Annotated in this window: 59 protein-coding genes and 1 pseudogene; 28 read left to right on the top strand and 32 right to left on the bottom strand. The window is 59.2% G+C overall.

All coding sequences use genetic code 11. The features are described from left to right. The first annotated feature begins 412 nt into the window (after positions 1-412). Positions 413-1,027: a DNA-3-methyladenine glycosylase I gene (locus tag WX88_RS21595; protein WP_052732953.1), complete on the top strand. Its 615-nt coding sequence runs from the start codon at positions 413-415 to the stop codon at positions 1,025-1,027. A 51-nt stretch (positions 1,028-1,078) separates the two neighbouring features. Here the strand turns inward: WX88_RS21595 and WX88_RS21590 are convergent, their stop codons facing one another. The 13 genes from WX88_RS21590 to WX88_RS21530 form a co-directional block, all read right to left on the bottom strand. Continuing rightward, entirely contained in the window at positions 1,079-1,396 is a 318-nt protein-coding gene (locus tag WX88_RS21590) for an acyl carrier protein (RefSeq protein WP_046246497.1), read from the bottom strand. Positions 1,397-1,437: 41 nt separating this feature from the next. After that, on the bottom strand, positions 1,438-2,802 hold the full coding sequence (locus WX88_RS21585; protein WP_082116217.1) for a TolC family protein: 1,365 nt from the start codon (positions 2,800-2,802) through the stop codon (positions 1,438-1,440). 76 nt (positions 2,803-2,878) lie between these two features. Further along, positions 2,879-5,968, bottom strand: a complete 3,090-nt coding sequence (locus WX88_RS21580; protein WP_046246495.1) for an efflux RND transporter permease subunit — start codon at positions 5,966-5,968, stop codon at positions 2,879-2,881. A gap of 38 nt (positions 5,969-6,006) precedes the next feature. Further along, entirely contained in the window at positions 6,007-7,095 is a 1,089-nt protein-coding gene (locus WX88_RS21575; protein WP_052732952.1) for an efflux RND transporter periplasmic adaptor subunit, read from the bottom strand. 219 nt (positions 7,096-7,314) lie between these two features. After that, on the bottom strand, positions 7,315-7,590 hold the full coding sequence (locus WX88_RS21570; protein WP_046246494.1) for an ArsR/SmtB family transcription factor: 276 nt from the start codon (positions 7,588-7,590) through the stop codon (positions 7,315-7,317). Between the two features lie 783 nt (positions 7,591-8,373). Further along, positions 8,374-9,021, bottom strand: a complete 648-nt coding sequence (locus tag WX88_RS21565; RefSeq protein WP_046246493.1) for a cysteine hydrolase family protein — start codon at positions 9,019-9,021, stop codon at positions 8,374-8,376. A 29-nt stretch (positions 9,022-9,050) separates the two neighbouring features. Beyond that, entirely contained in the window at positions 9,051-9,701 is a 651-nt protein-coding gene (locus WX88_RS21560) for an NADPH-dependent F420 reductase (protein ID WP_046246492.1), read from the bottom strand. A 75-nt stretch (positions 9,702-9,776) separates the two neighbouring features. Beyond that, positions 9,777-10,547 carry a glucose 1-dehydrogenase gene (locus WX88_RS21555; protein WP_046246491.1) on the bottom strand — a complete coding sequence of 257 codons (771 nt, stop codon included), beginning with the start codon at positions 10,545-10,547 and terminating at the stop codon, positions 9,777-9,779. 278 nt (positions 10,548-10,825) lie between these two features. Further along, on the bottom strand, positions 10,826-11,578 hold the full coding sequence (locus tag WX88_RS21550; RefSeq protein WP_046246490.1) for an SDR family oxidoreductase: 753 nt from the start codon (positions 11,576-11,578) through the stop codon (positions 10,826-10,828). Between the two features lie 8 nt (positions 11,579-11,586). Beyond that, positions 11,587-12,522, bottom strand: a complete 936-nt coding sequence (locus WX88_RS21545) for an SDR family oxidoreductase (RefSeq protein WP_046246489.1) — start codon at positions 12,520-12,522, stop codon at positions 11,587-11,589. A gap of 58 nt (positions 12,523-12,580) precedes the next feature. Further along, the gene (locus tag WX88_RS21540; RefSeq protein WP_052732951.1) at positions 12,581-13,024 is read right to left on the bottom strand and encodes a nuclear transport factor 2 family protein; all 444 of its coding nucleotides are present in this window, start codon (positions 13,022-13,024) and stop codon (positions 12,581-12,583) included. A gap of 111 nt (positions 13,025-13,135) precedes the next feature. Beyond that, positions 13,136-13,723, bottom strand: coding sequence for a TetR/AcrR family transcriptional regulator (locus WX88_RS21535; protein ID WP_046246488.1), 588 nt, complete (start codon positions 13,721-13,723; stop codon positions 13,136-13,138). 293 nt (positions 13,724-14,016) lie between these two features. Continuing rightward, positions 14,017-15,468 (bottom strand): aminotransferase-like domain-containing protein, encoded by a 1,452-nt coding sequence (locus WX88_RS21530; protein WP_046246487.1) that lies wholly within the window; start codon positions 15,466-15,468, stop codon positions 14,017-14,019. Between the two features lie 197 nt (positions 15,469-15,665). On the opposite strand from WX88_RS21530, the gene WX88_RS21525 reads away from it, so the two are divergent. Genes WX88_RS21525 through WX88_RS30985 form a run of 3 tightly spaced genes read left to right on the top strand, consistent with a single transcriptional unit; the run spans position 15,666 to position 18,257 of the window. Next, on the top strand, positions 15,666-16,589 hold the full coding sequence (locus WX88_RS21525; protein ID WP_046246486.1) for a DMT family transporter: 924 nt from the start codon (positions 15,666-15,668) through the stop codon (positions 16,587-16,589). Between the two features lie 47 nt (positions 16,590-16,636). Then, positions 16,637-18,031 (top strand): pyridoxal phosphate-dependent decarboxylase family protein, encoded by a 1,395-nt coding sequence (locus WX88_RS21520; RefSeq protein WP_046246485.1) that lies wholly within the window; start codon positions 16,637-16,639, stop codon positions 18,029-18,031. A 46-nt stretch (positions 18,032-18,077) separates the two neighbouring features. Further along, positions 18,078-18,257, top strand: coding sequence for a hypothetical protein (locus tag WX88_RS30985; protein WP_197076890.1), 180 nt, complete (start codon positions 18,078-18,080; stop codon positions 18,255-18,257). 72 nt (positions 18,258-18,329) lie between these two features. On the opposite strand, the gene WX88_RS21515 is transcribed toward WX88_RS30985, so the two are convergent. Further along, positions 18,330-18,623: a winged helix-turn-helix transcriptional regulator gene (locus WX88_RS21515; protein WP_046246484.1), complete on the bottom strand. Its 294-nt coding sequence runs from the start codon at positions 18,621-18,623 to the stop codon at positions 18,330-18,332. A gap of 183 nt (positions 18,624-18,806) precedes the next feature. Between WX88_RS21515 and WX88_RS21510 the strand changes: the two genes are divergently transcribed. Both WX88_RS21510 and WX88_RS28125 read left to right on the top strand, forming a co-directional pair. After that, complete coding sequence (locus WX88_RS21510; RefSeq protein ID WP_046246483.1) at positions 18,807-19,733, top strand: SDR family oxidoreductase; 927 nt, start codon at positions 18,807-18,809, stop codon at positions 19,731-19,733. 11 nt (positions 19,734-19,744) lie between these two features. Beyond that, complete coding sequence (locus tag WX88_RS28125; RefSeq protein WP_052732950.1) at positions 19,745-20,158, top strand: DoxX family protein; 414 nt, start codon at positions 19,745-19,747, stop codon at positions 20,156-20,158. A gap of 318 nt (positions 20,159-20,476) precedes the next feature. On the opposite strand, the gene WX88_RS21500 is transcribed toward WX88_RS28125, so the two are convergent. Together WX88_RS21500 and WX88_RS21490 are read right to left on the bottom strand one after the other, a co-directional pair. Continuing rightward, entirely contained in the window at positions 20,477-20,782 is a 306-nt protein-coding gene (locus WX88_RS21500) for a hypothetical protein (RefSeq protein ID WP_046246482.1), read from the bottom strand. A 474-nt stretch (positions 20,783-21,256) separates the two neighbouring features. Beyond that, complete coding sequence (locus WX88_RS21490) at positions 21,257-21,967, bottom strand: hypothetical protein (protein WP_046246480.1); 711 nt, start codon at positions 21,965-21,967, stop codon at positions 21,257-21,259. Positions 21,968-22,384: 417 nt separating this feature from the next. On the opposite strand from WX88_RS21490, the gene WX88_RS21485 reads away from it, so the two are divergent. After that, positions 22,385-23,911: a S41 family peptidase gene (locus tag WX88_RS21485; protein WP_046246479.1), complete on the top strand. Its 1,527-nt coding sequence runs from the start codon at positions 22,385-22,387 to the stop codon at positions 23,909-23,911. Positions 23,912-24,013: 102 nt separating this feature from the next. Here WX88_RS21485 and WX88_RS21480 read toward each other — a convergent pair whose 3' ends face one another. From WX88_RS21480 to WX88_RS29600, 5 genes are all read right to left on the bottom strand, one after another. After that, on the bottom strand, positions 24,014-25,027 hold the full coding sequence (locus WX88_RS21480) for an alkaline phosphatase D family protein (protein ID WP_046246478.1): 1,014 nt from the start codon (positions 25,025-25,027) through the stop codon (positions 24,014-24,016). 223 nt (positions 25,028-25,250) lie between these two features. Then, positions 25,251-25,730, bottom strand: coding sequence for a DUF1203 domain-containing protein (locus WX88_RS21475; RefSeq protein ID WP_046246477.1), 480 nt, complete (start codon positions 25,728-25,730; stop codon positions 25,251-25,253). Between the two features lie 313 nt (positions 25,731-26,043). Then, a complete protein-coding gene (locus WX88_RS21470; protein WP_046246476.1) occupies positions 26,044-26,535 on the bottom strand; it encodes a GNAT family N-acetyltransferase in 492 nt (163 codons plus the stop codon). Between the two features lie 94 nt (positions 26,536-26,629). Further along, a complete protein-coding gene (locus tag WX88_RS29605; protein WP_082116214.1) occupies positions 26,630-27,247 on the bottom strand; it encodes a nuclear transport factor 2 family protein in 618 nt (205 codons plus the stop codon). After that, positions 27,244-28,263 (bottom strand): GNAT family N-acetyltransferase, encoded by a 1,020-nt coding sequence (locus WX88_RS29600; RefSeq protein WP_052732949.1) that lies wholly within the window; start codon positions 28,261-28,263, stop codon positions 27,244-27,246. The genes WX88_RS29605 and WX88_RS29600 overlap by 4 nt, the downstream gene beginning before the upstream one ends. Positions 28,264-28,272: 9 nt before the next feature. On the opposite strand from WX88_RS29600, the gene WX88_RS21450 reads away from it, so the two are divergent. From WX88_RS21450 to WX88_RS21405, 10 genes are all read left to right on the top strand, one after another. Next, positions 28,273-29,229 (top strand): LysR family transcriptional regulator, encoded by a 957-nt coding sequence (locus WX88_RS21450; RefSeq protein ID WP_231590765.1) that lies wholly within the window; start codon positions 28,273-28,275, stop codon positions 29,227-29,229. A 218-nt stretch (positions 29,230-29,447) separates the two neighbouring features. Further along, positions 29,448-31,859, top strand: a complete 2,412-nt coding sequence (locus tag WX88_RS21445) for a TonB-dependent receptor (protein ID WP_082116213.1) — start codon at positions 29,448-29,450, stop codon at positions 31,857-31,859. Between the two features lie 227 nt (positions 31,860-32,086). Next, positions 32,087-33,199: a PepSY-associated TM helix domain-containing protein gene (locus WX88_RS21440; RefSeq protein WP_046246475.1), complete on the top strand. Its 1,113-nt coding sequence runs from the start codon at positions 32,087-32,089 to the stop codon at positions 33,197-33,199. Between the two features lie 439 nt (positions 33,200-33,638). Next, a complete protein-coding gene (locus tag WX88_RS21435) occupies positions 33,639-34,388 on the top strand; it encodes a hypothetical protein (RefSeq protein ID WP_046246474.1) in 750 nt (249 codons plus the stop codon). Positions 34,389-34,574: 186 nt separating this feature from the next. Further along, positions 34,575-35,156 (top strand): protoglobin domain-containing protein, encoded by a 582-nt coding sequence (locus tag WX88_RS21430; RefSeq protein ID WP_046246473.1) that lies wholly within the window; start codon positions 34,575-34,577, stop codon positions 35,154-35,156. 28 nt (positions 35,157-35,184) lie between these two features. Next, positions 35,185-35,448 (top strand): DUF2024 family protein, encoded by a 264-nt coding sequence (locus tag WX88_RS21425; protein ID WP_046246472.1) that lies wholly within the window; start codon positions 35,185-35,187, stop codon positions 35,446-35,448. Positions 35,449-35,616: 168 nt separating this feature from the next. Next, the gene (locus tag WX88_RS21420) at positions 35,617-35,898 is read left to right on the top strand and encodes a hypothetical protein (RefSeq protein ID WP_046246471.1); all 282 of its coding nucleotides are present in this window, start codon (positions 35,617-35,619) and stop codon (positions 35,896-35,898) included. Beyond that, positions 35,888-36,520 (top strand): MarR family winged helix-turn-helix transcriptional regulator, encoded by a 633-nt coding sequence (locus WX88_RS21415; RefSeq protein WP_046246470.1) that lies wholly within the window; start codon positions 35,888-35,890, stop codon positions 36,518-36,520. Before WX88_RS21420 ends, WX88_RS21415 begins: the two co-directional genes overlap by 11 nt. Positions 36,521-36,581: 61 nt before the next feature. Beyond that, on the top strand, positions 36,582-36,980 hold the full coding sequence (locus WX88_RS21410; RefSeq protein ID WP_052732948.1) for a group III truncated hemoglobin: 399 nt from the start codon (positions 36,582-36,584) through the stop codon (positions 36,978-36,980). Between the two features lie 91 nt (positions 36,981-37,071). Next, positions 37,072-37,653, top strand: a complete 582-nt coding sequence (locus WX88_RS21405; RefSeq protein WP_046246469.1) for a cysteine hydrolase family protein — start codon at positions 37,072-37,074, stop codon at positions 37,651-37,653. Positions 37,654-38,091: 438 nt separating this feature from the next. Here the strand turns inward: WX88_RS21405 and WX88_RS21400 are convergent, their stop codons facing one another. Then, positions 38,092-38,382, bottom strand: coding sequence for a winged helix-turn-helix transcriptional regulator (locus WX88_RS21400; protein WP_046246468.1), 291 nt, complete (start codon positions 38,380-38,382; stop codon positions 38,092-38,094). Between the two features lie 188 nt (positions 38,383-38,570). Between WX88_RS21400 and WX88_RS21395 the strand changes: the two genes are divergently transcribed. From WX88_RS21395 to WX88_RS21385, 3 genes are all read left to right on the top strand, one after another. Continuing rightward, entirely contained in the window at positions 38,571-39,488 is a 918-nt protein-coding gene (locus tag WX88_RS21395; RefSeq protein WP_046246467.1) for an SDR family oxidoreductase, read from the top strand. A gap of 268 nt (positions 39,489-39,756) precedes the next feature. Continuing rightward, positions 39,757-40,581 (top strand): helix-turn-helix domain-containing protein, encoded by an 825-nt coding sequence (locus WX88_RS21390; protein WP_046246466.1) that lies wholly within the window; start codon positions 39,757-39,759, stop codon positions 40,579-40,581. Between the two features lie 156 nt (positions 40,582-40,737). Next, a complete protein-coding gene (locus WX88_RS21385) occupies positions 40,738-41,361 on the top strand; it encodes a hypothetical protein (RefSeq protein ID WP_046246465.1) in 624 nt (207 codons plus the stop codon). Between the two features lie 197 nt (positions 41,362-41,558). Here the strand turns inward: WX88_RS21385 and WX88_RS21380 are convergent, their stop codons facing one another. Next, positions 41,559-41,978, bottom strand: coding sequence for a nuclear transport factor 2 family protein (locus WX88_RS21380; RefSeq protein ID WP_156176332.1), 420 nt, complete (start codon positions 41,976-41,978; stop codon positions 41,559-41,561). A 113-nt stretch (positions 41,979-42,091) separates the two neighbouring features. On the opposite strand from WX88_RS21380, the gene WX88_RS21375 reads away from it, so the two are divergent. Beyond that, positions 42,092-42,496 carry a winged helix-turn-helix transcriptional regulator gene (locus WX88_RS21375; RefSeq protein WP_046246463.1) on the top strand — a complete coding sequence of 135 codons (405 nt, stop codon included), beginning with the start codon at positions 42,092-42,094 and terminating at the stop codon, positions 42,494-42,496. Between the two features lie 16 nt (positions 42,497-42,512). Here the strand turns inward: WX88_RS21375 and WX88_RS32170 are convergent. Further along, a pseudogene (locus WX88_RS32170) lies at positions 42,513-42,899 on the bottom strand (MOSC domain-containing protein); the annotation flags it as partial. Between the two features lie 550 nt (positions 42,900-43,449). Between WX88_RS32170 and WX88_RS21370 the strand changes: the two are divergent. From WX88_RS21370 to WX88_RS21350, 5 genes are all read left to right on the top strand, one after another. Then, positions 43,450-44,133: a hypothetical protein gene (locus tag WX88_RS21370; protein ID WP_046246462.1), complete on the top strand. Its 684-nt coding sequence runs from the start codon at positions 43,450-43,452 to the stop codon at positions 44,131-44,133. 37 nt (positions 44,134-44,170) lie between these two features. After that, positions 44,171-44,881, top strand: coding sequence for a hypothetical protein (locus WX88_RS21365; RefSeq protein ID WP_046246461.1), 711 nt, complete (start codon positions 44,171-44,173; stop codon positions 44,879-44,881). 23 nt (positions 44,882-44,904) lie between these two features. Beyond that, complete coding sequence (locus WX88_RS21360) at positions 44,905-46,113, top strand: Acg family FMN-binding oxidoreductase (RefSeq protein ID WP_046246460.1); 1,209 nt, start codon at positions 44,905-44,907, stop codon at positions 46,111-46,113. Between the two features lie 104 nt (positions 46,114-46,217). Further along, positions 46,218-47,318 (top strand): sensor histidine kinase, encoded by a 1,101-nt coding sequence (locus WX88_RS28115; RefSeq protein WP_052732946.1) that lies wholly within the window; start codon positions 46,218-46,220, stop codon positions 47,316-47,318. Further along, complete coding sequence (locus WX88_RS21350; protein ID WP_046246459.1) at positions 47,248-48,000, top strand: LytR/AlgR family response regulator transcription factor; 753 nt, start codon at positions 47,248-47,250, stop codon at positions 47,998-48,000. The genes WX88_RS28115 and WX88_RS21350 overlap by 71 nt, the downstream gene beginning before the upstream one ends. Before the next feature lie 171 nt (positions 48,001-48,171). On the opposite strand, the gene WX88_RS21345 is transcribed toward WX88_RS21350, so the two are convergent. Further along, positions 48,172-48,483 carry a winged helix-turn-helix transcriptional regulator gene (locus tag WX88_RS21345; protein WP_046246504.1) on the bottom strand — a complete coding sequence of 104 codons (312 nt, stop codon included), beginning with the start codon at positions 48,481-48,483 and terminating at the stop codon, positions 48,172-48,174. A gap of 171 nt (positions 48,484-48,654) precedes the next feature. Between WX88_RS21345 and WX88_RS21340 the strand changes: the two genes are divergently transcribed. Continuing rightward, on the top strand, positions 48,655-49,563 hold the full coding sequence (locus tag WX88_RS21340; RefSeq protein ID WP_046246458.1) for an SDR family oxidoreductase: 909 nt from the start codon (positions 48,655-48,657) through the stop codon (positions 49,561-49,563). 216 nt (positions 49,564-49,779) lie between these two features. On the opposite strand, the gene WX88_RS21335 is transcribed toward WX88_RS21340, so the two are convergent. From WX88_RS21335 to WX88_RS21305, 7 genes are all read right to left on the bottom strand, one after another. Further along, positions 49,780-50,514, bottom strand: a complete 735-nt coding sequence (locus WX88_RS21335; RefSeq protein WP_046246457.1) for an SDR family oxidoreductase — start codon at positions 50,512-50,514, stop codon at positions 49,780-49,782. A gap of 8 nt (positions 50,515-50,522) precedes the next feature. Further along, the gene (locus tag WX88_RS21330; RefSeq protein WP_082116206.1) at positions 50,523-51,014 is read right to left on the bottom strand and encodes a RidA family protein; all 492 of its coding nucleotides are present in this window, start codon (positions 51,012-51,014) and stop codon (positions 50,523-50,525) included. A gap of 222 nt (positions 51,015-51,236) precedes the next feature. Continuing rightward, complete coding sequence (locus WX88_RS21325; protein ID WP_046246456.1) at positions 51,237-51,806, bottom strand: Crp/Fnr family transcriptional regulator; 570 nt, start codon at positions 51,804-51,806, stop codon at positions 51,237-51,239. Between the two features lie 307 nt (positions 51,807-52,113). After that, positions 52,114-52,326, bottom strand: coding sequence for a hypothetical protein (locus WX88_RS21320; RefSeq protein ID WP_156176331.1), 213 nt, complete (start codon positions 52,324-52,326; stop codon positions 52,114-52,116). Between the two features lie 89 nt (positions 52,327-52,415). Continuing rightward, a complete protein-coding gene (locus tag WX88_RS21315; RefSeq protein ID WP_046246454.1) occupies positions 52,416-53,057 on the bottom strand; it encodes a hypothetical protein in 642 nt (213 codons plus the stop codon). 108 nt (positions 53,058-53,165) lie between these two features. Beyond that, complete coding sequence (locus tag WX88_RS21310) at positions 53,166-53,750, bottom strand: Crp/Fnr family transcriptional regulator (protein WP_046246453.1); 585 nt, start codon at positions 53,748-53,750, stop codon at positions 53,166-53,168. 152 nt (positions 53,751-53,902) lie between these two features. Further along, the gene (locus WX88_RS21305; protein ID WP_082116205.1) at positions 53,903-54,334 is read right to left on the bottom strand and encodes a winged helix-turn-helix transcriptional regulator; all 432 of its coding nucleotides are present in this window, start codon (positions 54,332-54,334) and stop codon (positions 53,903-53,905) included. Between the two features lie 99 nt (positions 54,335-54,433). Here WX88_RS21305 and WX88_RS21300 point away from each other — a divergent pair, with 99 nt between their 5' ends. Then, on the top strand, positions 54,434-55,300 hold the full coding sequence (locus WX88_RS21300) for an SDR family oxidoreductase (RefSeq protein WP_046246452.1): 867 nt from the start codon (positions 54,434-54,436) through the stop codon (positions 55,298-55,300). Positions 55,301-55,631 lie beyond the last annotated feature (331 nt).

Genomic DNA, 55,631 nt, shown 5'->3' with positions numbered 1-55,631 from the left:
ATTCAACGTCAGCTAAGATACGGTGGTTGTCGGCACGCCCATCAGCAGAGGTTTAAGTTTCTTGAAGGGCGGAAGCAGAAGTCCAAAACCAGCGCCGTTCTCCAGCCCATGTACTGTTCACCAGGTTCCCCACTCCTGGGGCTTCGTGCTTCAAGTGAACCAAGGTTATATCTGGGAGGGCTGGGGCCGAGGTTACCCAGCGCGCCGCGTATACCAGTCAGACACCCCTGTAGCGGGCAATTAAACCAAACTTTACTTCGTGAATCAGCTCAGCCAGCGGCTTACGAATTAAAAGTCCGCGCTGCACAGCGGCGCCGAAACCACGCTAAGATGAATTCCGTTGCTTTTCTGGTTGTCAGCGCTGATAAGGCGATGAGGTCCCGCTATGAATAATGCCATAAGCCTTTATACCATGATTACGCCTGATGCCACCATTTCCGGGTCGACCGGGCGTTGCCCATGGGCTAAGCAGAGCGAGCTACTAGGCGCCTTCCACGACCATGAATGGGGCGAGCCGGTGGCCGAGGCCGGGATTTTGTTTGAGTACTTGGTGCTTCACACCTTTCAGCTTGGATTTGATTTTCCGGTTGTGCTCAAGCGGCGCGAGGGCTTTCGGGAACTGCTGGCCGGCTTCGACCCCGACCGGCTGGCGCGCTGGGATGAGGACGACATAACCGAGGTGCTGGGCAACCCACGCATCCTGCGCAACCGGCGTAAGCTGGAAGCCACCGTACGCAACGCTCAGGCTTGGCTGCAACTGCGCCAAGCAGTGGGCGGTGACGACGGCATTCTCCCGTTTTTCGCCACCTACGTGGGCGGCCAACCCGTGGACGGCCGCCGGAGCGCGGCCAATCCGGTACCCCTATCCACTCCCGCCAGCACCGCCATGAGCCAGGACCTGAAGCGTCGCGGCTTTGTGATGACCGGTCCCGTAACGTGCTACAACATCCTACAAACAGCCGGCTTCGTGAACGACCATTGGCTAACCTGCCCCCGCCATGCCGAGTGCGCGGCGTTGGTTAGGTAAATTGCCAAATATGAGTTGAAAAGGCAAATTGATATTCTGAGCCAAGCACTATCAGGCTGCGAACTTGCTCAGTTGATATTGCAGGTATGCTTCCAAATCCCGCACCGTGTGGAGAAAGCTTACCACTTCCTGTAGTATCGGAATGCCGTAAAAGTCTTCTAAATCCATGACTAGCCGGGCCCAATCCCCGGACTTCAAGTTTAAGTCGTGACTCAAATCCGTGTTATCGCACAGAATACGAGGCTCGGCCAGGGGCTGGTGGCGGCGCAACCAGTTGAGCAAGTAGGTTCGGATGGGCGGGATGCCACCCTCGCTGAGCAGGGCCGGGTAGGGGGCCAGCTGCTGCATGGTAAAATGAAAGAGGTCCATAGAGTGAATATTTTCTTGAGAAGTTATTATTGCTTTGATTGTCAGTTGCTCGTGCGGCCCACCGCACGTTCCAAGTCAATAGTGGCGGTTTGGTAGTCGTACACGGCTTGCAGGTAGCCGGACTTGGTGCGGGTCAGGGCCAGCTCGGAATCAGTGAGGTCGAGGCGGGAGGCCATGCCGGCGCGCCACCGGTCGCGGGTGATGCGGTAGCCTAGCGCGGCGGCGGCCACGGTTTGTCGTTGCGTTTCGACGCGGCGGCGGGCTTCCTGCACGCTCGATACGCTGGTGAGCACTTCGGCCCGAATCAGCTCCTGCTCGTTGGCTAGGCCGCGTTCGGTTTGCTGACGCGTGATGCGGGCCTGCTGGGCGCGGGCCAGCACCCGGCCGCCGCTGTAGATGGGTACCGTCATTTGCAAGCCCACGTAGGAACTGACGGGCCATTGGTAGTCGCCTAGTCGCAGGTCGAAGGCCTGCGCTTGAGCCTGCACGTTACCGGTGGCGGCCAGTTGAGGGCGGCCCACGGCCGTGGCCTGCCGGACTTGCTCGTCGTTGAGCTGCTGCGTGAGTTGCAGCTGGCGCAGTTCGGGGCGGTTTTCCAAAGCCAGAGCATACGCCTGCTCGTTGGTGAGGGGCTGCAGCTGGCCATCGTAGTGCAGCGAATCCTGGAGCGTCAGCGGCTCGTTGGCGTCCAAACCAATGGTGGTGGCCAGCACGGTTTTGGCAATGGCAATGCCGTTGGTCAGGCGCAGGATGTCGGGCCGAATGTTTTCCACGTTCACGTAGGCGCGTAGGGTGTCGACCCGCGAGGCACGGCCCTGGAGCAGCAGCGAGCGGGCATCGCGTAGGGCTTGCTGGTTGCGGGTCAGGCTCTGCTGCTGCAGCCGGAGCTGCTCTTCGGTGATGAGCACGTTGAGGTAGGCTTTGCGCACGGCCGTGACCACCTGGCTCGCCGTTACGGCCGCCTCAGCGGTGCTGCGCACTTCGTCGAGGCCCGCCGCCCGAATACCGGACTTCACCCCGGCCTGAAACAAGGGCTGGTATACGCCCACCGAGCCCACAAAAGCCTGGTCGCCGCCCACGCGCAGGGTGGCGATTTGGTTGTCGGACAAGCCCGCGAAGTTGCCGGGCAGAAAGGAAACCGGGCGCTGGAAATTATACAGGTATTGCCCAAAGCCCGAAACGGTGGGCAAGGCCGCGCCGCGGGCTTCGCGGGTGCGTTGGGCCGCCTTGGCCACGGCTAGGTTGGCAATTTGCAGGTCGCGGTTTTTCTCCCGCGCCAGGGCCACAGCCCCGTCAATGGTAAGCGGCTGCGGCTGAGCCACCGCAGCGAGGGAAAAAGCCAGCAAACCAGCCAGAAAGACGAACCGAAGACTGGCCGGTGCGCCCGATAAAGCAAAAAGTCGCATGATGTAGAGGATGACTTTGAAAGTCAGGTTTGATACAGTTTCTCGGCAGTAGTTGGATTCAACTCCGCCCGTTGCCCTAAGCCGTCACGGCCTCCGCAGCGTGTTCTTCGACCACCGGCGCCGGCTGGTGCTTGCGCGAGAGGAAAGAGTACACGGCCGGAATCACGTAGAGCGTGAGGAAGCCGGCAAACACCAGCCCGCCCACGATGACCGTGCCCAGCGAGCTGCGGCTGTTTACCGTCAGGGCAATAGGAATGGTGCCAAAAATCATGGCCAGCGAGGTCATCAGAATGGGGCGGAAACGCGAGGCCGCCGCAGCTTGCGCGGCTTGCAGGGGCGTGAGACCCTGCTCCTTGGCTTGGTTGGCGAATTCGACAATGAGAATGCCGTTCTTGGTGATGAGGCCGACGAGGGTGATGATGCCGATTTGGCTGAACACGTTTAGGGTCTGGTCGAGCAGCCACAAACTCAGCAGCGCTCCGGTGAGGGCCATGGGCACGGTCAGCAGAATAATGAGCGGGTCAATCAGGCTTTCGAACTGCGCGGCCAGAATCAGGTAAATCAGCACCAGCGCAAACCCAAAGGCCAGCACCAGGCTCGATGCGCTTTCCGAAAAGTCGCGCGCCTCACCCGCCAGGGAGGTTTTGATGGTGGGCGGCAGCACTTTCTTGGCAATGCGCTCCATTTCGGCCACGCCGTCGCCCACGGTCAGGCCCGGGGCCAGGCCCGCCGATACGGTGGCCGACAGGGCTTGGTCGTAGCGGTAGATGGCGGCGGGGCTGATGCTTTCCTTGGACGTAACGAGGTTGTCGAGCGACACCATTTCGCCGCTACGGGTGCGGGCGTATACTGAGCGCAGGTCGTAAGGCGTGTCGCGGTTCTGGCGCTGCAGCTGGCCTACCACGTCGTACTGCCGGTCGTTGAAGATGAAGTAGCCGTAGCGCTGCCCGCTTAACGCTAGTTGCAGGCTGCGGGCAATTTCGGCCACCGAAATCCCTAGCTCGGCAGCTTTATCACGGTCGATGCTTAGTACCAGCTCGGGTTTGTTCACCTTCAGGTCTGAATCGGCGAAGCGTAAGACCGGGCTCTGCCGGGCTTCGGCCATGAAGGCCGGCAGCACATCGGTGACGGCCGCGAGCGTAGGGCCTTGGAGCACGAACTGCACCGGCTGCCCGCCGCCAAACCGGCTACCAATGGTGGGCGGCTGCACCGGAAACACCAGCACGCCCCGGAAATTCTGCGCGTTGCGGCCCAGTACCGCCGCCACCTGCGCCTGCGTGGCCGTGCGGTCTTCGGCTTTTTTCAAAAAGGTCTGCTGAATGGCCACGTTCACCGGCGCGGGCGGCCCAAAAGTCAGGGCCAGCAGCGAGTAGGTTTGAAACAAGCCCAGGTCCTTGGTCGAGTCCACCACGAACTGCGACAGCTCGTTGACGTACTTTTCGGTGTACTCGTAAGACGAGCCTTCCGGCGCCACCATAATCATGGCTACTTGCGAGCGGTCTTCAAGCGGGGCCAGCTCCGAGGGCAGCTGCTTGCTGAGCCACAACGCCAGCCCACCCGTCAGTAGCAGCACCGGCAGGGCCAGCCACCGCACCCGCAGGAACCAGCCCAACGACCGTTCATAGCTCCGGTTCAGGCCCACAAACAGCGGTTCAGTTTTGCGGTACAGCCAGTTGGGCCGCTCCCGGTGCTTGAGCAGGTAGGCGCTCATCATCGGCGAAAGCGTGAGGGCCACGAAGGCCGACACCGTCACCGAACCGGCCACCACCACGGCGAACTCCTGAAACAGCTTCCCCGTGATGCCCGGCAAAAACAGAATGGGCAGAAACACGGCTGCCAGTGTAATCGTGGTTGAAATCACGGCGAAGTAGATTTCCGCCGAGCCTTTGAAAGCGGCTTGCAGCGGCGTCATGCCCTCTTCCACTTTGGCGTAGATGTTCTCCAGCACCACGATGGCGTCGTCGACCACCAGCCCGATGGCCAGCACCAGGCCCAGCAGCGTGAGCACGTTGATGGAATAGCCGGCCAGATACATAATAAAGAAGGCCGACACGATACTGACTGGAATGGCCACCACCGGAATAATAGTCGACCGCCAGTCGCGCAGGAATACGAACAGGATAACCACCACTAGCCCGAAGGCAATGAGCAAGGTCTCTTCCACTTCTGAAATAGACGCCCGAATCGACTCGGTGAAGTCCTTGCCGATGGTCATTTCGTACTCCGGCGGCACTTCCTTGCGCAGCTCTTTCAGGCGGCGGTAGAACTCGTCGGCAATGGCAATTTCGTTGGCCCCGCGCTGCGGCTCCACGAACACACCCACGCAGGCCGCGTTGCCGCGCAGGCCGTTGAGCACGGCGGTCCGCTCGTTCTCAGCGCCTAGCTCGGCGAAACCAATGTCGCGGAAACGCACAATGCTGTTGCCGTCCTGCTTGACAATCATGTTGTTGAAGTCGTCGGCCTGCGTCAGCCGGCCCAACGTGCGCACGGTTAGCTCGTTCCGGTCGCCTTCGATGCGGCCACCGGGCAGGTCCACGTTTTCTTTGCGCAGGGCCTGCTCCACGTCGGCGGGCGTGAGCTGGTAGGCAGCCAGCTTAGCCGGGTCGATGCGCAGGCGCATGGCGTACTTTTTCTCGCCCGCCACGCCCACGTGTTTCACGCCGGGAATGGTTTGCATGCGCTCCTTGATAACGGTGGAGGCTAGGTTGCTGACTTCTAGGATGCTCTTGGTTTTGCTCTCAACCACCATGAAAATCACGCCGTCACCGCCCGACGCTTTTTCCACCACCGGCGGGTCCACGTCGGCCGGCAGCAACCGAATAGCTTTGGCCACCTTGTCGCGTACGTCGTTGGCCGCTGCTTCCAAGTCGGCATCCAAATTGAACTCCACCGTAATTACACTAGCCGCTTCCCGCGACACCGACGAGATGGTACGGATGCCATTGGCCTCGCCAATGGACTCTTCCAGCGGCTTGGTAATCTGATAGGCAATGACGTCGGGGCTGGCTCCCGGGTACGAAGTGGTGACCGTCACGATGGGCGAATCGGTAACCGGGTACTCGCGCACGCCGAGGTAGGAGAAGCCCACCAGGCCAAATAAAATAATGAGGACGGACAGCACCCCGGCCAATACCGGCCGCTGAATGCTAACGCTCGATAAACTCATGAGCTAGAAACCTGAAAATGAAAAAGAATTGAGCCGCCTCACTGAGCCTTGGCTACCTGCACGGGCACCCCCGGACCTAGCCGGAGCAGATTGGTGGTGATGACCGTGTCGACGGCGCTGAGCCCGCTCAGGACTTGCACCACCCCGCTGCTGCGGGTGCCGATGGTCACGTCGCGGTAATCGGCTTTGCCGCCTTTGATGGCGTAGAGCGAGTAACCTTTGGCCGTGGGAATCAGCGCCTGCGTGGGCACCACGAGGGTAGCGGTGGCCGCGTGCAGGGCAAAGCTGATTTTGGCCGACATGCCCGGCACCAGTTGCCGCTTAGCGTTGGGAGCAATGGCCTTCACCAGCAGGCTGCGCGTGCTGACTTCGGTGCGCGGCTCGGTGGCAATGATGCGGCCCGTCTGCGGCGCCGTGCCATTATCGGTGGTGAAGCGGATGGTTTGGCCAGGCCGCACCTCGGCGGCGTAGCGCTCCGGCACCGTGAAGGCGACTTCCACCTGGCTCACGTCTTCGAGCGAGGTGAGCACCGTACTCGGCGTCACGTAGGCGCCCACATCCACGTGGTTGAGGCCAATTTTGCCGGCGAAAGGCGCCCGGATTTGGGTTTTGGCCAGCTCCACATCCACCAGTTGCAAGTCGGCCTGCAGCACCTGCAGGTTGGTCGATACCTGGTCGTATTCCTGCTGCGTCACCGATTCGGTCTGGAGCAGGCCGCGCATGCGCCGGTCGTCGAGCAGGGCCAGTTTTTCCTGGAGCTTGAGTTTGCGGCGGCGTGCCTGCAGGTCGGCGTCATCGAGTTTGAAGAGCAGCGTGCCGCGGGCCACCGTGGTGCCCTCAGGGGCGTACACGCCGGTGACTTTGCGCGCCACCTCGCTCACGAGCTGCACTTCCTGATTGGCTTGAATGGTACCGGTGGCTTGCAGCTCATCGGAGACGGCGGTGGCGCGCACCACGTAGTGGTCAACCAGCACGGCCGGGGCCGGGCCGGCTGGTGCGGCTCCAGCGGCAGCCGGTTCGGTCTTCTTGGCCGAAAGGAGCTTGGGCAGGCCAAATCCCAGCGGGAGGATGAGGAGACCCAGGGCACTAAACAGCAGCACCCGGGAAGAGGAGAATGTGGTGGTCATAGGGAATCGGGTTGAGCAGAACGCATCAATTGATAATAATGCGTTAATGTATTTGGGTAAAAATTTGGGTAAAAAAATGCGCTTAGCTTGGCTCATACCCAGGGCTGCGGGTGGCTGAAGGCCTTGCAGTGGGTTGCCGGAGCGTTTTTCATAAACACATAAACAACAATCAATGTTTTTGTGGATTAAAAACCTAGCTGCTTGCTGCTGGTCGCCGGGCTACTTCACTTTTAGCAGCTGCAGGAAGCTTTCCAGCTCGCGCAGTTTTTCCGGGTTTACGGACAGATACACGCACCGCCCTTCTTTGCAGGAGTCCACCAGCCCCGAATCGACCAGCGCCTTCACGTGGTGGGACATCGACGGCTGGCTCACGGGCGCCACCTCGAATAAGTCCGCGCAACCTACTTGGGGAGCTTGCGCAATTTCCTGCAAAATGCGCAGCCGGTTAGGGTCACTAAGCGCTTTGGCGATTTTAACGAGGGACTTGGTATCCATGAGGAGCGAAAGATAGTTAATACATGCGCATGTATTAATGCGTCCTCAACCGTTTCATCCTTTGATTGGTTCTCAGCGCTGGTCTGATATAAGCTCGGGTTTCATTACAATTCAATGGCAAGCGTGAGCAGCTTCGGGAGCCATGTAGCTACTGCTCACTGCCATACCGTAAGTTGCCTAGTCGGTCGGAAGTGTGATACGGGACCGGGACCATGGTATAAACGGCCTCGTCTTCGATACTACTAAATGCCGGCCTGCGCCCCTTGGGTAACCAGCGGCTGAAGATATTCAGCCGTGCGGCTCACTATAGTTACGTGGTGGCCTTGCGCCAGTAGTTTTTCTCTAGGGGTTTGGTAATGTTGCCGGCTGTGCCGGTGAGAATGATTTTCCGGATTTATTAGATGAAATGATATTGATACTGAGAAGCTATTCAGGTATTTCATGAGCCCACTGAGCAAAAAGCACGACGTCGCAGTAGGCTGCCTTGCGGCCTCACGACGCCATGCTTTTTGCCAGGAGCCAGTCGCTATTAGCTCATCCACTAGCTAGCAGGGTTAGCTCGTGCCCATGTTGCTTTCCCAATGGTGAAGAGCAGACTATGCTTCAATGGACTGAGAATCTATTTTCTGCCTTTTTTGAATAAATGCTCAAAAATGAATTTAAAAAAAGAGGATTTTAGCCCAGCTCGACCTCGCCAATGGTGATGACCCTGAAGCTGGCACGGTTGGGAAAACCTGTGAGAAAAGCGGTAAAATGGAAATGATAAAAGGAAACGCCGCGAGGTTAGTCCAGCTCCGCCATGCTGGGGCGGTCTAACTGGGCCAGCAGCTTATCAATGGTGAGCACGGCGTGGCCGATGCGCGGATAGTTCACCTCCACGGCCGCCCGCTGCGACTCCCAGGCATCGGCGGCCACGGCGTCTTTCAGGAAGGTGACGTGGTAGCCCATCTCGACGGCGTAGCGGCCGGTGGCTTCGACGCAGGTGTTGGCTGCCATGCCGGCCAGCACTACGTGCTCGATACCGTTCTGACGCAACTGCGCGTCGAGGTCGGTGCTGACGAAGGCACTGGCGCCGCGGTGCGGAGCAATGAGGTGGTCGCCGGGCTGCGGCGCGAGGGCGGCGAAGTAATCGGCGCCCCAGCTGCCTTCCCAGAACATTTGGTAGTCGCGGGTACGGCTAGCCGTGGGCGTGAGGTAGCGCCAGCCCAGGTACGACTGGGCGTTGATGCGGTGCGGGGCATAGAAGACCCGAACGCCAGCGGCGCGGGCGCCGGCCAGCAGGCGTTGCAGGTTGCCAACCAGCTGCACGCCGTCCACCACTTCTTTCACGAAAGGCGTGGCTTTACCACCTTCGGCCAGAAAGTCATTCAGCACGTCGATGACGACCAAGCCGGTGCGGGCGGCGGGATACGCAGTGAGTGTAGGTTCCATGTGATGAAGGATTTTAATCGAAAGAATTGCTAAGCCGTCGGCCGGTGCAGGTAGGCAAACCCAGCATCAACCCCCAAGCCCTGACCAAACCCCAGCGCGATGAGCAACTGGCCCATGCTATCAAGGTGGCGCGCGTTGCGCAGCGGCCCGGCATCGAGCGGCGCGAGGCCTGCTGCTTGCACTAGACCATGCACTACCTGCTTAGCCGCGGCATCGTCGCCGCAGTAGAAGCCCGTGATGGGTGTTTCGCCGAAGCGCAGGCGCTCCCGCTCGCTGAGCGTGAAGCCGGAGATTGTATTGAAGGCCTTTACCACTCGTGCCTCGGGCCGCAGGCGGGCCACTTCCTCGGCGGCCGAGGCGGCGTGCTCGAAGTGGCGGGGCGAGTAATCTTCCTGTAGAGCGTTGGTAGCGTCGAGCAGGATTTTACCGGGCAGCGGCCCGGTAGCAGCCAGGGCCTCGGTGGTAGCGTTGCCAGGCCAGGGTGTGGCAATTACCACTAGCTCGCCGAAGGCCCCAGCCTGCGCGTAGGTGCCTACCTGTACGTTGGGTCCGATGTTGGCGGCCCAGTCGCGCTTTCGTTCTGGCGTGCGCGAGCCGAAATACACTTGATGTCCCTGAGCCGTAAACAGCTTGCCGAGGACAGTGCCCCAGTTTCCGGTGCCTAAAATGGAAATGTTCATTAAACTGAAAACAAGTAATGAGAACTTAGAAAAATTAGGAATGAAGCAAATCAAAAAGCCCTAACTGGGCTTTGGTTAGCGCTGCACGCCGGGCGTACCAATGGTGGAGTAGCCGCCGTCAACGAGAATCTCCTCGCCCACGACGTAGCTGCTGTCGTCGGACGCAAGGAAGAGCACGGCTTTGGCGATTTCCTCTGGCTGGCCTACCCGGCGCAGCGGTATCTCGCCGGCGAGGTGGGCGAAACCCGCAGCTGCTTGTTCTTCGCTATAGCCCAGCCGCCCAAAAATTGCTGTATGTGTGACGCCAGGGCTCACGACATTCACACGGATGCGCCGTGCAGCAAGCTCCATACTCAGGTTGCGGGCCAGCTGGCGCACGGCCGCCTTGGTGGCGGCATACAGTGACGCCCCTGGCGTACCCACATGCGCCACCGTACTGGCATTAATGACAATGGCCCCGCTATCACGTAGTAAGGACTCGGCCTTTTGGATAGTGAAGAAGACGCCCTTCACGTTGATGTCAAACAGTTCCTGGTAGAGCGCCTCAGTGCTATCGGCCAAGGGGGCATTTTTGAAAATGCCGGCATTAGCAAACAGAATGTCCAGCCCGCCGAACTCGGTTTTAATCTGTTGGAACAGGGCATCGAGGTCGGCCAGCTGGCCGGCGTCGCTGCGAATAGCTATGGTCCCGTCGCCGATTTCGCGGGCGGCGGTGTCGAGCGTAACCTGGTCGCGGCCGGTGATGATGACGGTGGCGCCTTCTTGGGCAAATAGCTTAGCCGTAGCCAAGCCGATGCCGCTGTTGCCACCTGTGATGAGGGCGATTTTACCTTGTAATTTGCTCATGGTTAGGACTTTTTTGCTTGGGTGATGTGAGAGTGTTTGTTGAAGAGGGAGTAAAAGAGCTTTCCTACCTTCTTCGGTGGTTGAATATGGTGTTCTTGGAGCCTGCCTATAGGTTGGTGAACCTGATGATTAGTCGGTCGTCAGGGCTGGGCTGGGTGTATAGTCGCACCGCTTGGTGTGGTCTTTTCTATTAGCGCGGGTAGTCATTTTCGCCGCCATGTGCTAATCTGGTAATAGTGCTGCTAGAGCCCGGGCACGTACCGCCACAGTTCAGACTGCTAGGTCAGTTTATATCCTCCGTCTACCAGTAAATCCGTACCGGTCACGTAAGAAGAATCATTGGAGGCCAGGTAGGTGACGCTTTTGGCTATTTCGTCTGGTAGGGCGAAACGGCCCATCAATACCTTGGAGTTGTATAGCTCCATAGCGCCCTGCTTTTGCTCTTCGCTTAGGCCTACCTTGTCGAATAAGGGCGTATTGGTGAAGCCTGGGCTGATTGAGTTAACCCGTATTTTTCTTCCAGCCAGTTCCGTGGCCCATATCCTGATAAAACCAGCCAAAGCGGCCTTGCTGGCTACATAAACGGAGGCGCCGGGAAATCCCTTTTGCACGCCCGCAGTCGAACAGAGGATGATGGAAGCCCCCTCATTCAGTAGGGGCAACAGTTGTTGCACGGTGAAGACAACACCTTTCACATTGGTGCCAAATACATGGTCGTAGTGGTCCTCTGTGATGTGTTCCAGCGGCGCAAATTCTGAAATGCCCGCATTGATGTAAATAATGTCCAGCGAAGGAGTTAGGGCCTTTACCGCTTCGGCGAGCTGCCGAATGTGCGTCATCTGTGTGCTATCGCACAGGATGCTTTGGGCTTTGTCGCCCAGCTCTTGCACCGCAAGGTCAAGTGCTTGCTGATTGCGTCCCGTAATGATTACCTGGTCAGCGCCTTGTGCCAGGAACTCTTTGGCCGTGGCCAGGCCAATGCCGCTGTTGCCACCTGTAATGAGAGCAGTTTTACCTTGCAATTTGCTCATGGGTTTTTTTAAAACTTAATATTTTGGATGTAAGAGGGATAGTCAATCGGATTGGACTCTTTCTCAATAGTTTGAGGCAGGTAAACCGAGCGCAGAAAGTCCTTGAGCGACGTGGGCTGGCGGCCTAGCAGTCGTGCCAGCGTCGGGTCGGTATCCTCAAACATGCCTCGCTTGTAGGCCTCCATCCAGGAGAAAGCGAAGTATTCCGCGACTGGCTGCGGCAGGCCTGTGCCTACCAACTGTTCTACATAAGCTTCAGGCGTCACCTGCTTATAAACTATTGGTTTGCTGGCTAGCTCAGAAAGCAGCCCGGCTATGTCGGCAAAGGAGGTCGGCGTGGTGCCGGTCAGGGTGTATTCCTGGTTCTCGTGGCCTGGCTCGGTCAGGATGCGGGCGGTGGCTTCGGCTATATCGCGCCGGGTGGCGTAGGTGAGGCGTCCCTCGCCCTGCGGTACCGGCACGACCACGCCCGTTTCCAGCACATGCTGACCCACGAACAGGGGTAGCGCATCCGCCCAAAGCGTGTTTTTGATAATGGTGTAGGTCAGCCCCGATGTGTGGAGCAACTGCTCGGTGGCAATGTCGCTCTCGGTGATGCCGGGTACTGCGAATAGCGTGTCGTTTTTGCGCTGTAAGCTGGTGTACACCACGTGCTGTACTCCCGCCTCTTTGGCTGCGTTGATGACGTTGGTATGCTGCGCGAGCCGGTCGGTAAAGGCCACAGCCGATACCAGCAGCACCTTATCGACGCCCCGCAGCGCCTGCACCAGTGACGTGTAGTCCTCGTAGTCGCCCGGCCGGATGGCGATACCTTGTGCGGCCAGTTCGGCGGCTTTTTCGGGGTTGCGGGCCAGGCCCGCCAGCTCAGTGGCCGGCACGCGGTGCAGTAAAAACTCAAGTGTAGCCCGACCAAGCTGGCCGGTGGCACCAGTAACTAAAATCATAGGTAAAAAGGGTTGTGGCCACTAAGCGGCCGGGTTAAGGATGTGATAATGCCGTGATCTAAACACGTTGATTATGAGAAGTGTATATTACAGCGGCGCCTGCATTGGTTGGCGCCGGCACCATTGCCTCTGCTATCACTTGTGTGTCCGTGTACTGGTTGTACTCCGTGATTTTGCCATCCTGGATTTGGTATTCGGCGGCAAACTCGGCCCGCACGTAGCGGCCGGTGGCCTTATAAGTGCCTTCGTAGTAGCCGATGACTAACACGCCGTCGTCGATAGCTATCAGGCGGGTGCTGTGCGCTTTCCAGTCGTTCCAGAATTCGCAGAAATAGGGGAATACTCGCGCAAAAACGGCGTTGATGCCCACGTACCGGCCACCGCCAGGAAAGCCCGCCATCATGTTCCACCGCACCTGCGGGTCGAAAATCCGGCGAATGGATTCGGTGTCACCCGCCGCGAAAAGGCGATACATTTCTCGAATAATGTCGACGTTGCTCATGAAAATACGCTAAGATTAAGGGGGAGCATTAAAGCTTAAGTAGTTCGGATAAATGACTCAGGGATTGAGGTTTGAATTTTGAGTAATTGCTCAAAAACGAGGTAAAAAAATTTAGTTAAGCGCTTGCAAGGCGATGCGGACGATGTTGTGTAGCACAACAGGCTCATTCGTAGTGCGCACCACTACGCGCAGACCCTGAACGGTATTGGCCAGAAACTGGGCTAGGGCGCGCAGCTCATCCGCGGAGCGCGGCGTTAGTTCGCCGGCATCCTGAGCCTCCTGTAAGGCTTGGTGCAAAGCGCCTTCCATCCAAGTGTGGTGCTGAGACACGCGTTCCACCGCTGGTGCATCACACAAGGTTCGCTCGATGGCAGTGTTGGTGAGCAGGCAGCCCCGTTTGCCGGTGGGGGAAAGCAAGCCCCTGACCATCATACTGAGAAATTGCTCGATTGCCTGCTTTTTCGAGCCCGGCCGACGCAGCAGGGCTCCGATGGTAGCCTCGGTCCAACTGCGGTAATAGTCGAGTACTTCTAGGAAAAGCGCATGTTTGTCGCCGAATGTAGCGTAGAGTGTGCCGGGATGAATATCGAGCGCATCGACCAAGTTCTGCACCGACGTAGCCTCATACCCCTGCGACCAGAATACTTCCTGGGCTTGTTTTAGCAGAGGTTCACGCTCAAACTTCCGGGGGCGGGCCATGGTGGGAGATGGGTTGTTAGGAGCACTAACTGAGTTTATGAGCAATTGTTCAAAATTAGTGAAAAATAAATAATTTGCTGACTGAACAAGTTAGCTGAGGGAGAGAATTAACTAATCTGAGTTTGCTAGGCTCGCTGGAACGAGGACGAGACGCCACAATCGTCTTCTGGTTGAACGAGCGGAACCGCACATCCCGCGTAGGTTAGACAACATCATGGACTGAAGCCACTGGCGCTAATGATGAGACGCTAAGTATGGTGTCTCGACCTCATGCTGATTACCTCAACTGTCTTTTAAGCAACATCGCGAGGAGAGGGCAGTAGCTGCTGCGCGATACCGCCAAGCACGCCCAGGCTCTGCTCTAGGTCCGGGCTCCAGGGCTGGCCGCAGGTGATGCGCAGGCAGTTGCGGTAGCGCGGCTGGGCCGAAAACAGCGGACCGGGCACAAACCCGATGCCCTGGCGCAGCGCTTGGCGGTGCAGCTCGAAGGCATCGCGGGCGTCGGGCAGCTCCACCCACAGCACGAAGCCGCCGCTGGGTTGGGTGACGCGCGTGCCGGCCGGGAAGTACCGGTAGATAGCCTGCGTGGTTTGCTGCACCTGGGCGGCGAAGGCGGCCCGCAGCTGGCGTAGGTGGTGGTCGTAGCGGCCGTGGGCCAGAAACTCGCTCACCGCGAGCTGGGGCAGAGTGGCCGTGGCCAGGTTGTGCATGAACTTGAGCCGCTCCAATTGGGCGCGGAACCGGCCGGAAGCGGCAATCCATCCCACGCGGTAGCCCGGCGCCAGCTGCTTGGAAAACGACGAGCAGAGCAGCACCCAGCCTTCGGTGTCGAAGGCCTTGCAGGCTTTGGGCCGGGCGGGGCCGAAGTATAGCTCGCCGTAGATGTCGTCTTCGATGAGGGGAACGGCCCAGCGGGTGAGCAGGGTCACGAGCTGCTGCTTTTTGTCGTCGCTCAGGCAGCTGCCGAGCGGGTTGTTGAACGTGGGCACGAACAGGCAAGCGGCCACCGGCTGCCGCTGGAAGGCCGCTTCCAGCTCGTCTAAATCGACGCCGGTTTGGGGGTGGGTGGCAATTTCCAGCGCCTTCAAGCCCAGGTTCTCCAGGCTTTGCAGCAGGCCGTAATACGTGGGCGACTCCACGGCGACGGTGTCGCCGGGCCGGGTGACGGCACGCAGGCACAGGTTCAGGGCTTCGAGGCAGCCGCTGGTGATGATGAGGTCATCGGCGGTGAGGGTGCCGCCCCAGCGCGGCGCCTGTTGGGCAATCTGGCGCCGCAGCAGGGCATTGCCCACCGTCAACTCGTAGCCCACGCTGGGGCCGGCCGCCGCGCGCAGCACTTTGGTGACGGCTTTCTGCAAGCGCGCCACGGGCAGCAGCGCCAGGCTCGGCACGGCCACTGCAAAGGGCGCGTGGTGCCCCGCCTGGGCTTCCAGCACGGCCGCCAGCTGCTCGCTGATGCGGACTTCGGCGCCGGTGGTTGCAGATAGGGTGGGTGCTGATGGGGCCGGCGCGGGATGGGCCCGCGGCCGCACGAAGTAGCCGGAGCGCGGCCGAGCCTCCAGCACTCCCTTGTTTTCGAGGTAGGTGTAGGTCTGAAAGGCCGTGCTCAGGCTCACACGATGCTCTCGGCTTAAGTGGCGCAGCGAGGGCACCCGCTCGCCCGGCTGCCAGACGCCCTGCGTCACCAGCTCGTGCAGCGTATGGGCGAGGCTAACATAGAGCGGGTCCTTGGTAGTGACAGTCATGGTTGGGCGAGGGAAAATCTGTTCTGCCCAAAATTACTAAAACTGCAACTGTTCTGGTATCTGGCAAGCCTGCACCTTTGTGGCGTTGTCGGCCGTGCCTGAAGAGTGGTATAGGAAGCCAAAAAGAGCGGTATTCTAACGCTCAACTATCCACTGAGCTGGCAATGATTCGGAAGGTAGTTTTCTTACTGTAGACCATGAAAAAGAATTCAAGTGTCGAAACAAGCGCTGGTACTAAAGGATTGTGGTACGGCTTGGTGGGAGTGGTGTCCTTCAGCCTGAGCCTGCCCGCGACGCGGCTGGCCGTGGCCGATTTGGACCCGGTGGTCGTGGGGTTGGGGCGCGCGCTGGTGGCGGCTCTGCTGGCGGCGGGCCTGCTGCTGGTTACGCGGACCCCGCGGCCCAGCCGGTCGCAGCTGCGGGGCTTGCTGCTGGTGGCGCTGGGCGTGGTGGTGGGGTTTCCGCTGCTGTCGGCTTGGGCCATGCAGCGGGTGCCGGCCGCGCACGGGGCCATTGTGATTGGGGTGCTACCCCTGGCCACGGCGCTAGCCAGCGTGATGCGGGCGGGGGAGCGGCCATCGGGGCGGTTTTGGGTGCTGAGCTTGATGGGCGCGGCCGTGGTGGTCGGGTACGTGTTGGCTGATGGGGGCGGGCAGTTGCAGGCGGCCGACGCCTGGCTATTGGGCGCCGTGGCCGCCGCGGCGCTGGGCTACGCCGAGGGCGGCCGGCTGGCGCGGGAACTGGGCGGCTGGCAGGTCATCTGTTGGGCCTTGGTGCTGGCCGCGCCGGTGCTTGTCTTCCCCGTGGCGCAGGCGGTGCGGGCACACGGCCTCCACGCCGGACCCATGGCGTGGGCGGGGTTTGCCTACGTGAGCATGGTGAGCATGTTTTTAGGCTTTTTTGCCTGGTACCACGGGCTGGCCCTGGGCGGGGTGGCGCGAGTAGGGCAGTTGCAATTGTTGCAGCCGTTTCTGACCATTCTGGCCTCGGCGGCGCTGCTGGGCGAAACGATTTCGGGGCGCACCCTGCTGGCGGCGGGGCTGGTCATTCTCATCGTTGCAATGGGCCGCCGGGCCGCCGTGAGCCCAGTCGCACAATCTGTCTTGGCGAAAGCAAAATGAGGCATCGCTTGCATTCCCCTTCTCATTCTTAACCTTATTTCGTCTCCATGCACCCTTTACTTGCTGCTGACCTTCACCAGCTTCCCGCCTTGCTCGCCACGGCCCAAGAGCTGAGCCTCGACTACCTGCACTCGCTGCCGGAACGCCCGGTAGCCCTGGCTACCGGGGAACCCGTTTTGCCCACCCTGCCTGAAACTGGCTCCGGCGGCGAGGCCGCGTTGCGGCAGTTTTGGGAGCGGTTCGCCCCCGAGCTGGGGGCCAGCGCCGGCCCGCGCTTCCTGGGCTTTGTGACCGGCGGCAGCACACCCGCCGCACTGGCCGCCGACTGGCTGGTGAGCGCCATCGACCAGAACCTGAGTAACGACGGCTACTCCGTGGTACCTAACATCGAGCGCGCCGCGCTGCACCTGTTGCGCCAACTATTTGGCCTGCCCGAGGCCTTTGCGGGCGTGTTCGTGACGGGTGCTACGCAATCCAATCTGGTGGGCTTGGCCGTGGCCCGGCAGTGGGCCGCCGCGCAGGCCGGGCACGACGTGGCCCAGCAGGGCCTTTACGGCCTGCCGCCGCTGCCGCTATTGAGCGGCGCGTCCCATTCAAGTATTTACAAAGTGGCCGCCGTGCTGGGCCTGGGCCGCGACCAGGTGCAGGCCGTGGGCCAGCTGCCGGGCCGCGAGGCCATCGACCCGCAGGCTCTGGAAACGGTGTTGCGGGAGCTGAACGGCCGCCCGGCCGTGGTGGTAGCCAATGCCGGCACCGTCAATAGCACGGATTTTGACGACCTGCGCGCTCTGGCCGCCCTCAAGGAAAAATACCCTTTCTGGCTGCACGTGGATGCGGCGTTTGGTGGTTTTGCGGCCGTGGTGCCCGCGCTGGCCGACCGGGTAGCCGGCTGGGAGCAGGCCGATTCTATCACCATCGACGCCCACAAATGGCTGAACGTGCCCTACGACGCGGCCATGCTCTTCACCCGCCACCAAGCGCTGCAGGCGGATGTATTCAAGAACTCGGCCGCGTACCTGGGGCCGCTGGGCGAGCGGCCGGATTTTGTGCACCTCACCCCGGAAAACTCCCGGCGCTTCCGGGCCCTGCCCGTGTACCTCTCGCTGCTGGCCTACGGCCGGGCCGGTATTGCCGACATCGTGGCCCGCAACTGCGCGCAAGCCGCCGTCCTGGGTGAGCTAATTGCCGCCTCGGCGGACTTCCAGTTGCTAGCGCCGGTGCGCTTGAACGTGGTATGCTTCACCCTGGCGGGCCCCGCGCCGTCGACTGAGCGCATCAAGCAGCTGCTGGACCGGGTGCGCGACTCCGGCGAGGCCTTTCTCACGCCCACCCGCTACGCCGACACGACGGGCATGCGGGCCGCTTTCAGCAACTGGCGCACCGAAGCGGCGGACGTGGACCGCGTGTGGCGGGCGCTGCAAGCGGCGGCAGACCCACGCTGAGCTCTACATATTGGACGGGAGTCGTCCACGTGTCAATAGTTGCCGCTTGGGATATTTTCGAGCCCGATGCACAGCGCCTCAGCGGTACTACGCCACGCCCAATTCTTCTGGCTGGTACCGCTGTCTGGTCACCTGTGGCCGCAGCGCTGATGGGGTGCACCGCCATGAGTTCGACGAACTGCGCCGGCTGCCGCGCGGCGCGGGCGGCAACCCCTACTTCAGTTGAGGCGCGGCCACGGACTTACCACGATGGAACGGCTGGGGAGAGGCGTTGGGGCCTCGCTGCGGCAAACCAGGTTTAGTCCCGTGCGTTTTGCTGTTCACCCCAGCTGTAGATACTGTCCATGAGGCTGCGCAGGGAGCGGCCTTTGTCGGTAAGCGAATACTCGACGCGGGGCGGCACTTCGGCAAACACCTGGCGGTAAACCAGGCCGTCGTGCTCCAACTCGCGCAGCTGTTGGGTGAGCGTGTGCTGGGTTACCTGCCCGCCGAGCAGCCGCTGCAACTCGCCGAAGCGGCGCGGCCCGGGGGTGAGGTGGTATAGCAGCATCGGTTTCCACTTCCCGCGCACCAAGTCCAGCGTGCTGGCCATGTATGGGCAAAGATTTTCATTTTTTTTCTCGGTGGCAAGCGCTTGTGGCCCTGCAATAGTCTCTTTGCACATACTAGCTATCTGATAAAATCCTAATTGCGCATCCCCGAAGCGGTGGGGAGATTTGATGGAGTGCTGGCCTAATAACCAGCCATTTGTTCGTTTACTTAACTCGTTGTTCAAATGTACCCATCAAAATTAAAAGTTCTCGTGTACGGCGCGACCGGCGTGCAAGCCGGGCCCGTGGTGCACCAACTGCTGGGCCGCGGCCACGAAGCTTTCGTGCTCACCCGCGACGCCGCCAAAGCCGTTGCCCTGCAAGCCGCGGGCGCCACCATCATCGTTGGCGACCCGGCCGAAGCGGCGGTTTGCCAGCACGCCAGCCGGGGCATGGACGCCGTTTCGCTGCTCGTGCCCCTTGGCGCCGCCGAGCCGCTGCGCCTAGCCCGCCAGGCGGTGGACGCCGCCCGGGCCGCAGGCGTGCAGTTGCTCGTGTGGAACACCAGCGGCTACATCCCGGCCGCCCCCACGGGCAACCCGGTCTACGACCTGCGCCTCGACCTGCGCGCTTACCTGCAAGCCAGCGGCCTGCCCCACATCACGCTCATCCCGACCGTGTACGCTGAAAATTTGCTCGGCCCCTGGACCGCCCCCGGTGTGGCCGCGCACCAGGAACTGGCGTACCCCGTGCCGGCCGGGCAAGCCATCGACTGGCTGCCCGCCGCCGACCTGGGCGCGCTCACGGTGGCGGCCCTCGAGCGCCCGCAACTGGCCGGCCAGACCTTCGTGGTGGGCGGTGCCGAGGCCCTGACCGGCCCGGCGCTCGCCGAGGCGTTTTCGGCCGGGCTCAACCGCCCCATTAGCTACCGGGCCATGCCGCCGCGCGAGTTCTACGGCATCCTGGCTCCGATGATGGGCCCTGGGTTGGCCGAAGCCGTGACCCGGAGCTACGAGTTGCTGTGGGCCGGCCAGGACCATTTTACCCAGTTTCAGGCCAACATGCCGGCCGTGCTGCGCGAATTGCCGGTAACGCTCACGCCCCTGCGCGAGTGGGCCGCGCAGCACGCGGCTGCCTTTTCCCCCACCGTTTCCACCGAATCCCTGCGTTAAACCCTCTTGCCATGACTCCTGAACTTCACACCCCGGCCGTATCAGGCCGCGGCCTCCGCCTTGCGTACTGGATAGTGACCGTACTGCTGTGTCTCAATCTCTTCGCCGGCGTACTCGACCTGCTGAAGACCGATCTGGTTCGGCAAAATACGCTGTCCATCGGTATGCCCCTGGGGATGCTGCCGTTTTATGGCATCATCAAAATCATCGGCGGCATCGTGCTGCTTGCCGTCGCCAACCCCGTGCTTAAAATCGGCGCCTATGCCGGCGTTATCTTTTATTTCCTCGGGGCGGCAGCGGCCCACGTCACGTCGGGCCAGCCCTTCGCCGCCGTGGCCCCGGCCCTGGTCATTCTGACTTTGGCGGTCGCCTCGTTTCTTCTTTGGTATCGGAAAGTGGGACTGCGCGTCACCACGGAAGGATAGGATGCGTTGATTTGGCTGCCATTTCCGGGTTGGTAGCTACCTGCTCTAAGGCACGGTATCAACTTTCCAGCTTTTAGGCTAAACTTTAGCGTAGCCGTCATTAAACAGTCAGGGCACTCTCTCCGACCCGGAGGGAGTGCCCTGACTGTTTATAATAAACGCGACTCCGGCGAGGCTTTTCTCACGCCCACCCGCTATGCCGACACGCCGGGCATGCGGGCCGCTTTCAGCAACTGGCGCACCGAAGCGGCGGACGTGGACCGCGTGTGGCGGGCGCTGCAAGCAACGATGAGAGGCTGATGGGGTTGGTTAGCTTCATCAGGGCCTGCCCGCTGCGTGGCTTTGCCGTTTAGCCGCGGGCCGCCATCCGAATGTTCGGTGGAACCAGGCGAGCAACTTTAGTTTGAGCCGCCGGCCGTACTGCTTCCCCAAAAACACCAGCGCGGTGGCAAACAACAATTCGCCGGCAATGAGGCAGCCGCTAACCCAGAGCGGCTTGCGCGGCAGCTCAATGGAAACCAGTGGCAGCACCAAACCGGTGCCGGTGGCCAAGCCCGACAGGCTTAACAAGGCGAACCCCAGGGCTTTGGAAGTGGCGGGCGAGAGCGGCATGAAAAGCGGCATGGGTTGGATGGAATAATCAGCTACAAGCCCTCATACCACTTACCCCCGTGCTCCGATTCTGGCTTTTTGCCAGCAAATCAGCCGAGCGCGCGGCGGGTACTGCGCGTGGGCGGCAAAGCAAAAAAGAGGCGGCGGGTGAGCCGGTGAACGAGGTGCAGTAGCCTTGCTAAAGCTACTGTTTGCCCCGCCTGGCTTGGCTGAATTTCGAACTGAGTTGCGCCAGTGCCCGGCGCAACTGCCCTTTCGGGCCGCTCAACGGCCGGTGGGCGTTGCATGGCGGCTGGCATTTCGGAGCGCCCCCTGATGGCGCGGGGCGAAGCCCTTCGGGTACGACCTCGCGCCACCATGGGCCTTTTCCCTATTCCAATAGCCTCAAATTCCTAAACCGCTTCAAAGTCTCCGAAATACCAACTCACCAAAAAGCCCGCCGTGTGGTGCATACCGGCGGGCTTTTTGGTGTCTTCCGGGCACGGGCTACTGCCGCTCCTTCAGGAAGCCAAATTTGCGCCGCTCGGCGCTGGCGCGGGTTTCGTCGGGGTAGTTGGCTGCAATGAGGTGGAGTAGGGAATAGAGCACCTGCTCCACCTCGTCGCGGAGGGTGTTCTTGTTGGCTACGTCGTCGGAGCGGACGCCGCGGACTTGGTCAGTCTTTTTTACCAGGGTGGCATACTCGGTGGCCAGCGGTTGCCAGTAAGCCACGCCAAACTCGGCGTTCGCGTCGAAGCCGTGGGCCGGGAGCGCCGCGGCCAGCTTCTTCAGGCTCTTGGTGCGCTCGGTCCGGTTCCGGGGCAGGACGAATGCGCCGTTCTTGTTCTCAAGCCCAAACTCGGGGTAGAAGGCGCGGCCCTTATTCTGGCGGGCATATTTCACGGCCAGCATGCTGCGCACCACGGGAATATGCTCGTTGATTTCGTCGTCGAGAACGCCCAGGCGCTCGGTATCAGGGGAGAGGCTGTCGGTGATGTCGTCGGTGGTGCCGAGGCTGGCGCTGTAGTCGGCGGCCAGCTGCTTGAAGGCCGCGCTAGTCGTGTAAACCAGCGGCAACTCCGGCCGTTGCAGCCAATGGTCGGCGGCCAGCTCGGCTAGGGCGGCTACCTTAAGCTCGGCACGCGGGATGTAGCCCGTGTTGCTGGTGGGGGCAGGCGTTTGCGGCGTGCCATCGGAACCGGGGAGGGGAGTAAGCATAAACAGAGGGAGAATGAAAAGCGGGAAATGCGCCACGCTGAAATATACCTATTGTTTGACGCGTTACAAGCCGGGCTGCCCTCATCAGCCTGGCAGCTGCCACCAACTAACTGCCCGTGGGGGCCCACGCGTGCCCGGTAGTTTCCGTCGAGGTTCCGTGGGGCCCCACGCGGGGTAGGTATCACCCCTCGGGGGTGCGTGGGGCCCCACACGGGTCCGTTGGCTTCTTCCGGGGGCACGTGGGGTCCCACGCGCCTTTCGCAAGAACTGTTGAAGGCACGTGGGTCCCTACGGACCAGGGGCTGGTGCGAGGGCGATGGTGGGCGTGGATGGCATGCCAGCCGTCAGGTTGAGGTAATCATTCATTACACGTTCCCGCTGCTACCGCTACTTTTAAAACGAAAAATATAATTGAACATGAAAAAAGCTTTAATTTTCCTGCTGACGGTCCTGCTATCGTGCAACCTTGCCAAGGCCCAGACACCTCCGCCAACGCTCACGCAGGCGCAGCGGTACCAGGACTACGACTATTTGGTCAGCACCATTCGCTCGCTGAACGCGCAGATTGAGGTCCGGAAAAAGGTGACCGGACTCGACATTGTTGGGGAGTTGAAAGCGCTGCGCAAGCATGTGGCCACCTGCAAAAGCGACGCCGATTTCTATTTTCTGCTCCGCGAGGCCATTGACTTGTGCAACGACGAACATTCCAATCTGCTTTGGAAACAATTCCTGACACGCCCCCTTAAATACCTAGTGCCCTATTCTATTACTCCGTTGGATAGTATGCAGGTACAGGAAAGCGTACTTGCGAACGACATTGCCGTGAAGGGGTATCTAAGCAAATATGCCCGCCAGAAGCTAAGACTGCCCTTGAAGTATTTCAACGGCAAATATCTTGTTTACGAAGATTTTACCTACAAAGGCCAATTGATTAAACGCGGGGCGCAAGTGGAGAAAGTTGACGGCATGGACGTCCACCAATTTGTGCAGACCAAAGCGAAGTACCTCGGAAAAAAATGGGATGGGTATAATAAAATTTCATATACTGACCGTTTTTACCGAGCGCCCTCTCTAATCGAGCGAACAGGCATTTCGATGACCTTGCGTACTGGCTCCGAGGTACAAAATATTGATTTCAAGTATGCCGATACCGTAGCGCTACAAGCGAAAAAACTGCCGGAACGGGAGTCAGACGACGAGAAGAAGGTTGCCTATTTCAAGTCAACGGGTATGCTCTACGTCCGGGTGCCCGAAATGAACTCCGAGTGGAAAACGTATTTTCCCGACACCATCAAACAGATTGCTAAAGCCAACCCCATCAAAAAGGTAGTCATTGACATCAGGGGCAACGGCGGTGGCAGCGACGATGTGGGCCTGAATATCATAAAATCCCTGATTGCCGACACCATCAAAACCCAGGTTAAGATATTAGCCAATAATAGTGACATCATAAAATCCCGGGATAAACTCTGGGACGGGGCTTACGAGAAGGTACCGTATTTAGGTAACAAAGAATACCTGGTAATTGCCAACGAGGCCTACAACATAGTTCCCGACGCGAATTCTATTAGATACCCTGGAAACGTGTACATTCTGCAAGATGAAAACGTGTTTTCGGCGGCGGGCACGCTAACTGCCGTTGCCGGCTACAGCAGCAAAGTCATCAACGTTGGGAGCGCGACCGGTTCGCAACTGGGCCGAGGTATCGACCCATTGTTGTTTCGGCTGCCCAACTCGAAAGTGATGTTCCGCATCGAGCCCGTGGTGGACCACAGCGGCGCGACCCGCGCGGAAGACGTATTTCACGACAACGTTAAAATCCGTCGCGACCTGACCGTGGAGGAGTGGGTATTTCGCCGCGACTATCGGGGCGATGTCTACGATGCAGAGTTCCTGCTAAAGTACGACCCCCTTATTAAGCTCGTGCTGGCGCACGAAAACTAGGGGTAGAAAGCTCGGCTTTTGGTGCGAAAGCCCGCCGTGTATATCACACGGCGGGCTTTTCTACTGATTCAGCAAGTACAGGGAGCACACCGCTGTGCCTTGCTACTTCACCTCAATCACCTGCTCGGTCAGTGGCTTGCCATCCTCGCCTTTCAGCTGCGCCGTGACGAGCAGCTTCTTGCCTTGCTCGCGGAAGCGGAACAGGCCGTAGTGTTTCTGGTTGATGAGCGGACCCACGCGCAGGTCGTTGGCCTCGCTTTTGTTGTTCACGGCGGGGTGGGTAAGGCCGCTGGACGTGATTTCGTAGACCGGATACGAGCCGCCGGCCGGGGTTACTTTGGAAATCTCCCCGATGTGCCGGTCGCCGCTCACGAGTAGCACGCCCTTGGCTTTACTAGCCACCAGCAGGTCGAGGAAGCGCTGGCGGGTGGCCGGAAAATTGGCCCACTTCTCGTAGGGGTGCTGCTGGGGCAGGAACTGGATGCCCGAGGCAATGATGTGGGCATCGGCGGTGCTGTTGGTGAGCTGCTGCGTCAGCCACTGCCACTGCGCCGCGCCGAGGATGTCACCGGTGGGATTGGGCACGTAGGCGCGGTTGGCGTCGCGTTGCAGCTCGTCCTGGTGGTAGCGGTCGTCGAGCAGAATTACCTTCACCTTCTTGCGGCCCACCTGGTATTCGTACGACGTGTAGAGGCCTTCCTGCGCCCGGCGGGGCGTGCCGGCGGGCTCCTGCAGGAAGTCGAGCGCCAGCTGTTGGCTTTCCTTTTTAAACGGATACTCCTTGCCGGCATCATTGCGGCCGTAATCGTGGTCGTCCCAGGTGCCGATGATGACCGGCACCTGCGTCCGAAACTGGCTATAGGCGGGCAGGTTGAACTGGGTGTCGTACTTCTGCTTGAGCACGGCCATATCGTCGGTATCACCGTAAATGTTGTCGCCGAGCCACAGCCAGACATCGGGCTTTTCTTGTGCGATAACGGGCCACAGCGGCTGGGGCAAATCAGTTCGGTTGCAGGAGCCGAAAGCAATAGCGAGTTCTTTTTTCTGCTGGGCTTCAGCGGCCGGGCTGCCGAAAAGGAAGGCCGTCGCCAAGGCTAGTACTAGGGGTTTCGTCATGCCGTAAAGATGCCACTCGACCAGGCTAACTCTTCAAATTCGGTGTGAAGATTGAGTTAAGAGGTTTTTTGCCAGTGAAAAAGCTACCCTAGTCCAGCAGCTACTTTGACTAAGATAAGCCTTGAGGCAGGCGTAGTTGCCCGGGCTACTGGGGCTTCTTTCGCTCGCTGCCTTTCACCAAGGCTCAGTTATCCACCTGAAAACCGGCCAGAGCCGGTACCGTTCAGCGACGATTAATCTGGCAAATGAAGCACTGGGCTTCGGCGTTGCGGGCATGCAGATAGGCAATGTCCGAACGTTCTGCCAGAACTTGCTCAAGCAGCTCGTCCACGTCAGCATTGCCAACTAGTTGGGTGAATACCATATGCTGGTCGGCGCTGTAGCCCACCAGCGAGAGCGGAAAGTTTGCCTTATCAGCCTTGATTTCGGGCGGAAACCGGTCCGTATCCGGGTACGGTGCGACGTCTGCCGACGAGATAAAAATGGGGCCATTTTGATTGAAAGCATTCGCCCGCGTGAAGGGCGAGTAGCTGAAAAGCAGCCGATAATCCTGTTGCGGCACGAAGGGGCGGAGCGAGACGCGGCACGGGCCGTAGCCCGTGGCCAGCTGCTCGACCACGGCATTACCGAAGTCATCGCGGCGCGTGGCCCGGATACGCTGAACAGTTTCGGACGGCAAGGGCACAATCTGGAAGGAGGACATGGTTTGCAAGGAGTGATGTTCCCTGCAAAGGTGGCGTGGGGCCGGTACCGTGGAAATCCGTTTCTTGCGGAGTTGACCTTCCGACTCACTTCTGCTGTGGGGGCAGGTCACGAGAAAGCCCGTGAGCGATTTGCCACATTGTCCTGGTTGTTATTCAACGCGTCAGCACTGACCGCCTGCGCATACGCCCACTGATAGAGGGCCACATTTCCTCCTGCATTGCTAACTCGGCCACGCGGTAAATAGGCGTAGGCAAGTAAGGCGGAGTGGACTTGCGAGACGCACACTAGGTACAGCAGCTCCTCAAACTGCTCTACACATCCCGTAGCATCCAAATATCGCAGCCGAAATGTCCGCTGTTGCCCAGTGGGCCGGGCAGGTAGCGAAAGCCCAGCTTTTCGTATAGAGGTAGCGCCTTTTTCATCTCGGGCGTCGTTTCCAGGTAGATTTGCTCGTACCCCAGAGCGTGGGCCATGTCGAAGCACTGCTCTACCAGCCGCTGGCCCAGGCCGAGGCCACGGGCGGTGGGCAGCAAGTACACCTTCACCATCTCGCAGATGGTAGGTGGCAGCCCGGCGGTAGGGTACACGCCCGCGCCGCCTAGCAGGGTGTCATCCTGCGTGGCCACGATGTAGGCACTGCGGGGCTCAGCCGCGAACAGCTCGAACAAATGGTCGGTGCTGTGGTCGAAGTACGCAGTGCCGGGTTTATCGGATCCGAACTCGCGTAGCGTGTCGCGCACGATGCGGGCCAGCACGGCATTATCGGCAGCGGCTAGGGGGCGGAGAGTTATGGAAGCAGTCATGAGAAGCGGTGGAGTTTTTAAAACCTGTTGAAGCGTGATACGCTGCTTTCGGCCAGGCAAAGCCAATGAATAGTTACCTAACGGGGCACTCCGTTTACTGGGGGGCGATGTGCCTCGCCTCGCGAACAAAATCGAGGCGTTGGATGAGGCCGTCGTGCAGCTCATAAATTGCCAGCACCTCGAACGGCGGCTGGCCAGGGCCGCGCTGCACCCGCTCGTGGTCCATCACGCGGTTGCCAATCACGATGCGGTGCAGCAGGGTGGTGCGCAAGCCCGGAAATTGCCGAAAGACGCCTTGGTAGTAAGAAAATATAGCCTCCTGCCCGGCCTGGGTGAGCTGCTGGGGGTGCTCATACACGGCCGCGTCGGGTGCGAACTGGTCGGCAAAGGTCCGGGCATCACCGGCGTTGTAGGCAGCGACGAGTTGGTTGATAACGGATTCCATCGGGGTGGGAGAGGGGATGAACGACTTGGTGAGGGCCGTCAGCGTCACGAGTAGCCAAATTGAATTGAGGGTGGTGTTGGCGAAAGCGCGTTTGTGGTAGGTGTAGAGAATGAGCAGGCCACAACCCAGCACGTTCAGCAGCAAATAAGGCAACGACTGGCTCCCCAACGTCCCGAGACTGTTGAGCGCATACGCCGACAAAGATGCCGTGGCGCCACCCCAGCCCAGCCCGTTGAGCAGGCGGCCCGTCAGCGGTAGCCGGCTCATCGTAGGTCGAGCCTGAGCAGATAGTCGAGCGTTTCCGTGGTTCCAAGCCGGAAAATATGCTCCCCAAACCGGCGGAAGCCCGCACGCTGATAAAAGGCCGTGGCTTTTTGATTGTGCTGCCAGACGCCGAGCCAGATAACCTCGAACGCCAGCTGCCGGGCCAGGTCAATTGCGGCTTCCAACAAGGCTTTGCCCACGCGCTGCCCCTGAAACTCATTCAATACGTAGATTCTTTGCAGCTCTATGTGCTGCCGTCCGGCCAGCTCCGGGGGCTGTTCCACCGTGCGCAGCTTCGCATAGCCGGCCAGGCGGCCCGCCGCGTAGGCCAGCAAAAATCGGGCGTTTGGCTCCTCAAATTCCCGACGGATTTGAGCCTGGTTGAATTTCTCCGCCAGGTAATGCTCCATATCGGCCGCGGTGAAATGCCGGCCAAAGGTTGCGTCGAACGTCTGCCGTCCCATTTCGGCGAGGAGGGCCGCGTCGGCTACCGTAGCCGGCCGAATGCGGATGGGTTGAATGACAGGGTTAGAGAGGTGCAATTCCATTTTCAGGTCAGCCGCTTTGTACGGCTGCGTGTCCATGGGCACCTCCGCGAAGCCACAGGCTTGGTAGAGTCGATGAGCGGCCGCGAGCTTGGGCGTCGTGTACAGCACCAGCGTAGTCGCGCCCAGCGTGCCGGCTTGCTCGACGCAGTGGCGCACCAGCCGCTGGCCCAGTCCCAGGCCGCGGTGGTTTTCGGCCACGGCCAGCTTGGCTAATTCGTACTGGCCCGGCACGGCCGTCACGCACAGCGAAACCGTGCCCACCACCGCGCCCCGCAGCAGGGCCACAAATAAGCGCCCGCCCGGCGCCACCACATAAGCGTACGGGTCGCGCAGGAAGGCGAGGTCGGCCGGCTCCACGTACACGTACTGCTCTAGCCAGGCGCGGGTGAGGGCCGCTACTTCAGCGGCGTGGCCGGGGGCGTAAGCCACCAGCTGAACTTCGGCGGCAGAATTTGGTTCGGTCAGACTCATACTGCAAAATTGCGCCGCTTAGCAGCCCCCAACAATGCTAAATCCGGGGCCATAAATCTGAAAAACGCATCAAGCGGCGCTACCATCGGCATGGACCTTCAGCAAATACGCTACTTCCTTGCCCTGGCGCAGGAGCTGCATTTCTGGCACACGGCCGAGAAGATGCACATCACTCAATCGGCCCTGAGCCGTCATATTCAGGCGTTGGAAGCGGAAATCGGTGCGGCCTTGTTCGAGCGCAACAAGCGCAACGTGAAGCTGACGGCCGCCGGCGCGTTTTTGCGCAGCGAATGGACGCAGCTACTCACCACGGCCGATGCCGTGCACCGGCGGGCGCGGCAGCTGAGCGCGGGCGAAGTGGGCGAACTCAAAATCGGCCACCCCGGCTCGGTAGCGTACTCGGTGCTGCCCGACTTACTGGCCGAACTGGCCCACCGCTACCCCAATTGGCGCGTCGAGCTGGTTGAAATCATGGAGCTGGACCTGGAGCAAGCCCTGTTCAATTACCACCTCGACCTTGGGCTGCGGCGCGAAGTCACCCGCAACCCACGCCTGGAGTCGCGGCTGCTAGGCGCCGAAAACTTCGTGCTAGTGCTGCCCGCCGCCCATGCCCTGACCGCCGCCACTTTCTCGACGCTGACCGGGGTGCGACAGGAGAAGTTTATCCTACCTTCGCTGCGCAACCAAACTCAGTACGTCGACTCCCTGCGAGCCATTTTTGCCGCGTACCAATTCGAGCCCATCATCCAGATAGAGTCTGATTTCGGCGCCACTATTCTCAACCTGGTGGCGCGCGGCCTGGGCTTGTCCATTATGCCCGCCTCCTATGCCTCCGGGGCCCCGAAGGGCGTGCGATTTATCGAGCTTCCCCACCAAACGCAGTTGTACGCCATATGGCGCAAGGATGACACCAGCCCCGTGTTGCAAAACGTGCTCAACGTGCTCGAAGCCGCATTCGCTCAATGATGGGTGCGATACCGAAGTTATTGCGCAGCAGTGCGGACTTGTAGTCCGCGAACCAATCTGGCCTGACCAACGCACGGATTGAAAGTCCGCGCTACTGCTAGCCGGCCCCTTAGCTTAATGCTACATTAGGTTAAATTATTTAGAATGATTATAAACAACTCTTGTCAGGGGCGCTGATACAGAGTACATTTGCATGTTTATAATCATTCTAAATAAGCATGAATTCTATTCTGCGTGTGCGTCGGCTATATCTGCCGTTGCTATTTTTCTGGCTGCTGAGCGGTAGCTATACTGCTCTGGCCCAAGCGGTGGGTGCCGTACAGGGACGGGTATCGGAAGCCAACGGCCAAGCCTTACCAGGCGTGAGCGTGGTTTTGCACGGCACCGCGCTTGGGGCCGCTGCCCAAGCCGATGGCTCGTTCCAAATTGATGGCGTGCCGGCCGGCACCTACACCGTGGAAGCGCGCTTTGTTGGCTATGAAACCCAGCGTCAGACAGTGGTGGTGGCTGAAGGGCAAACGGCTACGGTGGCCTTGGTTCTGGCAGCCAGCGCCGCGCAGCTCAACGAAGTCATCGTGTCAGCGAGCCGGCGGGCCGAGACGATTAGCGAAACGCCGGTGTCGGTAACAGTGCTGGGGCCGAAGGAAATCGCGGTGCAAACGGCCATCACGCCGGGCAATATTGCGGCCGTGCTGGGCAATGCCGTGCCGGGCCTGGGCCTGAACAACAACCAGACCGGCAACTTCGGCCAGACCCTGCGGGGGCGCAACGTGCTGGTACTCGTGGACGGCATTCCGCAGAGCACGCCGCTGCGGGCCGGCTCCCGCGACATCCGCACCATCGACCCGGCCGTGATTGAGCGGATTGAGGTTATCAAGGGCGCCACCTCTATTTATGGCAATGGGGCCGACGGGGGCCTCATCAACTACATCACCAAAAAGCCGGTACCTGGCAAATCCTTCGGCGGGCAAACCACGCTGGGGATGAACAGCGGTCTGACTGGCTTGAGCGGCAATACGTTGGGTTATCGCGCTTCGCAGCAGTTTTATGGCAAGCGCCGGGCGTTCGACTACGTGGTAAGCGGCTCGTACGACCAAACGGGGGTGTTCAAAGACGCCCGCGGGGAGGTGATTTCGCCGGAGTATGGGCTGGGCGAAACCAAGGCCTACAACGGCTTCGCGAAGCTGGGCTACGACCTCAGCCCGAAAGACCGGGTGGAAGGCATGTACAACTACTTCAGCTCGCGCCAGAACTCCGACTACGTGCTGCGCCCCGGCAAGTACGGCCAGGCTCCGGCCATTGGGGTGCGTGGCGAGCGGCTGGGGGTGGACGAAGGCACCCGCTACAACCACAACGCCTACCTCACCTATCGCGGCGAGCAGCGGTTGCCCCTGCGCACCTCTGTGGACCTGACCGCCTACTGGCAGGATTTTCGCACAATTTATGGCGTGGACCGTACCTTTTTTGAGGGCGGCGGGCAGTCGGAAATTCTCTCCACCAAACGCGGCCTGCGCCTGAACCTGAATACGCCCGTGCTCACCGGCGAGCGGTTCAATGCCGACATCACCTACGGCCTCGACGTGCTCCAGGACCGCACCTCGCAGAGCCTGGTGGATGGCCGCGTGTGGGCTCCCGAAATGAACATGCGCAACCTCGCTCCCTATGCCCAGCTGCGCAGCGAGCTATTCACGAACGTGGTGCTGAAAGCCGGGGCTCGCCTCGAAAATATCCGGGTGGGCGTGGACGATTTTCAGACCCTGCGCACCCAGCGCGGAACCACGTACGAGGGCGGTGACCAAGTGCGCGGCGGCACGCTGAGCTATAACACCGCCGTGTACAACGCCGGCCTGCGCTACACCCGCTACCGCTGGCTAAACCCGTTTGTGAGTTATTCCGAAAGCTTTTCGCTCTTCGAGTTGGGCCGCACGTTGCGCACAGCCTCAGTGGGCACGAAGAAAGTGACGTCGATTGCGGAGCTGGAAACCAAGCCGGTGATTGTGCGCAACTACGAAGCCGGCCTCAACAGCCAGCTCGGGCCCGTGAACCTGGGGGCTGTGTACTACATCAGCCGCTCCGACCTGGGCGCCAACCTGGTGCAGGTAGACGGCGTGCTAGTGCCCCAGCGGCTACCCGAACGAGTGTGGGGCTACGAACTGACCCTGGATTACGCGGCGCTGCCCAACCTCTCACTCGGTGGCTCCTACGCCTGGGTCGAAGGCAAATCGGACCGCAACGACAACGGCAGCTTCAACGATGCCGTCGATGTCTATCTGAACAGCACCCGCATCACCCCGCCCAAAGCCACTGGCTACGTCCGTTACACCCCCATCGAGCGCCTGAGCCTGAACCTGAACTACATGCGCTCCGGCCGCCGCGAGCGGTTTCAGCCTCTGGCTAGTCCCACGGCCACGGCGCTCTACGCCAGCGGCGAAGGTCCCATCAAGCCCTTCGACCTATTCAATTTTAGTGCCGCCTACAAGGCCACGGAGAGCATCAACGTGGGCTTCGGGGTGGAAAACCTGTTTAACAAGTCCTATTATTCCACCCTCGCGCAGTTCTACGGCAACAATTCCGAGTACACCCGCGGCAACGGAGCCCGTCTGAACTTACGCGTAGGCGTGTCGTTTTAGCGCAGGGTTTCAACTAGATGTTTTGTAGTTGGTTATGTTGAATAAAGCGTCTAGGAAGAACGTCATGCTGAGCGGAGTCGAAGCATCTCGCGTGCCGCCACTAATTCTCTGCACTATCCCACGCGAGATGCTTCGGCTCCGCTCAGCATGACGGTTTATTTAATCTAATTATGCCCTCGACAGGACTGCCAGCGTTTTAACCTTATTCGCCTCTGCGGCTTATGCCTATGACTTCCAACCGCCGTCTATTCGCGTTGCATTCCTGGCTGGGGTTGTTGGCGGGAAGTTTCATTCTGATATTTTTCTTTACCGGGGCGCTGATGGTGTTTCGGGAGGAACTGAATGAGTTGAGTCGGCCGGAGCTGTTTCGGGTGGAAGCGCCGGCGGGCCAGCCGCCGCTGAGCTACGACGCGCTGTACCGGGCGGCGCGGCGGCAGGAACCAGCAGCGCTGTTCTTCTCGTTCCGCCACCTGCCCCAAACGCCGACTGAAACGCTGGAAATCCGCATTTACGAGGCTGGCGAATATGGCCGGTTGTTTGTGCATCCCTACACGGGGCAGGTGCTGGGCAAAGCGTTCAACTCCTTCACCGACGCGCTCATTATCCTGCACTATTCCTTCTACCTCAAGCATGTGGGCGAGGCGCTGGCTGGCATTTTTGCTATTTGCTTGCTGGGCTCCACATTCACCGGGGCGGTTGTTTATCGTCAGCATTTGCTGAAAGTGGTGCTGTTTCGGCAGCGCCTGAGCTGGCGCAGTGGGCGCGCGACGGCTTCGGGCTTGCACCGCGTGCTGGGCGTATGGGCACTGCTGTTTCAGCTACTGCTGGCCAGCAGCGGCCTGTGGCTGAGCTGGGATGCCTTCGACTTGAAAAAAATCCTGAGCAGCGACGAGAAGCCGGCCGCCGCTTTTCCTCTTGTAGCGGCCAACCTGGACGAGTTGCTGCGCGTCGCCGGGCAGCAGGTGCCCGGCCTGCGACCCACGCGCATCAACTTCCCCCGCAAGCCCGAGGCGCCGGTAGCTATCCTGGGTACCTCGCCGCAGGATGCCTGGCTGTGGGGCACCTCGGTGAACAAAGCAGAATTTACCAATGTGGCCGGCCCGGCTCAGCTGAAGAAGCTCACGCGCCAGCAAGACCTCACGATGCCGGAAAAGCTCGATCTGGCGCTACGGACGCTGCATTTCGGCCAGTACGGCGGGTTAGGTATCAAAGTCCTCTATTCGTTGCTGGCCCTGAGTAGTGCTATTATCACCATCACAGGCTTTATTCTCTGGGTTAAAGGCCCCAACCTGCGACCGAGGGCTCGGCGTGGCCAAGTCGGACGCCTGCCCCAGAAATGAGCAGGAGTGGGAATACTAGGTCGTATGCAGAAATTTTGGGGGAGTGCCCGTTGGGTGAAGAAGCTCGTTGCGAGCAGCTTTAAGAAGTTTCAAGCAGTTGCGGGTCATTGACTGCATGCCGGTTCGCGCTGCGTCTGCACCATCGACACAAACAAAAATCCTTTTCTACCTCCCGTTGAGTACAGGTCCTTTATAAGAGGTCAAAAGCTCGTCGCATGAGCGTAGTGCAGCCTCTTGTTTCGCTAGGCTCTCCTCTCTTTTCGAGAAGGGCCGGAGGGCGGCCCCGCCAGGTACTCCAACTTCAAATCGTTCTAAGTCGGTGGCTTGGCGAACGGGACCACAATTTATTTACTGCCTGGGCCAGTTGCGAAAGCTGCTATTTTGATTAGGAGTGCCAACTACTTTTGAAGGGTCATTAACCCCTAAAGTTATAGAATCCATGAAAAAAGCTGTTCTCACCCTGAGCCTGCTCAGCACCGTGATTGCGCCCGTCGCTGCCCAGTCATCGGGCAAGCCCTACGCCACTGCCGACTACACGCCCAAGAAAGCGGCCGTCAACTACCTCCCCGACCTCGAAACGCTGGTCTTTGAGTTTCAGGTGGCGGGCAGTGCGGGCAAAACCCAGCCCCGGCCAGCTGGCAAAACCGATGGCGCCCCCGTGCTCGGCTACGTCTTCCCGACCACGCTGAAATCGACCGATATTGGCATGGCCGCTACCGATGGCATCGTGGCGCTGGCCCTGACCTCGCACCCCGACTTTGAGGACACCCCGCTTTGGGACGAAAACAACGACGGCGACTACAACAATGACGGGCTGGTGTGGCACGCGCACTGGGTCGTGCTCATCAAGGATGCGCGGGTAGCCGGAGGCTTTTCAGTGAAGGAATTTGGCCAGATGGACAACATGAACCATGTGGGGCCCGCCCCCAAGCTGCCGCCCACCAGTGCTCCCGGAATGCACATGTACATGGATTCGCCCGGTTTCACGGTCACCATGAAGGGTAATACCGGTCGTGCAGTAGTTCCGCTGGACCGCATCAACCACCAGAAAAACTTCAAGTTTGACCTCGTGACCTGCTACATGGAAGTGAATGCGTCCGATAAAAGCCGGCCCATGCTCGGTGTGTACCAAGTATACGGAGTGATGTCGGGCAACCTCTCGCTGCCCTACACGGTGGCCACCAAGTAAGTACTGCGGCGACCCGGAGTCGCCAATCAAGCAGGAGAGGTGATGAGCCACCGCCCTGAAAAAGCAGCCGGGCCATCTGCTGCATACTGCTCCTGAACTACTCTTTACGGGACTTTTTTACCTGCCTTTCGGGTGGGTCAGGGCTTCTTTTTTCCTGATTTTTTCACCCCTAACCTTTTATTATCCATGGAAAATCAATCCATTCCTGGTTACACCTACGGCCAGGTGAGCCAGTCTCCCGTCTCCGTTGCCGAGCTGGACTTGCTCAAGCAAACGGTGCTTTTCTCGGCCGATGACGAGCAGGCCCTGCTGCTGGCCGGCCAGGTGCTGGCACCGCAAACCGATGCCATCCTCGACGTGTGGTACGGCTTTGTGGGCGCGCACCCGCACCTACTCCGCTACTTCTCCTTCAACCAGCAGCCCGATGGCAACTACCTGGCCCGCGTCCGCGCCCGGTTTGGACAGTGGATTCTGGATATCTGCAACCGGCCCTACGACCAGCAGTGGCTCGATTATCAGCACGAAATCGGCCTGCGGCACACCACCGTCAAGAAGAACACCACCGACGGCGCCGTGGCTGAGCCACTCATTCACCTGCGCTACCTCACCACGTTCATCGTGCCCCTGACGGCCACCATCAAACCCTTTCTGCAAAACGGTGGGCACTCGGAGGCGGAGGTTGAAGCCATGCACGCCGCCTGGTTTAAGGCCGTCACCCTCACCGCCACGCTCTGGAGCTACCCTTACGTGAAGGAAGGCCAGTTTTAATTTTTCATCCGCTTTATTTTTTACGCAAATGGGAGTCGCCGTTTACGATACCTACGTCCGCAAAAAGGACAGCACGGTCATGCACTTTGATATTCTGGTGCCCGATACGCTCACCAACAAGGAAACTATTTACGGCTTCGGCCGGGAATATCTGAAGAGCAAAGGGCAGGAAGGCCAGGCGCTTTCGGCTCAGGAATGCTCCTTCTGCCACGTTGAGCAGCCCACGCCGGAAATGGCGGCGGCCATTGCCCGGCAGGGCTACTACATTATCGAAATGCAGGGCTGTCAATAGAAGGCTGTCTAGGTAAGAATAATGTAGAAGCGAGCAGGCGGTTATGCCGAGCGGAGCATAACCGCTTGCTCGCTTCTTTATGGCTGCATTTCTGTTTGTGAATGAATGAGCTAGCCTTAGCTGAAGTCTGCCCAGCTTACGCTCACTGCACTTTTAATATCCTGAATTATGATTCCTTATCAGCCCATCGATTGCGCGTTCCACGACTTGCTGGAGGCCACCATTACCTGGCGTAAGTACTCGCACCTGCAATACTTCACCGACCTTTGGGAATTCACAACCGTCACCACCCTGCTCAAGGACCTGACCAGCGAGCGGACCACCGATGGCTTGGCCGAATACCTCGTCATCGGCACCGGCGAGCGGATTCGGCTCGACCGCGTGGTGAATGTGAATGGCACCTTCGCACCGCCTTTCCGCCACTTCCTGGACTTTACCTGTGACTGCTGACCCCACCGCTGCCAGCCCCTTCGACCCCGCCCGACAAAACCTGCCCCCGGACCTGGACCTCAAAATCGTGGCCTCGCTGGAGCGGCTCACCAGCGTGTTCCGTACCCTTCTCTGGCAGGAGGCCACCCAGGTGGGGCTAAGCCCGTTGCAATTGCAGGTGGTGGTGTTTCTGCGCTTCCACAGCCAGGGCCAAAACACCGTCAGCTACCTGGCCCGCGAGTATCTGGTGAGCCGGGCTACCGTGAGCGAGGCCGTGAAAACCCTGGAGCAGAAGCAGCTCCTGAGCCGGCTGACCGACCCCGCCGACCTGCGCAGCCACTCCCTGCACCTAACGGCCGCCGGCCAGCAGCTGGCCGACCGCACCAGCCGGTTTGCTCAGCAACTAACTCCACCAGTGGCTCGCCTGCCCGCTCGCCAAAAGCAAGCGCTGTACCTGAGCCTGCTTGCCGTCATCGGCCAATTGCAGCAAACCGGCATCATCCCGGTGCAGCGGATGTGCTTTTCCTGCCGTTTCTACGGACAGGAACCCAACGGCGGGCACTTTTGCCACCTGCTGAAAATCCTGTTGGAAGGTGCCCACCTGCGGATTGATTGCCCCGAGCACGAGGCGGCGGTGCTCTAGAAGCTCCCGCAGCCCGTGCCTGGGGCCTGTTATTTATCTTTCCGCCGTCATTTCTCCTGCTATGAACGACCGCGACATTCATAATTCGGAAGACCTTAGCCGCCTGATTCACGCATTCTACGAGCAGGTACGCTCCGATGAACTGCTCGGTCCGGTGTTTGCCGCTCGCATTCCCGCCGGCCACTGGCCCGAGCACCTCGCCACGATGACGCGTTTCTGGACGGGCGCGCTGCTGTCGCAGCCCGCCGGCTACCGCGGTAACCCCGGCGCCAAGCACCTGTACCTGCCCATCGAAAAGGAGCATTTCACGCGCTGGCTCCTACTGTTTGGGCAGACGGTCGATGCACTGTTTGTCGGTGAAAAAGCTGCTGAAATCAAGGTGCGGGCCTTGAAGATGGGCGAGATGTTTCAGGCCAAAATAGCGCTGGCCCGTGGCAATGGTGGCAAGTCGGTTTTATAATAAAAAGACGATTGCTATCAACGCTCTAACCTGGGTCAATCAATTGTACTTTGCAGCTGTATAAGGCGCCTTTCACCCTTCTTGCAATAGTATGCCTCTCACACAAAAGTCCTCCCCAGCACTGTTACTCATTGACATCCAGCAAGCATTTGACGATGTTGCTTATTGGGGCGGGGAACGCAATAATCCTGACGCTGAACGCAATGCGGCAGAGCTGCTAGCGTACTGGCGCGCGAATCAATTGCCTGTTTTTCATGTGCAGCATTCTTCTACTAATCCCAGTTCGCGGCTAGCTCCGGGGCAGCCTGGCCACGATTTTAAGGATGAAGTGCGGCCGTTGCCCGACGAGCCCGTTATAGGAAAGAATGTAAACAGTGCCTTCATCGGTACGGACCTGAAGGAGCGCCTGGACGCGCAGCATCTCACTACTCTCGTCATCGCGGGACTCACTACCGACCATTGCGTTTCGACCACCACCCGCATGGCCGGCAACTTGGGGTTCGATACTTTTCTGGTGGCGGATGCCTGTGCCACATTTGCCAGGAAAGGTGTTGGTACGGAAGTATTTAGTGCCGAGCTTATTCACCAGACGGCGTTAGCAAGCCTGAACGAGGAATTCGCCACCGTGCTAACCACGGCGGGAGTTATAGAGCAACTCGCTAAAACCAAATAAAACAGATTGCGGCTACCTATGCGCTAGCACTGAGCAAGCCTTCTCGGTGTATGGAAGCCAGTGTGCGCACATGGTTGTGCAATGCATTCGCCCATGGTCACCCAAGACACAAGTGCCGGCCTGTGTCGGTCTGACCCCGATGTGGACAGCCCGATGCAGGCCAATAGTTTAATTTTTCAACAACTCGCTATTGCTCATCAGCGCTACTTCTTCGCTCACTGCCTTGCCGACCGTACCGAGGGCTTTGTTCCAGTTTAGTCTGTAGTCTTTGCAGTTGATTTCACCCCTGACCTTGAAGCCCGAGCGGGAGCTGTCGTAGGGGTTTTGGCTTCAATAGATATACTAATTGGTTGCCCAATAATAATTTGATTGCCTATATAATTTGCGCAGCATGCTAATCCATTGCTGGCCACCGCTGGCTGGTGGCGCGGCCAGTGCTCAGCCGACATGCTGCTCACCCCACTGGTAAATCTGCTCCATGAGGGCCCGCAGGGAGTAGCCTTTGTCGGTGAGCGAGTATTCTACCCGGGGCGGCACCTCGGCATACACCACGCGGGTCACCAGGCCATCGTGCTCCATCTCGCGTAGCTGCTGCGTGAGCGTATGCTGCGTCACGAGCCCGCCGAACAGCCGCAGCAGTGTCCCGAAGCGGCGTGGGCTTTCCTCAGCCAAATAATAGAGCAACGCGGGTTTCCACTTGCCACGCACCAAGTCCAGGGTATTGGTCATGACAGGGCAAATAATAGCTGATTTTTTTTCTGCGGCAAGCACTTGAGCGCCTGCAATAGTCTCTTTTAACATACTATATATCTGATAAAAGCCTGCTTGTAAGGCTTGACAAGGCGTAGGAGATTTGTGGAATAACGCGGCCGAAAGGCTGAATTTCTCCACAACAGTCAACACTCAAAATCTTCTTTATGAGTACCTCAAAATTAAAAGTGCTGGTTTATGGCGCCACCGGCTCGCAAGGCAGCCCAGTGGTGCGGAAGCTCCTCGAGCGGGGCCACACCCCTTACGTGTTAACCCGCGACTCGCAAAAAGCAGCGCCCCTACAAGCTGCGGGTGCCCAGGTAGTGACAGGCGATGTTAGTGACCGCGAATCACTGCAAAAAGCCAGCCAGGGCATGGACGCCGTGGCCCTGATGACACCCGTTTTCACGGCCGTGCCACCGGCCGTGACTGCTAAAAATGCCATCGATGCGGCCGTGGCCGCGGGCGTACCGCTCATTGTATGGAATACCGGTGGCAAACCATCAGCAGCGAATGAAAGCGTCGGCAACCCATTGCTCGACCACCAACAGCAGACCACCGCGTACCTGCAAGCCTCGGGCATTCCGCACATCATTTTGCAACCCACCGTGTACCTGGAAAACCTGCTGGGCCCCTATACGGCGCCCTTCGTGGCCAACGAAAACCGGCTGGCGTACCCGCACCCCGCCGACATGCAGGCGCAGTGGCTGGCCTCCGATGATTTGGGTGCCCTAATGGTCGCTGCTCTCGAACGGCCACACCTCGACGGCTCCCGGTTTGAAATCAGCGGCCCGGAGCGGCTGGATGGCGCGGCGCTGGCCGAGCAGTTCAGCCGGGCCCTCGGGCGCCCCATTACCTACTACGCCATGCCTCCTCTGGAATTTGGGGCCATTCTCAACCAGGTCTTCGGCCCGGGTGCCGGCGACGCTGTGGCGAAGGACTACCAAATGCTCTACGACTTTCCCGAGCAAAAGCGTAAATACCTGTTGGACATGCAGCCGGTACTGGAAAAGCTGCCCGTGCGGTTAACCAGCGTTCAGGAGTGGGTGGCGCAGCACGCGGTGGCCTTTGCCCCAGCCCGCTAATATCAGCACTCGCCACTAGCGCTGGCGGCGTCCTTCGTACCCTGGTTCCGCCTGCGCGGTGTATGGGTGGCGTCAGAGGGATCAGAGGGACTACTTTCTTCATTATTGCATACTCCGGCAGGCTGTTTTCGTGCTGCAAAGTCGAAGCATTAGCGCTTGTCAGTGCAATAATTCGGTGGGGTATAGGTTAGCAACAGATAAAGGATGCACAGGAGCAACGCTTCGTTTCTCATGGCATTAGCCCTCAAACACCTGGCCTTTTATCTTCATGCAGCTCTTCGCGCAGCAACTACCTCAGAACCCTCTGCTGCTGTCCTACATAGAAAGCTTTTTCTATTTTCGGGCCACTATTCCACTGGGTTCGGCGCCGGTTTCTCAGATGTTTCCGGACGGCAAATCAGTTATTACCATAAACCTGGCGAGCCAATACGCTGACCACGGGCAGCCGACCCCAACGGTATTACCCCAGAGTATTCTCTCAGCGATGTGTCTGAACTCGCACTTCATTCAGCCACAGGCGGAGGCCGTAGATATGATTGGCATTCAGTTTCGCTCCGAGGGTCTTTATCCTTTTCTTTCGGTATCACTCCATGAGCTTGCTACCCAGATACACCCGCTTGAGCTTCTCTTTGGCTCGTCTGTCCAGGAGCTGAGTGAGCGGCTTTTTGCCAATCCTGCACCGGATGCGCGTAGCGCGCTTCTGGAATCGTATCTGCTAAAGCGCCTGAATCAGAAGCGGGCTAATCGCCTCATCAATGGGCTGGTGCCGTTTATTCAGCAACGCAAAGGGGGAATTACGGTGAAGCAGTTGACTAACCTGACTCAGGTTTCGGAACGAACCCTCGAACGGCATTTTCTGCACTGCATTGGGGTAAGTCCCAAGCGATTCATTCGGGTAGTGCGTTTTCAGGCCGTTATCCAGCGCATTAGGCAAGCGCCTTTCGAAGGACAGCTAACGGCGCTTGCGTATGAGTTTGGCTACACCGACCAATCTCATCTTATCAAGGAATTTCAGGCATTCGCCCATATCACGCCTTCGCAGTACCTGAAAAAAGTGAGTACACTGTCTGAATTCTACAGCTACGAGCAATAAGGCATGAGGCGTTAACTAGCTTATTAATAGGAAGCAAAGAGGACGATCTTGCATTCCCGAGGCAGCTGGAAGAAGGCCCTGTCGGATTTTTACAATTATTAGGAGCCCTTCGGGGCAGACTTTTGGGCATCCTTCACCTTTAGTTGATAAAACACGATGAAACGCCTTAGCTTGTCCCTGACCGTATTCTTGTTGCCCTTTGGCATCTTTCGGCCCGTTGCTGCGCAACAGCGACTGGTTAGCTCCTTTCCAACCACCGACATCTTCAGAGGAGTGTACTCAGAAACGACGAATGTGCTTCCTCAAGCCGTCGATCTGCGTACCACCACCGGCCAATCGGTGCTAACCTTTAGCAAAGAAGGACTCCTCTATGAGGGCAACTTCTATAAGTTGGTAAAGAAAGAAAAAGGGTTTTCACTGGAGAGCCCAACCGCTAGCCAGCCGCTGGGAACAATCGCCACCAGCTGGAGAACTTTCACTCTACCCAATGGGCAGGTCTTCACCCAAAAGAAGCAAAAAGGAGCTCAGTTAGCCTTTGCCAGCGCCGGCCAGCCGGTGGCGGCCATTCAGTATAAAAAGGATAAGCACCAAAAAGGCAAGGAAGAAACTTACTCGGTTTCCATTGAAAACAAGGGAAATAATGAGTTGGCCCCCTTCCTCTTTCTAGCTACTGTTAATCACATCTACACGTACGAATCCCAGATAGATTGGTATCTATCTTATGGCTTTTTAACCCCTTTGCTGAACTTACCTCCTGTGATGAACACAGCAACTCATTAGTCTTTCAATTCCTGATCCAGCGGCCCGTGTGCCGCCAGACCAGCGAATTGAGTTGAGCATACGATGAAGAAAAGTGCAAAGACGGCACCCGCAAGACGATGCGGGTGCCGTCTTTGCGCGTGATAGAGTGCGCAAATCGACTATGAAGCCTGGTTTCACTTGCAAGCTTGCTGCTCCACGCCACAATGCGTTGGCGCTTAGCTGATCAGGATTTGCAGGTTGCCCGAGGTGTAAAATACCTTGAGCCGGACGCCGTGCAGCAGCCAGCGGCCGTCGGTTTTGGCCAGCTCGTCGGTGTATTCGGCGTAAAGCGTGAATTCTTCGCCGCCCGCAAAACCTGGGATAAAATGGTGACCGGTGAAATTGGACACGCTCGTGGCCCGGTCGCCGGCCAGCGTGATGCGGAAGTTGGTGCTCTGGTGCTGGGTGCGCAGGCCCGGCCGGCTGAAGGAATGCTGAAAAATACCGATTAGCTGCTCGCGGGTGAAGGTCTGGGCAGGCATCCCGTAGTCGGAATAATCGCCCTGCACGGTGGGGGCGAACAAGCTTTGTAGTAAATCCCAATCCTGGTAATCGAGGGCTTGGTCGAGCAGGTCTTGAATGATTTGGTTTTCCATGTGAAAGAAAATGGGTTGGTGATTGATGCCAGCAAACCTACTTTCTTTGGGCTCCTTTTCGCATTCAGTCACTAAATTGTAGCACAGTGGTTAAATGGTAAGTAAAGTTGATAATGAGAAAATTAACTTCACGCAATTTTGAGAACGAGCAGCAGCTGGCCGAATCCTGCCCCATGCAATTTGCGCTGCAACTCATCAGCGGCCGGTGGAAGTTGTTGCTCTTGTGGTACGTTCACAGCGGCATCATCCGCTTCAGTGGCTTCAAGCAAACCATTCCGGCCATCACAACCAAAATGCTGAGCCAGCAGCTACGCGAGCTGGAAGCCAGCGGCCTACTCACCCGCACCATCTACCCCGAAATGCCGCCGCGGGTAGAATACGCCCTCACCGACAAAGGCCGCTCGCTGATTCCGGTACTGGCGCAACTGAATAGCTGGGGCGCTGAGCAGCAACAACTGACGAATCAGCCAGAGCCACGCTGCAACAAACCGGCCTCGGACAAGCCAGCGGCGGAGTGAAGTGAGCCCGAGGCTGAGAGATTTGAATGATTGCTTCCCCAAAAGCAAAAATATCGCCGATGCACACGTCGGTTTCCACCCACGGCTCATCCAGCGCTAAGTTCTCGCCAAAACTACCCGTCGTTAGTGGTTGCCCTAAACGCGTAGACCAGTAACGGTAATGAACGCTTGGATAGACACACAGTGCCTGCTCAGGACCGCCATGACTCCGTAGGTCAGCTTGTTCGTCTCCTGCTAAGTTCGTTGCCGAAAGCCATACAGGCCCCGTTAGGGGCTCTTTCAATAGTGCTGAAGTCCAAGCGCGAGTTTCAGAGTTAGTACGTAATTCCTCAAACAGGCGCGGCCTTCCTACGCGCAACGAACTTATTAACAACGATAGATGAGGCGTTAGAATAGATAACATAACGGAGAAAAACTACAAAAACAGCAAAAGGCGAACCTGCAACGCTAGGGGCTCAATAAATGGCGAAACATACAACGTTGATCAACACGTCGGAGACCGTTCTATTTCTGGCCGTTTGCTTCTGAGCAGAGCCGATTACGCTTCAAACAGCCCTCAGATTTATTCTGTAATTAGCTGCAACTGCTTTTTCTGCGGTCACTGCATTTGTCGCATTGCGGGAGAGCGTCAAAAAGGGTGTGGTGGTTGGGGGCAGGCAAGCATTGGTACCAATTCCACTTGGCGTATGTGAGTAGGCGCCCACACTTTTTGATGCTTTCCTACCATATAACGTAGCCACAACAGCCGGCGAAGCAAGAGTTGCCGTCAGCCTGGATGGAGGCGGTAAGCCTGCTGGAGCTGCATTTCACTTCTCTCAATTAACACTTCAGGGGACTGCTTCAACAGCCTGCCGATAAGCGCTGGGCAGGGGTGGAGGGGGCGCGTAAAATTGTTCCAGAAAAGGCGCGAAAGTCGCTGCCTTACGAACCCTCATCGCCTCGGCAACCCTCCCATGCAGAACCACCGTCCGCTCCAGTTCTCAGTCTTTCTGCGCCCGTCGCAAGCCTCCGCGCCGCGTAAAACCAAACGCGCTGTCCTGCCGGTCCTGTCGTTTTCTCTGGCCGCCGTCTTGCTCGGGGCACCAGCATGGGCCCAGGACGGGCCGCAGAACAAAGGGCAGTTCATTCTGCTCTCCGGTATCACCCAGCCACTGCTATTGAAGGGCAGCAACATCGCCTTCAACTACGGGCTCTCAGACCGGATTATCCTCGAAGGCTCATTTGGGTTTGGCCTCTCTTATAAAAACCTGCTCTCTGATGAGGACGAGAAGCTGTTCAACGACGTGCGGACGCCCCTGACCGGGGGCTTCGGCATTGGCTACGTACCCATCAAGAACTTAGTGGTCATGTTCGAGCCCAAATTCACCAATTACAAGGTTGAGCCGAAGGCCGACAAAAGCTTCCAATACACCACGTTTACGGCGGGGCTGGGGGCCTACTACAACATCTACTTATTCAAAGGACTCCTGCTACAGCCGGCCGTGAAGTACTGGCCCAAAGTAGGCTCGACGCTCAACGGTGACGAGACTACTTTCCGGGATGCGGAGGGTGCGCTGCGGGTAGACGAGGCCCGGACGCCCGGCAACGACGGCTTCATCTACAACATCTCGCTGGGCTGGAATTTCAACCGCAAATAGCTGCCCCAGCTTCCTTCCTTTCTTCCCCTTTCGCTCGATGAACCGTTCCATCTTCTGTGCGCTGGCCGTGCTGGCCGGCGCACTGTGGGCCCGCTCCGCTGCAGCCCAAACCGACCCTTCTATTCGCGGCCAGAAACAGCTGGAATTTTCGCTCGGCATCGTGGCGCCCTCCTTCACTGGTGGTCAGGAACTGGTGCGCTCTAAAGACCTGCGCGCCGCCGGCCAGAGCTATTATGCCACCGGCAGTGGGGCCCGCAAAGCTGTGGGCGAATACCCGCGCCAACTGGGCTGGTCGCTGGAAGCGGCCTACCACAAGCCGCTGGCCCGGGTGCCGGGCCTCCTCTACGGCATTGTCGTGCGCAGTTCTCTCACCAGCTCGCAGCCGGCCGAAGGCAAGTATGCCGAAGGCTACTTCTTTAATTTCGTGGATGTGGGGCCGTCGCTCAAGTACTATCCCTTCTCGCAGGCCAATTTCTTCGTGCGTGGCCAGGCCGGCATGGCGTCGGTGTTCAGCAAAAACCGCTACGTGGATGAGGCCGGTACCCAGCAGTTTTTTCATCAGTTCGGCATTGGCTTCGGCGGCAGCCTGGCCGCCGGCTACACGTTCACTCCCTTTGCCAATAAGGGTTTAGGCCTGGAAACCAAGGTCGGCTACCAGCTTTCCAGCACCCGCGTCGAGGTGAACGGCATCGGCGATGACCAGTGGAAATTTGGCGCATTGCATGCGCAAGTGGGAGTAGTGTTTTAACGCCCGGTTAGCGGCTTTTGAAGATGAACCGAAGAGGATTTTTGCGGGGCGCCGGTGCCCTGACCGTGCTCACGGTGGGCGGGGGCGTGTTCTACGCCCGCGAGCGGGGCGTGTTCCGCGTGGGCGAAGGCGCCGCCTACGAGCCCTGGCAGAGCTGGAATCAGGACGCGGCCCACGGCCCGCTGGCGCTGGTGCGGGCCGGAATACTGGCGTGCAGCCCGCACAACACCCAGCCCTGGCTGTTTCGTGTGAGTGACCAACAAATAGAGTTGTATGCCGACCTCACCCGAACCTTGGGCGCCATGGACCCGTACCGGCGCGAGCTGCACCTGGGTTTGGGCTGCGCGCTCGAAAACATGGTGCTGGCCGGTCAGGCTCACGGCTATGCCTGCGTCGTAGACTTGGTTCCGGGGCGCTTATCGGCCGAGGTCATTCCCGATGCGAGCGGCCCGGTTCGCGTAGCTACCCTGCACTTGCAGCCGGGCCCGGCCACGGCGTCTGACCTGCACGATGCCATCCCGCACCGGCACACCAACCGTGGGCCCTACGACCCCACGCGGTCCGTTGGCGCGGCGGCGCTCACGCAGCTGCGCACCCTCGCAACGGCCGATACGCCCGGGCAAGTGCACCTGCTCACCACCGATGAGGCCAAAATAGCCTTCTCTCGCCACACGCTCGCGGCTACCCAAACCATTATCAGCGACGCGGCAATGAGCGCGGCAAGCCACCGCTGGTTTCGGCTCACGTCCCGGGCCAGCGATACGCACCGCGACGGGGTTACGCTCGAAGGGGCGGGCCTCTCGCCGCTCACCCTGCGCTTGGCTAAGCTGCTGCCCGGCCTCTCCAGCGAGAAGTCGGATGCCATCTGGCTGCGCAACACCCGGGAGCAGCAATTGCCCACCGCCGCCGCGTTTGGCCTGCTCACCGTGCCCGACCGCTACGATGCTCAGCAGGCCTTGCAGGCCGGCCGGCTCTGGCAGCGGCTGCACCTGCGCGCTACTACCCTGGGCCTGGCCCTACAGCCTCTCAATCAGTTGGTGGAAGTAGCGGACCGCGACCAACAGCTCGGGCGGCCCGCGCAGGCAGACCAGCACTTGGCGTCCCTATTGCCAGCCGGTGCCGGCCAGGTCACTTTCGGCTTTCGCCTCGGCTATCCTCAGCGACCCGCCGTTGCCGTGCCCCGCCGCTCGCTGGCGCAGGTGCTGCTCAGGCCGGTGCCGGCCACTGGCTAACAGGCTGCGATTGATTTCGGCGTCATTGCCTCAGCAGTTTGTGCTTACCTTACACTTGCTTTTTGGCTGCAACCGGCTCTGACCGGTGTTCCTTCATCTGGTCCATGAAAAATAAGGTCATCGCTCTGCTGCTGCAAATTGTAACGGGCCTGGCGGCTTACCTGGCCGGGCGCTTCTTTACCATGCCGGCCGAGCAGCTGCTGGTTTTTGGCCCGCGGGCCTACGCCTACGTCGTGCTGTCCGTCCTAATCATTATCGGCAGTTGGGAGGGCAGCACGCAGCTCTACCGGGCGTTCCGGCAAGTGCTGTTTGCCAGTCTCACCCCCGTACAGTGGGTTACACTTTTTTCGTTGGCCAGCGGCCTATATGCGGTGTTGCTATCCCTCGCGGCGGTGTATTTTCACCATAATGTGCTCGAAGTATTACTAGAGTGCAAGCCCACACCTTTCAAGCAGCTGTTTCTGGCCGTGGTGTTTCAGGTTTTCCTCGTGGTGGCCGTGAACGGGGTCCGCATCTTCTTCCGTTACTGGAAAACCTCGCAGCTGCTCACCGCCGACCTCACGCAGGCCACTGTGCGTGCTAATTACGAAGCGCTGCAAAACCAGGTCAACCCGCATTTTCTCTTCAACAGCCTCAGCGCCCTCACCACGCTCATCTACAAAGACCAGGATATGGCCGCCGACTTCGTTACGCAGTTGGCCAAAGTGTATCGGTACGTACTCGACAGCCAGCGCCAGGAGCTGGTGCCGCTGCGCACGGAGCTGGCTGTGGTGCAGGCCTACGCCTTCTTGCTCGCCACGCGGCACGGTGAGGGGCTGGTGCTGGAAATCGATCTGACTCCCGCGCACGACGGCGAGGTCCTTCCTCCCCTGAGCCTGCAGATGCTCCTCGAAAATGCCGTCAAACACAACCGCTTATCACCGGAAAGTCCGTTGTATGTGCGGGTGAGCCGGGAAGGCGGCTGTTTGGTGGTGCACAACAACGTGCAGCGCCGCAGCTCGCCCGAGCCTTCCACTGGTCTGGGCCTGGCTAACATCCGGCAGCGCTACGCCTTGCTCAGCCCGCACCCGATTGAGGTGACGGCCACGGATGCTTTTTTCACCGTCAAATTGCCCTTACTACTGCTCCCTACCCATGAAAGTGCTGATTCTGGAAGACGAGCCACTCACCGCCGAACGCCTGACCGGGTTGCTGCGGCGGTATAGCCCCGGCATCGAGGTACTGGCCGTGCTCGACTCGGTGGAAAAGGGGATTCGCTGGTTCGAACAGCCCGTCCGGCCCGACCTGATTTTCGCCGACATCCACCTCAACGACGGCTTGGGCTTTGAGTTGTTTGCGGCCGTGCGTAGCCACACGCCCGTTATTTTCACCACCGCCCACGACAACTACACGCTGCAGGCCTTTGGCGTGGATAGTGTTGATTACCTGCTCAAGCCAATCGACTTCCAGGACCTGGCGCGGGCCCTTGATAAGTTTCATCGGCTCTATCCACTGGTGGGTGCGCCGGGGCTGCCGCTTGCGGCGCCAGCAGTCGCCCCGGCACTAGGGCTCAAGCAGCGGTTCCTGGTGAAAATCGGGCAGCAGCTGCGTTATATCCCGACCACTGAAGTCGCTTATTTTCAATATCAGTCCGAAGGCGTCTCCCTAATTACCCAAGCGGGCGCGCAACTGCCCATCGACTACACCCTCGACCAACTGGAAGCTGTAGTGGACCAGCAGAGCTTCTTCCGCATCAGTCGGAAGTTCCTGGTGCGGCTCGAAGCCGTGCAGAAAATTCACCTCTACTTTAATAGCCGCCTCAAGCTCGACCTCGCTCCCCCCACCAATGCGGAGGTGCTGGTAAGTAGGGAGCGGGTCGCCGAGTTCAAGCTCTGGCTCGATGCCTGAGTGGTTTGTATTATACGAACGTGCCTATTTATATCCCCGGCGGACACCCGAACGATTCGACCCGTGCGGTATAGCGCGAGCTACAGAGTTCCACTCCCCGCCAGAGTTCCACTCCCCGCCCGAAATGCCCTAAATCCGCTTCGGAGCGGCGCTAGCGGCTCAGGCGGCGGGCTAGGCAGGTAGGTTCTGCTGCTCGCTCCAGTGGTAGATGTGCTCTAGCAAGCCACGCACGCTTTCGCCGCGGGGAGTGAGGGAATACTCGACGCGTGGCGGTACCTCGGCGTACACCCGGCGCTCTACCAGGCCATCGTGTTCCAGCTCGCGCAGCTGGGTGGCCACCATGTGCTGGGTGGCATTGGGCAGCAAGCGGTGCAACTCGCCAAAGCGCCGGCTGCCGCTCGATAAGTAAAACATCAGCAGGGGCTTCCACTTGCCTTTGATCAGGTCGAGGGTGGCGGTGATGCCGGGGCAATTATTTTGCAACTTTTCTTGCTGAGCAAGTAATTGGGATTCAGGAATGCACTGGTTTTCCATAGTAACTCTGGCGCGGCGGCGTACTTGTGCGGACCGTGGTGTGGGGCTGAGATTTGCTTCGGCATTTGCCCATCATCCTGGCATTGAGTTCAACAGCTTAAGGCCTCAATATTCCTTGTTATGAGCGATAAAAAATTAAAAGTACTGGTTTATGGCGCTACGGGCTCGCAGGCTGGTGCCGTGCCTACGCACTTGCTCCGGCGCGGTCATCAGCCCTTCGTCCTAACCCGCACCGCTGCCAAAGCGGCCCATCATGCCGAGGCCGGCGCCGTGGTAGTGGAGGGCGATATGGCCGACGCCAGCCGGCTGCGCCAGCTTAGCGAAGGCATGGACGCCGTGGCGCTGCTGATTCCGTTTTTTGCCAATCCCGCCGAGGTTGCCGACTATGGTCGGCAGGCCATTGATGCGGCTAAGGCGGCTGGCGTGAAGCTGCTGGTGTGGAACACGAGCGGCGCCATTCTGCCCGTCCGTACCGGCAACCAGGCCATCGACGTGCGCCGCGATATTCAGGAGTACCTGCTGCAAAGCGGCCTGCCGCACATCATTTTGCAGCCCAGCGTGTACCTCGAAAACCTGTTGGGCCCGTGGACCGCTCCCTTCGTCGCTCGCCAAAACCAAGTGGCGTACCCCACCCCGTCCGACATGCCCATCAGCTGGATTGCCTCGGACGACGTGAGTGCGCTGGTCGTGGCGGCGCTCGAACGCCCCGAGCTGGCCGGTGCCAACTGGCCCATCAGCGGCCTGACCAATCCTGATGGGCCGGCCCTGGCCCTGGCGTTTTCGGCCGGTCTGGGTCGCTCAGTTGAGTATTTTGCCATGCCCCCACAGGATTTCGGCCGCATTCTCGACGATGCCTTCGGCCCCGGAGCAGGCACGGCCGCCGCTGGCGAGTACCAGCGCATGTGGGACTTTCCCGAGCAGCGCCCCAACTTCCAAGCCGACATGGAATCCGTGCTGGCCCAACTCCCGGTACCCATGACCAGTATTGCGGATTGGGTGGCGCAGCACCGGTCGCTCTTCACTGCCTAGAAACGGCTGCTGCTCTCCGAGATAGTTAAGGCCGGCTAGTAGTGGTGACAGAGCCGGCCGTCTAGTTTTTGCGGGAATATTTCGCGCACTTACAACGGTCTCGAAGTCAGTGCGGAGTAGCGCTCTGAACTCGCCTGATGCAGCCAGCGTGTACCAAAGAAACTTGCTCATTATGCTCGCTGCCATGCGTTTCAAGCCGGCCAAAGTCAGGAGTACTTATCCGTTTTTCAGTAGGCGCTCTGCTACTCCGGGCAGCACCCGGTGCAGCACCCGAAACAGCTTCACCTTATCCACGTTGACCACCGCCTGCCCGCGCTCGACCCCGGTCACGATTTCGGCAGCTACCTGCTCGGGCGCTATTTTGCCCCGGTCTCGCCCGGCCGTCATCGGCGTATCAACGAGTGGCAACACGGCATCTGTCACCTGCACATTTGTGGTTTCCAGCTGGTAGCGCAACGCTTGGGTGAACTGCATCAGCCCGGCTTTGGTGGCGCAATAGATGGGCGCCGAGCGTTTGGGCGCAATGCCCAGGCCGGACGTGATGTTGATAATTGCCGCGACCGGTTGCCGCCGCAGTGTGGGCAGCAATCCATCGGTAAGCTGCGCGGGGGCCGTGAGGTTGGTCTGAATTTCGGCTGCGATGCGCGAGTAGCTTTCCGGCTCCTCGCCCAATGTGTAGTTAAACTGCACCCCGGCGCAGTTGATGAGCACCGACAGCTGGGGGTATTCGCGTGTGATGACGAGCAGCAGCGCGGCCACGTCGGCGGGCAAGGCCAGGTTGGCGGCCACGAAGGTGGCACTCGGAAATTCGGGGGCTAGTTCGGCCCAGCGCGAAGTGTGGCGGCCCACTACCACGAGGCGGTTGTTGCGCCGGTGCAGCTCGCGCAGCAGGGCTAGCCCTACGCCCGAGGTGCCACCGGTGAGCAAAATGGTTTGATTGGTCAATTCCACGACCCGCGCTATTTGGAGGCAATGACTTCTACCTCAATCAGGCAGCCGGGAGCCGTGGCCAGCATGGGCACCGGTACGATGGTACCGGCCGGAAACACTTCCGCGCCCCATTCGGCCCCGGCTACTTTGATGAGTGCCGCTTTCTTTTCCGGCGAAAACTCGGCGATGTATACCGTCTGCTTCACCACGTGGCGGGTACTGAGGCCAGCGGCAGCCAGCGCGGCTTTCAGGTTGCGCAGCGTTTGGCGCACCTGCGTTTCAAAGTCGGATGCCACCAGCTTGCCCGTAGCATCTGAGGCCCACTGCCCGGCTACGTACACCAGCTCAGTACCGGCCGGCACCTTGGCCAGGTGCGAAAAGCCATTGTGGCGTGGGTCGAATAAGCCAGCGGGATTTACAAACGTGTTTTTCTCCTGCGTCAGCACCGCCGACGTGGGAGCTTGGGCGTGAGCGGTGTGAGCCAAGCCCGCGGCCAGCGCCGCAGTGATTGCCTTTTTCATGGTTGAGGGGGTGAGGTGATAGGATGACACAAAGGTCCCTGGCTCATCCACCGCTGTGCATTTACATAGGTAAAGAAACGCGTATGCCTCACTTACAGTCTCTTTCTGTGGGAGAGGGGGAGGCAGAGGCTGGAGGCAAAAGCTAAGAATTAGAAGGCAACCTTCTTTTCGATATTCTGACTCAAATTAGCCTCTCCTCTCTTTGCGAGAGGTCCCTCACCGCTACCGCTCGCCGGCCCGGATGCGGCTGAGCTGCGTAGGTGTGATGCCCAGGTGCGAGGCAATGTGGTACTGCGGAATCTGCTGCTCCAAATCGGGGTGCTGCTGCCGAAACTGCTCGTAGCGGACTTTGGCGTCCAGCATTACCAGGTCGATTTCCCGCTGCTCTTTTACCAAAAACAGCCGCTCGGCCTGTCTTCGGGCAAAGCGCTCCAAGGCGGGGTGCTGGTCGTAGAGGGCCGTGAGCTGGGCAAAATCGGCTACCCACAGCTGCGTGGGCACCAGTGCCTGCATCGACAAGTGGCTGGGGCGCTCCAGCAGCAGGGCGTAGTACACGCCCAGGAAGTCGCCGGTTTCGAAGAAGGTTTTGTTGTATTCGACGCCATCAGGTGAGGTGAAAAATGCCCGCAGCACCCCGCTCGTCACAAAAGCCACCGTGCGCGTGCCTTCGCCAGCCTGCACCAGAAACTCGTTTTTCGCTAGGGCCAGCGGCGAAAACAGGGGCCGCAACGCCTCCACTGTAGCGTCCGGCAGCGGGCTAACTAAGCCGATTTGGTGGAGGAGTTCTTCCAAGGGAAACGAAGCTGTGGGACGCCTGAAGCACTATCCGCATAAATGTAGAACAGTTTTCGGAACGGTATACAATGGTCACAGCGCGAATTTATGAGGAAGGTGCAAGATATTACCTCGCCAACCTAGCTGATGCAGATGAATTTATCCCTTTGGCTTGATTATTCGCCCGTCATCTATAGAGAGCCGTTACCTTGTGAGGGACCGCGCCAGCAGTGTGCCCGCGAGCCCGAGCACCCACAGCGTCCAAGTCGAGTTAGCAGTAAGGTTCAACCAAGGGAATGTTGGAGCATTGGGTCCGCCAAAATGTTCACCGAAAAACATAGTAAGCTGGTACCACAGCGGCCTCTTGAGCTCGAAACAGCGGCAGGGCCACAGCCGCCGGCTCCCGTAGAATGACCGGAAAGCGGAACCGCTGGCTCAACACGACCACGGGTATGGTCACGGTTACGGCTTCGAGGAGCCGCAAGGCAGCTGCCAGGCGCGACCAGAACACGGCACGGCCGCCAGACAAGGCACTCAAGACCGGAGCTCGGGCGCGGTCGAAAGTTCACGGGTAAGGGGCATGGGAAAGCTAGGATTGAGTGGTTAGTCATCAATACCTAGCTCGTATCAGAAGCCCAGAATCACGTTCACGCCCACTTGCCCGCTGCGGAACGTCTTGCTGCCCACCCCATCGATGGTACCGGACCGTGATGCCGACTCAAACTCGGTTTCCAGGCTCAGGCTACAGCCTTTCAGCGGCACGGTGTAGCCCAGTCCGGCCATCAGCGAAGCCCCAATAGCGTATTGGTGGCGGTACGAGTTGTTTTCCTCATTGAAGCGCTTGGTAGTGAGCTGGCCAAAGCCCACGCTGCCGCGAGCGTATAGGCCGCGCCCGAACTCGTGGCTCAGCCCGTAGTACTTGGCGGCCAGGGCCAGGTTATAATAGTTGAAGATATAGTCGTCGCCAAAGTCGCCCTCGACCGGGGCTCCAAACGAGCCGGAAATGCGCGAGCCTATGCCCAGCCCCCGCCACTTCTCGGGTGCCACGTAGAAGCCGGCCAGGATGTTGTTGCCGGTGCCGGCCTTGGCGCTGCCCCCCAGGGCTTGGGTGAGCTTGGCGCGGGTGTTGCCGAAGTACAGAGTCTTGTTGATGCCGAGGCCAACTTCGGCGTACACAGGCCGCTTGGTATCGGCTTTTTGGGCGTGGACGGTGGGCGCAGCAGCGGCAAATGCAATTGCTGTAACTGCGATGATAGTCAGGGTTTTCATGGGATTTGACGAAGCGGAGTTGGTTAGTAAAAGCTTCGATACAAAGGTGCCCGGCCCGGAAAAGTGAAAACGATGATTTGGGTTAATAAAGCACTCGGGGCCGCCCCTCTACTGCCGCGCCCGGATGCGGCTTAGGCTCTCGGGCTTGATGCCTAGGTAGGAGGCCAGCAGCCGCTGCGACACGCGCTGCACCAGCTGCGGGCGGTTGCGCACGAGCTGCTCGTAGCGCTCCGTTGGGGTTTGGTTGAGGAAGGCCGCACCGCGGGCCTTGCTGCCGCGGTAGGCCTGCTCGGCCATGAGGCGCCCAAACCGCTCGAACACCGGCCGCTCTTCATACAAGCGGTACAGGTCCGGGCGGGACAGTAGCCACGCCTGGGTCGGTTCCAGGGCCTGGATGTACTGAGCGGAGGGCTTTTGGTCGAGAAAGCTGTCGTAGTCGGTGTACCAGTCGCCCTCGAAGAAAAATTGGCCGGTGTGTTCCTCGCCCGCCACGTTGTAGAAATAGCGCAGGCAGCCGCGCTCAACGTAAGCCACCGAGCGGCACACTTCGCCTTCGCGCAGCAACAGCTCTTTCTTTCGGAGCTGCACCGGCTGCAACACGACCGCAAACGCCGCAAAATCATCATCAGTTAGCGGAATCAGGCTTTGTAGCTGCTTATACAGGCCTTCAGGTGCGGGTGACAAATCAGGCATTAGAGCGTTTTTTTAAGTCAATGTACAGTTAATTCAGGGGGCAGTTAAAATTTGGAACCTCTGGAGAATAAGCTATTTATGCTGGTCGATTGGTTGGTTAATGTCTTAGGAAAGAATTAGCCAACCAATCAGCTTGTTTGATTTTGGCCTGACTATGCTGGTACTTGCGATGCAGCCGCTGCCAGCCGGGCTTGGGCAATGGCCGGTGCGTGTACCTTGGCCCAGGTGACTAGTTCAATAACGGCCCCGAGCAAGCTGTGGCCGAGCCCGGTGAGGCGGTATTCTACCCGGGGTGGTACCTCGGCGTAGACCGTGCGCGTCACCAGGCCATCGGTTTCCAGCGAACGGAGCGTGACGGTGAGCATGCGTTGTGAAATACCGTCTATCAGCTTGCGCAATTCATTGAAGCGCAGCGCCTCGGCTGTACCAAGGTGTAGAATGGCGAGCAACGACCATTTGTCGCCGATGCGGTCCAGCACGTCGCGCACGGGGCAAATCTGAGGGCCGTTTTTTGAAAAGGCCAAAATATCTATAACCAAGCCCGCCATTTTAGTGGCTTGAGTGTCAACAGCAGTTATGTCCATGTGCCTTAGTAAGCTGGAAGTGCCTTCTTGCGGAGTGTAAAAGGAACAAATACCTTTGAGTTATTAAAAGTAACCATTGGCCATTTAACCTCCAAATCTATGTTAGCCATCACCGGCGCCACTGGCCACCTCGGCCAAGCCACCATCCAGGCCCTGCTCGCTAAAGTAGCGCCCACCGAAATCGTCGCCGTAGTGCGCGACCCCGAAAAAGCCACTGCCCTGCGCCAGCAAGGCGTCCAGGTTCGCCCCGGCGACTACAATGACCCCGCGTCGTTACAGGCCGCTTTTCAGGGGGTCGAAACCGTACTCTTCATCTCTACCAGTGAGGTGGAATATGAAATTCGTATGCGGCAGCACCAGCACGTGATTGACGCGGCCAAGCAGGCGGGTGTGCGGCACGTGGTATACACCAGCCTATTGAATCCATCCCGGGAGTCGCAATTCGGCGCCTCACCGAGCCATCTAGCCACGGAGGAATATCTGCGAGCTTCGGGGCTCACCCACACGATTTTCCGCAACACGTTCTATCTGGATATACTGCCGATGTTTATCGGGGAAAATGCGCTGCCCAGCGGCAAAATCTATTTCGCGGCCGGCGACGGAAAAGTGAGTTATGCGCTACGGGAAGAAATTGCTCAAGCACTAGCCAACGTGCTCACGAGCAGCGGTCACGATAACCAAATCTACGACATTGCGCCCGCGCCCCCGTATTCTCTCCACGACGTAGCCACCGCGCTGACTGAGGTATCGGGCCAGCCCGTAGCGTACGTCCCTATTTCGAGTGAGGACATGGCTGCTGGCATGCGCCAGCACCAAGTGCCCGAGCCCGTTGTAGACTTGACAAGCGGAATAGCCCGCGCCATTAGTGCCAATGAGTTCAACTCTGCCAGCCCCGCCTTCGAACAGCTCCTGGGCCGTAAGCCGACCGACCTGAAAACCTATTTGGCAACCGTATACGGTAAATAAACAGGCGGTAATGATGCCCCTGCGCGAGGGCCTCGAACGAGCCGCCAACAGCTGACCGCCTAACCTGGAAACCCAGCTGACCAGCTACGGCGCCAAGCTCCTCGGTCTGCTCGACGTGCCCACCTGCCGGCTGCGCATTCAGGATAACCTGGGCCGCTTTTTATTCCTGAAACGAAAGGCCTCTTAAGCAAGAGGCCTTTCTGACGTCGATGAGGATTTGTACCAACTGGCACTAGGCAATTGGCACATTGTAACTACTCGGGCATCATAAGTACCCAGCCAAAAATAACCAGGCCTTACTTTAGGGTATGAAACTAGCGCCTATTGTCTT

The organism is Hymenobacter terrenus (assembly GCF_000972495.1).
GTDB lineage: Bacteria > Bacteroidota > Bacteroidia > Cytophagales > Hymenobacteraceae > Hymenobacter > Hymenobacter terrenus.
Note: the sequence above shows the minus strand (reverse complement) of the source record. Positions and strands in the feature narration are given on the sequence as shown.

Coding starts and splice junctions, on each gene's coding strand:
- WX88_RS21595 (WP_052732953.1), top strand. CDS start 413: ATGATTACGCCTGATGCCACCATTTCCGGGTCGACCGGGCGTTGCCCA.
- WX88_RS21305 (WP_082116205.1), bottom strand. CDS start 54,334: ATGGACATAACTGCTGTTGACACTCAAGCCACTAAAATGGCGGGCTTG.
- WX88_RS21430 (WP_046246473.1), top strand. CDS start 34,575: ATGGAAAATCAATCCATTCCTGGTTACACCTACGGCCAGGTGAGCCAG.
- WX88_RS21370 (WP_046246462.1), top strand. CDS start 43,450: ATGCAGAACCACCGTCCGCTCCAGTTCTCAGTCTTTCTGCGCCCGTCG.
- WX88_RS29600 (WP_052732949.1), bottom strand. CDS start 28,263: ATGAGTCTGACCGAACCAAATTCTGCCGCCGAAGTTCAGCTGGTGGCT.
- WX88_RS21500 (WP_046246482.1), bottom strand. CDS start 20,782: ATGCCGCTTTTCATGCCGCTCTCGCCCGCCACTTCCAAAGCCCTGGGG.
- WX88_RS21360 (WP_046246460.1), top strand. CDS start 44,905: ATGAACCGAAGAGGATTTTTGCGGGGCGCCGGTGCCCTGACCGTGCTC.
- WX88_RS21525 (WP_046246486.1), top strand. CDS start 15,666: ATGAAAAAGAATTCAAGTGTCGAAACAAGCGCTGGTACTAAAGGATTG.
- WX88_RS21565 (WP_046246493.1), bottom strand. CDS start 9,021: ATGGAACCTACACTCACTGCGTATCCCGCCGCCCGCACCGGCTTGGTC.
- WX88_RS21520 (WP_046246485.1), top strand. CDS start 16,637: ATGCACCCTTTACTTGCTGCTGACCTTCACCAGCTTCCCGCCTTGCTC.
- WX88_RS21350 (WP_046246459.1), top strand. CDS start 47,248: ATGAAAGTGCTGATTCTGGAAGACGAGCCACTCACCGCCGAACGCCTG.
- WX88_RS21480 (WP_046246478.1), bottom strand. CDS start 25,027: ATGACGAAACCCCTAGTACTAGCCTTGGCGACGGCCTTCCTTTTCGGC.
- WX88_RS21340 (WP_046246458.1), top strand. CDS start 48,655: ATGAGCGATAAAAAATTAAAAGTACTGGTTTATGGCGCTACGGGCTCG.
- WX88_RS21375 (WP_046246463.1), top strand. CDS start 42,092: ATGAGAAAATTAACTTCACGCAATTTTGAGAACGAGCAGCAGCTGGCC.
- WX88_RS21400 (WP_046246468.1), bottom strand. CDS start 38,382: ATGACCAATACCCTGGACTTGGTGCGTGGCAAGTGGAAACCCGCGTTG.
- WX88_RS21590 (WP_046246497.1), bottom strand. CDS start 1,396: ATGGACCTCTTTCATTTTACCATGCAGCAGCTGGCCCCCTACCCGGCC.
- WX88_RS21475 (WP_046246477.1), bottom strand. CDS start 25,730: ATGTCCTCCTTCCAGATTGTGCCCTTGCCGTCCGAAACTGTTCAGCGT.
- WX88_RS29605 (WP_082116214.1), bottom strand. CDS start 27,247: ATGAGCCGGCTACCGCTGACGGGCCGCCTGCTCAACGGGCTGGGCTGG.
- WX88_RS21365 (WP_046246461.1), top strand. CDS start 44,171: ATGAACCGTTCCATCTTCTGTGCGCTGGCCGTGCTGGCCGGCGCACTG.
- WX88_RS21510 (WP_046246483.1), top strand. CDS start 18,807: ATGTACCCATCAAAATTAAAAGTTCTCGTGTACGGCGCGACCGGCGTG.
- WX88_RS21555 (WP_046246491.1), bottom strand. CDS start 10,547: ATGAGCAAATTACAAGGTAAAATCGCCCTCATCACAGGTGGCAACAGC.
- WX88_RS21310 (WP_046246453.1), bottom strand. CDS start 53,750: ATGCCTGATTTGTCACCCGCACCTGAAGGCCTGTATAAGCAGCTACAA.
- WX88_RS21485 (WP_046246479.1), top strand. CDS start 22,385: ATGAAAAAAGCTTTAATTTTCCTGCTGACGGTCCTGCTATCGTGCAAC.
- WX88_RS21330 (WP_082116206.1), bottom strand. CDS start 51,014: ATGAAAAAGGCAATCACTGCGGCGCTGGCCGCGGGCTTGGCTCACACC.
- WX88_RS21385 (WP_046246465.1), top strand. CDS start 40,738: ATGAAACGCCTTAGCTTGTCCCTGACCGTATTCTTGTTGCCCTTTGGC.
- WX88_RS21560 (WP_046246492.1), bottom strand. CDS start 9,701: ATGAACATTTCCATTTTAGGCACCGGAAACTGGGGCACTGTCCTCGGC.
- WX88_RS21300 (WP_046246452.1), top strand. CDS start 54,434: ATGTTAGCCATCACCGGCGCCACTGGCCACCTCGGCCAAGCCACCATC.
- WX88_RS21410 (WP_052732948.1), top strand. CDS start 36,582: ATGAACGACCGCGACATTCATAATTCGGAAGACCTTAGCCGCCTGATT.
- WX88_RS21550 (WP_046246490.1), bottom strand. CDS start 11,578: ATGAGCAAATTGCAAGGTAAAACTGCTCTCATTACAGGTGGCAACAGC.
- WX88_RS21315 (WP_046246454.1), bottom strand. CDS start 53,057: ATGAAAACCCTGACTATCATCGCAGTTACAGCAATTGCATTTGCCGCT.
- WX88_RS28115 (WP_052732946.1), top strand. CDS start 46,218: ATGAAAAATAAGGTCATCGCTCTGCTGCTGCAAATTGTAACGGGCCTG.
- WX88_RS28125 (WP_052732950.1), top strand. CDS start 19,745: ATGACTCCTGAACTTCACACCCCGGCCGTATCAGGCCGCGGCCTCCGC.
- WX88_RS21405 (WP_046246469.1), top strand. CDS start 37,072: ATGCCTCTCACACAAAAGTCCTCCCCAGCACTGTTACTCATTGACATC.
- WX88_RS21470 (WP_046246476.1), bottom strand. CDS start 26,535: ATGACTGCTTCCATAACTCTCCGCCCCCTAGCCGCTGCCGATAATGCC.
- WX88_RS21435 (WP_046246474.1), top strand. CDS start 33,639: ATGAAAAAAGCTGTTCTCACCCTGAGCCTGCTCAGCACCGTGATTGCG.
- WX88_RS21580 (WP_046246495.1), bottom strand. CDS start 5,968: ATGAGTTTATCGAGCGTTAGCATTCAGCGGCCGGTATTGGCCGGGGTG.
- WX88_RS21530 (WP_046246487.1), bottom strand. CDS start 15,468: ATGACTGTCACTACCAAGGACCCGCTCTATGTTAGCCTCGCCCATACG.
- WX88_RS21420 (WP_046246471.1), top strand. CDS start 35,617: ATGATTCCTTATCAGCCCATCGATTGCGCGTTCCACGACTTGCTGGAG.
- WX88_RS21490 (WP_046246480.1), bottom strand. CDS start 21,967: ATGCTTACTCCCCTCCCCGGTTCCGATGGCACGCCGCAAACGCCTGCC.
- WX88_RS21535 (WP_046246488.1), bottom strand. CDS start 13,723: ATGGCCCGCCCCCGGAAGTTTGAGCGTGAACCTCTGCTAAAACAAGCC.
- WX88_RS21440 (WP_046246475.1), top strand. CDS start 32,087: ATGACTTCCAACCGCCGTCTATTCGCGTTGCATTCCTGGCTGGGGTTG.
- WX88_RS21425 (WP_046246472.1), top strand. CDS start 35,185: ATGGGAGTCGCCGTTTACGATACCTACGTCCGCAAAAAGGACAGCACG.
- WX88_RS21585 (WP_082116217.1), bottom strand. CDS start 2,802: ATGCGACTTTTTGCTTTATCGGGCGCACCGGCCAGTCTTCGGTTCGTC.
- WX88_RS21545 (WP_046246489.1), bottom strand. CDS start 12,522: ATGATTTTAGTTACTGGTGCCACCGGCCAGCTTGGTCGGGCTACACTT.
- WX88_RS21515 (WP_046246484.1), bottom strand. CDS start 18,623: ATGGCCAGCACGCTGGACTTGGTGCGCGGGAAGTGGAAACCGATGCTG.
- WX88_RS21390 (WP_046246466.1), top strand. CDS start 39,757: ATGCAGCTCTTCGCGCAGCAACTACCTCAGAACCCTCTGCTGCTGTCC.
- WX88_RS21380 (WP_156176332.1), bottom strand. CDS start 41,978: ATGGAAAACCAAATCATTCAAGACCTGCTCGACCAAGCCCTCGATTAC.
- WX88_RS21575 (WP_052732952.1), bottom strand. CDS start 7,095: ATGACCACCACATTCTCCTCTTCCCGGGTGCTGCTGTTTAGTGCCCTG.
- WX88_RS21570 (WP_046246494.1), bottom strand. CDS start 7,590: ATGGATACCAAGTCCCTCGTTAAAATCGCCAAAGCGCTTAGTGACCCT.
- WX88_RS21395 (WP_046246467.1), top strand. CDS start 38,571: ATGAGTACCTCAAAATTAAAAGTGCTGGTTTATGGCGCCACCGGCTCG.
- WX88_RS21540 (WP_052732951.1), bottom strand. CDS start 13,024: ATGAGCAACGTCGACATTATTCGAGAAATGTATCGCCTTTTCGCGGCG.
- WX88_RS21445 (WP_082116213.1), top strand. CDS start 29,448: ATGAATTCTATTCTGCGTGTGCGTCGGCTATATCTGCCGTTGCTATTT.